The sequence below is a fragment of the Bradyrhizobium sp. NBAIM08 genome (assembly GCF_020193935.1).
Taxonomy (GTDB): Bacteria; Pseudomonadota; Alphaproteobacteria; order Rhizobiales; family Xanthobacteraceae; genus Bradyrhizobium; species Bradyrhizobium yuanmingense.
On the sequence record NZ_JADYVR010000002.1, the window covers coordinates 503,239 to 558,418 of the forward strand.

The window sequence follows — 55,180 nt, forward strand, 5'->3', positions numbered from 1 at the left end:
GCACCTGGCTTGCTCTTGAAATCCGCGCGCGGCTTGCTAGCCGGCGAATTTCATGTTGCAATAACGTTCACAATCGGAATTGGCCGTTTGCTGTGCGTTTCGCGACATTGCGCCTCAAGACTCGAACAGACTTCCGGGAGCCCGTTTGTGGCGTGGCACGCGAAAAAGCGGCCGCGTCGTTTTTATATCTAGTGGAGGAGACGAGCGATGCCGCAAAAGGGCACCGTCAAATGGTTCAACCCGACAAAGGGCTATGGGTTCATCAAGCCGAATGGCAGCGACAAGGACGTGTTCGTCCACATCTCCGCCGTCGAGCGTGCGGGACTCTCTACCCTCAACGAGAACCAGGTGGTTGAATTCGACCTCGTGGAGAACCGCGGCAAATCATCCGCGGAGAACCTCAAGGTTTCCTGATGTCTCTCGCGGCATGCGAGCGATCATGACGTTGCCCCCGGCTCTGCCGGGGGATTTTGTTTGTGGCGCCGAAACGGCGACGACTCTTCAGCGCGCCACCGGCGCAACCAGAAAATTCTCCGACGCTGCGCTTCCCGCCGTCCTGCAGACATCGCCCTCGATGCGGACCTTACCGGCCGCGAGCAGCCGCAGCGCCTCGGGATAGATGCGGTGCTCGACTTCGAGGATGCGCTCGGACAGCGTCTCCGCGGTATCGTGGTCGCTGACGGGAACCGCGCCCTGCATCACGATCGGGCCGGCATCGGTCTCGGGAATGACGAAGTGGACCGTCGCGCCGGAGAGCTTGACGCCGGCGCGCAGGGCCTGGCCGTGCGGGTCGAGGCCGGGGAACGATGGCAGCAGCGAGGGATGGATGTTGAGCATCCGCCCGTACCAGGCCTTGGTGAACTCGGCCGTGAACAGGCGCATGAAGCCGCCGAGACAAATCAGCTCGATGCCGTGCTTGTCGAGCGCGGCCTGCAGCACCGTCTCGAAGCCGGCGCGGTCCCTGCCGAACGGCTTGCTTTCGATCACCTCGGTGGTCACGCCGCTCGCTCTGGCACGTTCGAGCCCGGGCGCATCCGCCTTGTTCGAGATGACGAGCGATATCTCCGCCGGGAAATCCGCGGCGGCGGCTGCCCTGATCAGCGCAGCCATGTTGGAGCCGCGCCCGGAAATCAGGATGGCGACGCGGCGCTTCATCACGGCGCCAGTCATTAAAGCGCCATGTCGAGGTGGCCGTTATAGACGACGCGGTGCTCGCCCTCGGCCGGAATCACGGTGCCGAGCTGCGCCACGGTCTCGCCTGCGTCGGTGAAGACTTCGACGACCTTGTCGACCTTGTCGGGCTCGACGATCGCGATCATGCCGATGCCGCAATTGAAGGTGCGCAGCATTTCCAGCTCGGCGATGCCGGCTTGGGCCGCCAGCCATTTGAACACCGGCAGCACCGGCAGGCGTGCCAGGTCGATGCCGACACCGAGATGCTTCGGCAGCACGCGCGGGATGTTGTCGGTGAAGCCGCCGCCGGTGATGTGGGCGAGCCCCTTCACCGCCCCGGTCTCGCGGATCGCGCGCAGGCAGGATTTCACGTACAGCCTGGTCGGCGTCAGCAGCGCGCCGCCGAGCGTCATCACCGGCGCGAACGGCGCCTGCGCCTCGAAGCCGAGGCCCGACTGCTCGACGATCTTGCGGACCAGCGAGAAGCCGTTGGAATGCACGCCGGACGAAGCGAGACCGATCACGGCATCGCCCGCGGCGATGTCCTTGCGCGGCAACAACGTACCGCGCTCGGCGGCGCCGACGGCAAAGCCGCCGAGATCGTAGTCGCCGTCCTTGTAGAGGCCGGGCATTTCGGCAGTCTCCCCGCCGATCAAAGCGCAGCCGGATTCGCGGCATCCCTCCGCAACGCCCGCGACGATGGCGGCCGTGGCCTCCGGATCGAGCTTGCCGCAGGCGAAATAGTCCAGGAAAAACAGCGGCTCGGCGCCCTGGACCACGAGGTCGTTGACGCTCATGGCGACGAGGTCGATGCCGATGCCGCCATGCAGGCCGGTCTCGATCGCGATCTTGACCTTGGTGCCGACACCGTCGGTCGCGGCCACGAGGACCGGATCCTTGAAGCCGGCCGCCTTGAGGTCGAACAGGCCGCCGAAGCCGCCGATCTCGGCATCGGCGCCCGGCCGCGCGGTGGCGCGCACCATCGGCTTGATCAGGTCGACCAGGCGGTTGCCCGCGTCGATATCGACGCCTGAATCGGCGTAAGTGAGGCCGTTTTTGCGGTCGGTCATGCCCGATTTCCAGTGGGTTTGCGGCTGGTTACGTTGAATTCCGGGGACGCGCAATGGCTCGCATGGCGCTCCGCGCTATACTATGTAGACATATCAACCGGTTCAGCCTGCAACGGGCCGGATTTGAGGTCAGAACCGGTGCCGGGAAGCGCTTTCGTGAGTATTCCGAATATCATTACCTTGGGCCGCATCATGCTGGTCCCGATCATCGTCTGGGCCATCGTGTCGAGCCAAATGGAGGTGGCGTTCGCCGTCTTCCTGATCGCCGGCATCAGCGATGCCGTGGACGGCTTTTTGGCCAAGCGCTTCAACATGACGAGCGAGCTCGGCGCCCTGCTCGATCCGCTCGCCGACAAGGCGCTGCTGGTCTCGATCTACATGGCGCTCGGCATCTGGGGTGCGATCCCGCGCTGGATCGTGATCCTGGTGGTCTCGCGCGACATCATGATTGTCGCCGCCGTGATCGTGTCCTGGTTGTTCGACCGGCCGGTCGAGATGAAGCCGTCGAAAGTGTCCAAGCTCAACACGGTGGCACAAGTGGCATTCGCAGCTTTGGTGCTGGCGGCGCTTGCCTTCGGCTTCAAGCCCGCGCCTTATGATATCATCCTGATGGGTCTCGTCACGGTCTTCACGCTCTCCTCCGTGTCGCTCTATCTCGTCGAGTGGCTGCGGCACATGAGCACGATCGAGGCCAAATGAGCGAGGAAGCAGCCCAGCAAAAGGCCAAGTCCCGCACCATCAAGTCGAATCTCTACAAGCGGGCCGGCGCGCCGGCATGGAGCAGAGCAAGCGTGGCAGGCCGCGTTCATCCCCGACAATTGGCGTTTGCGCTTCCGCATGCGGAGAGCCTCAGCCGGGACAACTTCCTCGAAGGCCCCGCCAATGCGGCCGGTCTAGGCCTCATCGACGGCTGGCCGGAATGGCCGAACCGGATCATGTGGCTGGCGGGCCCGGAAGGAAGCGGCAAGAGCCATCTCGCCGCGATCTGGGCCGAGGAAGCCGGCGCCCGCTCGACCACCGCCAATGCGCTGACCGCGACGGACGTGCCCGGCGCGCTCGCCACCGGCGCGCTGGTGGTCGAGGATCTCAAGGCTGGGGACTTCGACGAGCGTGCCCTGTTTCACCTGATGAACCTCGCCCGCGAGGACGGCGCCTACGTCCTGTTCACCGGCCGCGAGGCGCCGGCCGCGCTTCCGATCGAGCTTCGCGACCTGCGCTCGCGCCTGCGCGCCGTTCCGGCGGTCACGCTGCTGCCGCCCGACGACCAGCTGTTCCGCGGCCTCATCGTCAAGTTCTGCGCCGACCGCCAGCTCAATGTGGACGAGAGCGTGGTCGGCTACCTCGCGACGCGCCTGGAACGGTCCTCGGCCGCCGCCCGGCGGGCCGTCGAGCTGCTCGACAGCGAAGCCCTGCGGCTCGGCCGTCCCGTCACCCGGGCGCTGGCCGCCGAGCTGCTCCGGGACGCCTGACAGGCTCGCAGGCCTCCCCGAAGCCCGCTTGACGCGGTGCAGGGGCGGAACATCAATGTCATCGAAACGTCATCGCTCTAACACATGCTCCCGCCGATTTTTGCGCTTGAGTCGCAATTGGGGTGAACTGGATGGACCGACTTCTGATGGACTCTGCGCAAGCTGTTGAAACGAAAGAGAAAGCCCCGGAAACCGAGAGCCTTCCGGCGATCGCGTCCAGTCCCGAGCGGTTCATCAACCGCGAGCTGTCCTGGCTGCATTTCAACCGCCGCGTCCTGGAGGAATCGGTCAACCCGAGCCACCCCGTGCTGGAGCGGGTGCGATTCCTGTCGATTTCGGCCAATAACCTCGACGAGTTCTTCATGGTTCGCGTCGCCGGCATCAAGGCCCAAGTCCGCGAGGGCATCGCCGAGCGCAGCCCCGACGGCCTGACGCCGTCCGAGCAGCTGGCGCTGATCAACCGCACCGTCTCCCAGCTCGCCTCCGACCAGCAGGCGATCTGGCGCGACCTGCGCGCCACGTTGGCCGAGGTCGGCATCGTGCTGGTCGACGGCAAGGACGTCACAAAGGCGGAACGAACCTGGATCGAGGACTACTTCCTCCACAACGTGTTCCCTCTCCTGACCCCGCTGGCGATCGATCCGGCCCACCCCTTCCCGTTCATTCCGAGCCTCGGCTTCACCATCGCGCTGCAGCTCACGCGCGCCGCCGACGGCAAGCAGATGAACGCGCTGATCCGCATGCCCGGCAAGATCGACCGCTTCATCCGCCTGCCGGCGGATGGCACGGTGCGCCTGATCTCGCTGGAGCAGGCCACCGCCCTGTTCATCAACCGCCTGTTCCCCGGCTACAATCTGCACGGCCAAGGCGCCTTCCGGATCATCCGCGACTCCGAGCTCGAAATCGAGGAGGAGGCCGAAGATCTCGTCCGCCTGTTCGAGACCGCGCTGAAGCGCCGCCGCCGCGGATCGGTGATCCGGCTCGAGATCGACGCCAAGATGCCGGAGCAGCTGCGCAGCTTCGTGCAGCACGCGCTCTCCGCCGCCGACGACGAGATCTTCCTGGTCGACGGCGTGCAGGCGATGAACGAGCTCTCGCAGCTCACCCGCCTCGACCGGCCCGACCTCGAATTCACCCCTTACGTGCCGCGCCACCCCGAACGCGTGCGCGAGCATGGCGGCGACATCTTCGCCGCGATCCGGCAGAAGGACCTGATCGTCCACCATCCCTACGAGTCGTTCGACGTGGTGGTGCAATTCCTGCAGCAGGCCACGCGCGACCCCGACGTCGTTGCGATCAAGCAGACGCTCTACCGCACCTCCAACAATTCACCGATCGTGCGCGCCCTGGCCGAAGCGGCCGAAGCCGGCAAATCAGTCACCGCGCTGATCGAGCTGAAAGCGCGGTTCGACGAAGAAGCCAACATCCGCTGGGCACGCGATCTCGAACGCGCCGGCGTGCAGGTCGTCTACGGCTTCCTCGAATTGAAGACGCACGCGAAGCTCTCGATGGTGGTGCGCCGCGAGGGCGGCAGCCTGACGACCTACGTCCATACCGGCACCGGCAATTATCACCCGGTCACCGCGCGCATCTACACCGATCTCTCCTACTTCACCTCGGACCCGACGATCGGCCGCGATGCCGCGCGCGTGTTCAATTTCATCACCGGCTATGCCGCGCCGAGCGATCTGGAAAAAATGGCGGTGTCGCCGCTGACCTTGCGCAAGCGCATCATCGAGCACATCCAGGGCGAGACCGCACATGCGCGGCATGGCCGTCCCGGCGCGGTCTGGATGAAGATGAACGCGCTGGTCGATCCCGACATCATCGACGCGCTCTACGAGGCCTCGCAGGCCGGTGTCCAGGTCGAGCTCGTGGTGCGCGGCATCTGCTGCCTCAGGCCCGGCATTCCCGGTCTGTCGGAGAACATCCGCGTCAAGTCGATCATCGGCCGCTTCCTGGAACATGGCCGAATCTACTGCTTCGGCATGGGCCAGGGACTGCCGAGCGCGAAAGCGGCTGTGTATATCTCGTCCGCCGACATGATGCCGCGCAACCTCGACCGCCGCGTCGAGGTGCTGTGTCCGCTGCAAAATCCGACGGTGCATCAGCAGGTTCTCGAACAGATCATGGTCGCGAACCTGAAGGACAATGAGCAGAGCTGGCAGTTGTTGCCGGATGGGTCTTCAACGCGTATGAAGACCGCGAAGGGCGAGGAGCCTTTCAACGTCCACAACTACTTCATGACGAATCCGAGTCTGTCTGGCCGTGGAAAGTCGCTCAAGGAATCCTCGCCGCGTCGTCTCACGCGCCGGAACGAACGTCATCAATCCTGATCGGGGATTTGCGACGTGAAGCGGCCGCGCAAGCGCGGCTCGAGCGTCGCGGTTATCGACATAGGCTCCAACTCGGTCCGCCTCGTCGTCTACGAGGCGCTGGCGCGCAGCCTGATCCCGATCTTCAACGAGAAGACGCTGTGCGGCCTCGGGCGCGAGGTGCAGAGCACGGGCCTGCTCGCGCCCGACGCCATCGACAAGGCGCTGACCTCGCTGAAACGGTTTCGCGCGCTGTGCCGGGTGATGAAGGTCGGACGCGTGTTCGCGATCGCGACCGCCGCATGCCGCGACGCCTCCAACGGCCCCGATTTCATCGCCAGGGCCGAGCGGATCTGCGCGGTGAAGATCGAGATCCTGTCGGGCTCGCGCGAAGCACGACTGTCCGCGCTCGGCGTGATCTCCGGCATCCACCATCCAGACGGCATCGTCGGCGACCTCGGCGGCGGCTCGCTCGAGCTGATCGACGTGCGCAGGAACGCCGTACGCAGCGGCGTGACGCTGCCGCTCGGCGGCCTCGCACTGCAGGACCTCGCCCACAAATCGCTCAAGCGCGCCGACCGCATCGTGCGCGACGAGATCGACGGGGTCCACTTACTCACTGCCGGCCGCGGTCGCACCTTCTATGCCGTCGGCGGCACCTGGCGCGCGCTCGCGCGCATCCACATCATCCAGAGCGGCTATCCGCTTCAGGTGATGCACGGCTATTCCATTCCGGCTGCCGAGGCGCTCGACTTCTCGCGCCGCCTGCGGCGCCTCGCCGCCGCCGACATGCTTGCCGACATCGAGATCGTCGCCGATGCGCGGCGCCCTCTCCTCACCTATGCGGCGCTGGTGCTCGAGCACATCATCCGCGTCGCGAAGCCAAAGAACATCGTGTTCTCCACCTTCGGCGTGCGCGAGGGCCTGCTGCACGAGAAGCTGCCCGAGACCGAACGCAACAAGGACGGGCTGATCTGCGCGGCGGAGGAGCTGAACCAGCTGCTGTCGCGTTCGGCCAGGCACGCGCGCGAGCTGATTGCCTGGACCGACCGCCTGGTGCGCGTCGTCAAGCTGCGCGAGACGGAAGTGGACCGCCGCCTCCGCCACACCGCGTGCCTGCTCTCCGACATCGGCTGGCGCGTGCATCCCGATCATCGCGGCGAGCAGACGCTCAGCCTCGTCGTCAACGGCAATTTCGGCGCGATCACCCACACCGAACGCGCCTTCGTCGGCCTGTCGGTGTTCTATCGCTATGCCGGCCTCAGCGAGGAAAACCAGCCGCCGGTCACCATGCAGGAGCTGCTGACGCCGGCCCAGCTCGAACGCGCGCGCCTCCTGGGCGCTGCGTTCCGCGTCGCGCATCTGATCTCGGCCGCACGTCCCGGCGTCCTGCCAGCCACGCATTTCCGCAGCCAGGGCCGCAAATTGATGCTGGTGTTCGAGCACCGGCTCGGCGACCTCGTCGCCGACCGCGTCGGCAGCCGCTTCCGTCAGCTCGCCCGCCTGGTTGGCCGCGCCGGTTCAATCGTCAGGCGCTGACCTCTCAGCCGGGCCTCATCCTCCCGGGCCGTCTCTTGAGCCACATCATCGCGCCGCTGACGAAGAGGACGAGCGGTGCGAAGCCGGCCGCGAACACCAGCAGGCGTCCTGCGAATCCGAACGACGCGCCATTGTGGAGCCAGAGCTGCTCGGCGAGATAGCGGTCCCCCATCGACATGGTGCCCGGCGTGCGGTCGTGCACCACAGCGCCGCTCCACGGATCGAGCCAGATCGCTCCACGCGACCGCACCGCGGGATCAGCTCCATCAGGACGGAATTGCACCCGCCAGGTGTTGCGCGTTGCGGTCGGCGGATTGAGCATGGCGACCGTCGCACCGGGCTTGACCTCTTGCGCGCGTCGCATGATCGCGTCAGGTGAGAGCACCGGCGTCCCTGCCGGAGGCGGCATTTCGACTCGCGGCGAGCGATCAGGCGTCGGCTGCGACACGAGGCCGACGATGGGCCGCACCAGGTCGGGAAAAACGATGCCGACGCCGGTGATCGAGATCAACAAGAGCACGGACAGCGCCCAAAAGCCTGCCGCACCGTGAAGGTCCAGAACAAATCGAAGCAGCGAGACGTTCTTGCGCACCGAGATCGATCGCCAAAATCGCCCCGGCTTCGGCCACCAAAGGAAGAGACCCGAGACCGCCAAGCCGAGCAGCACGAACCCGGCCACGCCGACCAGTTCCTTGCCCCAGAACTCGTAGAGCAGCAGCGTGAAATGGAGACGGTAAACCTTGAGCGCGAACGCGTTGGCGTAGTCACGCCGCCCGAGCACCTTGCCGTTGGAAGGATCGACCATAGTCGTCCACCGGTTCGGGTAGCTGCCTGGCGTGGTCTCGTGCGAATGGATCACGATCCAGACTGGCCAGGTCCGGTCTGGCGCCAGGATCGTCGCGATCGGCGCGGGATCCGCTGCCGCGGCGGCGTGCATCACCTCCGCTAACGTGACGCTCTGCTCCGGACCGGCGGGCGCATAGAGCGCCGGATTCAGGGCGACATCGATCTCCCGGTAGAAGACGATGAAGCTTCCAGTCAGGCCGATCAGCACCACGACGATGCCGCCGATCAATCCGAACCAACGGTGCGCCCACAGCAGCGCGTGCTGCACGCGTCCGGGCATCATCCTGGATCGGGCGGGCGCCGAGCCGCCTCGACGTGGTGCCCTGATTGTTTGGTCCATTCAGAGCACCCGTCGTCTGCGCCCGATCCAGCTCCGCAGCCGGCCCGAGGAGGCCAAAGCTCAGAAGTCGGTCGACATCGACAAGAGCAGGGTTCGGGGCGAGCCTTGCGCTAGCGCAGAGAAGCTCGCGACGCCAGCCCAGTAGTTGGTGTCGAACACATTCTGGACCAGGGCCCGAACCGTCACTGGCCGGTTGTTGATGCGCGTGGTGTAGCGCGCGCCCAGATCGAGCCTCGTCCAGGCCGGAACAACCTGCGTGTTTGCCCCATTCAGATATTGGTGCCCGGTATAGATGGTGTTGGCGACCAATGTCAGCCCCGGTGCGAACGGGGTGTCCCATTCGGCGGACAGATTGGCCTGCACCTCGGGCACTCCGATCGGCGTCTTGCCGAGATTGGCCAGCGTGTTCGTCTTCGTCAGCTCCGCGTCGATCAACGTCACGCCGCCAAGAACGCGAATGCCCGGTTGCACTTCTCCGAACACCGTGAATTCCACGCCGCGATTGCGCTGCTCCTGATCAGCCCGGAAGACGTCGCCGGCACCCGTCTGCCCCGACGGCTTGGTGATCTCGAACAGGCTGATCGTGGTCGCGAGCGTGCCGAAATCGACCTTGACGCCTGCTTCCTTCTGCTTGCTCAGATACGGCGCAAGGACCTCGCCTTGATTCGCCGCCGTCGTCGGTGCGGTATCGCCCTTGCTGAGCCCTTCGATATAGTTGGCGTAGAGCGAAACGTTGCTCCAGGGCTTGACGACCACGCCGACCATCGGTGTGAACGCCGTCTGGTCATAGGCCGAGCTCACGGCGCCCGTGGTGGTGTTGTAGTTGTTCGACCTAACGCCCTGCTGCCTGACGCCGACCGTCAGCTGAAGCCGCTCCTGGAGAACCGACATGGTGTCCGCCAGCGCAATGCCGGTCAGCTCGGTGTCCGACAGCCGCGGCACGGTCGCGGGAGCCGCAACGAACTGCTGGGGACGGGCGATCGGCGCATAGATGTTGGACGACACCGCCGTGCCGTTCACCGAGCCCCGCGAGATCTCATCCCCGTAGTAGCTCCCCTGCAAGCTCACGGCATGACTGATCGCGCCAGTCTCGATTCGGGCCCGCACGCCGACGTCGGCCACGTTCCTGTCGATGTCGAACTTGAATCGTCCCGGTGTCGACGTGGTGTTGCCAGCCGCGTTCAGGATCGTCGGCGTCCCGAACAGACGGTCGACCTGGGTCCTGCCGCCGCCGACATTGGCGAACACCGTCACTGCGTCAGTCACGTCGTATTCGGCGCGCGCCAGAAGCGAGTTGTCGTGAACCTTGGCAAATTCCCAGGATTGCGTGACGTTGCGCCGTCCGACCGGCGCGGTCGGAACGGCGACGCCGGTTGCGACCAGGAACGGTCTCGTCGGCGCGTCGAACTTTTCCTCCTGATCGATGAAATCGAGCGAGGCCCTGAACTTCTCGCCGCGATAATCGAACGCTGCGGAGCCGACATGCGCCTCGCGGGACTGATTGTCCAACGGCGTATCGCCGTTGTGATAGCTGCCATTGACGCGAATGCCGAATTCGCGGTTCTCGCCGAACCGCCGGCTGACGTCGAGATGCGTGCCGAGCTGGGTGTTTGACGCGTAGTCAGTCGTGACCCGCGTGAGATCGACATCCCCGGCACGCTTCGGAACGATGTTGATGGTGCCGCCGACACTGCTGTTCGGCGCCATCCCGTAGAGCAGCGCGGTCGGGCCTTTGACGATCTCGATGCGCTCGACGTAATCGGTGAACACGCGGTAGTTCGGTGCAACGCCATAGACGCCGTGGAAGGCGATTTCCCCGACATTGCCTTCCCCGATCGGAAAGCCGCGGATGAAGAAGGAATCGAGAATGCCGCCGGTCTGGCCGGTGAAACGGACCGAGGGATCGTTGCTGACGACGTCGGCGACGGTGACGGCCTGTTGATCTTCGATCTTCTTCGCCGTGTAGCTTGTGATGTTGAAGGGCGTATCCATGAAATCCTTGTTGCCGAGCAAACCGACCTGGCCTCCACGTGCCACCTGCCCGCCTGCGTAAGTCCGCGGCAGTGCACCGGCCCTCGCAGCCGTCGGGGTCGCTTCCGCCTGCAATTTAGCCCGCTCGTTCGCGGGCGCGCCGCGGCCCGCCCTCCTGACTGGATTGGCTCGTGGACGCGCGCGCGGCTTCGGCGCGTCTGCGGTGACGGTCACCGCCGGTAACGTGCTTCCCCCCACGGCCTGGGGCGCAGCGCTCTGCGCGCTGCTGCCGTGCAGGACGCCGTCGCTGCACAAGGCAATGGAGACCACGGAAACCGCGAGGGCTCTCGGGCTGGCGCACGTCAGAAGCGTCTTGATGCGAGCGGCAAGAACGGCAACAGGACGACAAAACACTTTCGACGACATCGCACCTTCCGATTTCATGAACATGAACGTCGGGGCGAGGTGCCGTGGGAACCCTCGTCGAGTCAACGAAAGCACCCTTGAATCTTAGTAGTTTATAATAAGACAAGGTCTAAATCGCGTGAGGGTTGCGAACGACCACTCTCCACGCAACGCCCGCGCGCACGCGCGCGCGACGCGAGCTTTCGCGAAGCGTGATGCGCGCCGGTCATACGAATGCAATGATGGGAGGACTCGGCCGAACCCGTGGCCGGTGATCGCTCGCGTCCTGCCAACGCGGGAAGCGCCTCAGTGATGTGGACGCCTCTCATCGCTGGAGGGGCGGCAGCACCGATCAGCGCTTCAACGTCACTCCGTGGAGGCCTTGGCGTGCCGTTCGGAGGATTCGAGGGCAGCCGCGGTGAGACTGCGCCGGCGCCAGATGGTGCCGACCACCAGCACGACGACGACTCCGATCACAGCACAGAAATACTCGCCGCCGGCCCCGCCATGGCCGAATTGCGGCGGGATGCGCGAGACCCCGAGCATGGCGTCGAGCGAGGCGCCGAACGGCCCCTCGAACAGCGCGTGCAGCCGCGGCGTGACCCCGGGATCGGTCGCCATCACCTCGCCCGCGATCCAGCCGAGCAGCGCCGCACCGGCCCAGACCAGCACCGGGAGCTTTGTGAGCAGTGCCATGATCAGCGCGGCGCCGGCGACGATCAACGGCACGCTGATGGTAAGGCCGAGGATCAGCAGCGGCACGCTGCCATTGGCCGCGGCAGCGACAGCAATGACGTTATCGAGACTCATGACGATGTCGGCCACCACGACGATCTGGATGGCGTGCCACAGATGCGCGGCAGCGTCGACGTCGTTCTCGTCCTCGTTCTCCGGCACCAGGAGCTTTGCCGCGATCACGATCAGCGCAAGGCCGCCGACCAGCTTGAGGTACGGCAGCTCCATCAGGGTGGCGACGATGCCGGTGAAGATGATCCGGAGCATCACCGCTGCGCCGGCGCCGAAGATCATGCCCCAGAGCCGATGCCGCGGCGACAGACCGCGGCACGCGAGCGCAATCACCAGCGCGTTGTCGCCGGAGAGCAGGATGTTGATCCAGATGATCTTGCCGACCGCGATCCAGAAAGTCGGTGCGGCCATCTCGTTGCGGAACTGGGTAAAGAAGCTCCCGATCGTAGCGGGATCGAAGATCTGCCAGAGCCAGTCCACAATGAGTCCCTTCGCCGGTCGCCTCTAGTCTGCCGACTGGATCAGCCGACGATCTCGTTACCCGAGAAGAACTGCGCGATCTCGATCGCGGCGGTCTCCGGCGCATCCGAACCGTGCACCGAGTTCTCGCCGATCGACTTGGCGTAGAGCTTGCGCACGGTGCCCTCGGCAGCCTTGGACGGATCGGTCGCGCCCATCACCTCGCGGTACTTGGCGATCGCGCCCTCGCCTTCCAGGACCTGAACCACGACCGGGCCGGAGGTCATGAATTCGACGAGCTCGCCGAAGAAGGGGCGCGCCTTGTGGACGGCATAGAAGGTCTCGGCCTGCTCCTTGGTCATGCGGATGCGCTTCTGCGCGACGATGCGCAGGCCCGCCTTCTCGATCACGGCGTTGACTGCGCCGGTCAGATTACGCTCGGTCGCGTCGGGCTTGATGATCGAGAAAGTGCGTTCGATGGCCATGATCTTGTCCTTGGGGAGAAAGCGGTGGTTCGGGGTTGCGGGGCTTATATCGGCGCCTTCGCCGGACGGCAAGCGACCGCGGAACAGCCTCATAGGCGGTTTCCGCGAGGGGATGGCTCCGATCCGCTGGATGACGACAATTTCACCCAGATGAACCCAATCTGAAACCGCCGTCAGGATCCGGTTCAGCTTCCCCGGCGTAAGGTTGGGCCCATCGAAACCGAAGCCTGACCTCAGGCGGACCGTTTCGGCGGCCTTTCCATCGGCGCGATAGCCCCGCGCTGGCAGTCTTCAGGAGATAACCATGTTGAGGAAACTTTCGCTTGCCGCTGTCGCCGCGGTCGCGCTGGGAGCTGCGCTGGCGCCGACCTCTGCCTCCGCTCATTGGCAAGGCGGCGGGCATGGCGGTGGCCGGCACCACGGGCACGCGCACCATCACCACGGCCATCACCACGGCCATGGCTGGGGCGGACCGCGCTTCTACGCGGGCGGTCCCGTCTCCTACGGTTATGGCGGCTGCTATGTGCGCCGGCTGGTCCCGACCCCCTGGGGACCCCGCTGGCGGCTGATCAACCGCTGCTACTGAATCCGTCAGCACCTTCCGAAGGCTACCTAAGCCCCCCAGGTACCTTCCAAGAGAAGCCCCGGCGCCCCCCTCGCCGGGGCTTTGCCTTGAGCGTACAAAGCACCGCTCATACAATTTTTACGAGAATACCCGGCTTTCCCCACAGCCAGCGAAACCATTTCGCCGGCAATGACTTGGTACCGTGTCTTTACTTCGAGAACACGGAACCTTGCGATGGCTGGGCTTTTTGCCAATGACAGCGAACAGATCGACCGGCGCACCAGCCGCTCGATTTGCGATGCCGTGGGCGAACGGCTGCAGCAGAGCCTCCGGCCCGAGCCGCGCCTTCCGACCCATCTCGAGCAGCTCCTGAACGAGCTGCAGCGGCGCGAGCGCGAGACGCACTAACGCAAAAACGAGTTGCGTTCGCCGCGCCTTGCGGTGACAAGGCCGCATGCTCGCCATCACCGACCTCTCTATCCGCCTCGCCGGACGCCTTTTGATCGACCAGAGTTCCGTGCAGATCACGCCCGGATCGCGCGTCGGCCTGGTCGGACGCAACGGCACCGGCAAGTCGACGCTGTTCAAGGTGATCCGCGGCGAACTTGCGGCCGAGCACGGCTCGGTCACCCTGCCGCCGCGCTGGCGCATCGGCAGCCTTGCGCAGGAAGCGCCGAACGGTCCCGAAAGCCTGATCTCGGTCGTGCTCAAGGCCGACCTCGAACGCGACGCGCTGCTCAATGAAGCCGAGCACGCGACCGATCCGCACCGCATCGCCGAGATCCAGACCCGCCTCGTCGACATCGACGCGCACTCGGCGCCGAGCCGCGCGGCCGCGATCCTCTCCGGCCTCGGCTTCTCCGCCGCCGATCAGCTCCGCCCCTGCGCCGAGTTCTCCGGCGGCTGGCGCATGCGCGTCGCGCTCGCCGCAACGCTGTTCGCGGCGCCCGACCTTCTGCTGCTCGACGAGCCCACCAATTATCTCGACCTCGAAGGCACGCTGTGGCTGGAGGATCACCTTGCGCATTATCCGCGCACCGTGATCGTGATCAGCCACGACCGCGACCTCCTGGAAAGCTCGGTCGACCAGATCCTGCACCTGGAGCGCGGCAAGCTCACGCTCTACAAGGGCAGCTACTCCTCGTTCGAGGAGCAGCGCGCCGCGCGCGAGCTGCTCGACGCCAAGGCGGTCAAGCGCCAGGAGGCCGAGCGCGCCCGCCTGCAGTCCTTCGTCGATCGCTTCAAGGCCAAGGCCTCGAAAGCCCGGCAGGCACAGTCTCGCGTCAAGATGCTGGAGCGGCTGAAGCCGATCACGGCGCTGGTCACCGAGGACGTGCGCGAGATCAGCTTCCCGGCGCCGGAAAAGATTCTGTCGCCGCCGATCATCGCCGTCGACAACGCCTCGGTCGGCTACGACCCGGCGAGCCCCGTGCTCAATCGCGTCACCTTGCGCATCGACAACGACGACCGCATCGCGCTGCTGGGCGCCAACGGCAACGGCAAGTCGACGCTTGTGAAACTGCTCGCGGGACGGCTCGCGCCGTTCTCGGGCAAGGTGACGCGCGCCGACAAGCTGTCGATCGCCTATTTCGCGCAGCACCAGCTCGACGAGCTCAACGAGGACGCCTCCGCCTACGACCACGTCCGCAAGCTGATGGGCGATGCGCCCGAAGCCAAGGTGCGCGCCCGCGCCGGCGCGATCGGCTTCTCCGGCAAGGCGGCCGATACCAAGGCCGGCAAATTGTCAGGAGGCGAGAAGGCGCGCCTTCTCCTGGGCCTTGCGACCTTCTTCGGCCCCAACATGATCATCCTGGACGAGCCGACCAACCATCTCGACATCGACAGCCGCGGCGCGCTTGCAGAAGCGATCAATGAATTTCCCGGCGCGGTGATTATGGTCTCGCACGACCGCTACCTGATCGAGGCCTGCGCCGATCGGCTCTGGATCGTCGCCGATCGCACCGTGACCAATTACGACGGCGACCTCGACGAGTATCGCCGCCTGGTGCTGTCCACGCGCAACGCGGAAGCCCCGCGCGAGCGCAGTGCGCCGCCTGAAAAGCCGCAGCGGCCGAAAGCGGACAATCGCGGCTCGCTGAAGAAGCGCATCGCCGAAGCCGAGGCCGAGATCGCCCGCGTGAGCGAGATCATCGCCAAGATCGACACGGCGCTGGCCCTGCCCGACATTTTCACGCGCGATCCCAAGCAGGCGGCGCAGCTGTCCAAGGCGCGTGCCAATGCCGCCGACGCGCTGGCGCGCGCCGAGGAGCAATGGCTCGAGGCGAGCGCGCAGTTCGACGAGGCGGCGGGCTAGCGCTCCTCCGCGCTCCAACCAAACGTGCAAAACAACCCCATGCACAGTACCGGCACTATGGCACCGGCAAGCGAGCCTTTGAACAAGCTGCTTTTTGCCCGCTCGGCCTTCAAGCCCGGCGGGACGCAATAGCTCAATCCGCGTATTGCCCGGCGGCCTTGATGATCGGCGCCCAGCGGTCGATCTCGCTGGTCAGCATCGCGCCCAACGCCTCCGGTGTCGCCTTGTCCTGCGGGACCGGCTCGGTGTTGATGTCGTTGAACCGGGCGATCAGCGCGGGATCCTTGAGCGCGGTCTGCAGCGCCGCCGTCAGCTTCTGAACGACCGCCGGCGGCGTGCCCTTGGGCGCATAGATGCCGTGCCAGACACCGAGCTCGAAACCCTTCAGGCCGGCCTCGTCGGCCGTCGGCAGATCGGGCAGGCTCTTCAGCCGCTCCTTGGTGGTGATCGCGTAGGCCTTGACCTGCTTGGCCGTTATCGGCCCGGTCGTGTTCGTCGCCTGGTCGCAGGTGAGATCGATCTGCTTGCCGAGCAGGTCGTTCATGATCGGGCCGTTGCCCTTGTAGGGCACCGTGGTGAGCTGCTTCTGGATCGCGGTCATGAACAGCATGCCGCACAGATGGGAGGCCGCACCCAGGCCGGCGTTGGCGTAGGTCAGCTTGTCGCCCTGCTGCTGGGCGTAGGCGACGAGCTCCTTGAGCGTGTTGGCCGGGAAATCGGGCCGCGCAATGATGGTCATCGGCGCGTTGGTCACGAGCCCGATCGGCGCAAAGGCCGTCTTGGTGTCGTAGCTGAGGTTGCGGTAGAGCGTCGCCGCGGTCGAGATGCCGACGTGATGGATCAGCAGCGTGTAGCCGTCCGGCTGGGCGCGCGCAGCGCGGGTCGTGCCGATGGTGCCGCCGGCACCGGTCGCGTTCTCGACGATGACCTGCTGTCCCAGCGATTTCGCCATGCCGGCCGCGGTCAGGCGCGCGATGGTGTCGGTCGGCCCGCCCGCCGCGAATGGAACCAGCATGGTGATGGGCCGGGTCGGATAGTCCTGGGCGAATGCCGCACCGAGCGGCAAAAGCAGCGCCGATGCGAGGGCAATGAACCGCATTAGTTTCCTCCGGATTGTTGTTTGCGCCATCAAAGCGCATTCCGGGGCGCGCGGCCATCACGAAAGCGACGTCAGCAGGAGTGTTGCGATCACGATTATGGTCGGGCCACCAACGCAGACGGATATCTGAGCGACTGCGACCGGGCCCGTGGCAAGCAGCCGGCAATTGATCAGGCGGTGCGCTAATGCGCGACGAGATCCTGAGCTGTCACGCTTTTGGCTGTTCGCTGCGCATGAACTCTCCGGAAAACCGCTTCGCCCTTTTTCCGCATCATGCTTTAAGTTGTCAGTTGTGGGATCACGACAATCTGGGCCACCACTCGACATGCGATTTCAGCGGCATTTGCATCTATTGGCTGCGGCTCTACTTGCGGCGTTCGCTGCGACCATTGCGTTCGTCATCCCATCTTTCATGCAGATCGAAGAGACGATCAATATCGTCGTGATCACGCAAGGCCTGAACCTGACCATGACGACGTTCATGGTCGCAACGGCGCACGCAGTGCTGCTCGGTCTTCCCCTCTATCTTCTCATCAGCCGCAAGCGATCGCACGTCGGGATTGCGGCCTGCGCTCTCGGAGGTTTCGCCGTCGGGGCAATGCCATTCGGCGTCCTAGCATTGATTTCCATGATCGGTGGCGGCACGCCGACAACGATCAATTGGTTCAACGGCGCACCACCCCCGTTTGGTTGGATCGAGTACGTCAGCACCTTAGGACTCCTGGGTTCGTTGGGCCTTGTTGGCGGCCTCACCTTTTGGGCCGCCATACGAATATCCGGGTCTGATGAACGATCATGGCGTGTCGTTTCTGCAGCCGTCCTTCTGACATGCGGCGTCTTCGTCCTGCCGGTCGTCGTAAGAGACAAAAGCTGCCACAATCTCTTCCGGGACAGCCGCACGCCCGTCCGACTACAAGTCCATGCAAATCTAAGGGTGCCGCCCGAAGAATGGAAAAAACTCGAGCAAACCTTCGCCGACTTCGGTCAAGCGCAAGCGCTATCAATTCGGCGCGACGTACACAGCCAGGATGGAAACGTCATATGGCGGAGCGTAAGCCTGTGCAACGATGCCGGAATCAGCATCAGCGTGGACGACGAGCCGTGGCTCGCTCGTATCCATCCTACTCGTGCGGATGAAGGCATGACCCTCAGCATCTATTCTCTAAGGTCGGGTTGGGACTGGAAGCCGCTCACCCGCCATCTGCTCGGCGAGCTCGAGAAAATTTGGCCCGAGAAAACTACATTCAGGGGACTGAGCGGTCAGATCCTGTTGTTCGAAGATGCAATGAAGGGACGGCCGTAGCCGTTACCTTACGTCTGCTTCCTCTTCGGACTTGGCTGCCCTCGGCATCGGCTGCTGGTCCGGATTGCCTTCGATGGAGGACATGCGACCTGCACGCGGCCTCGCCATCGCCCACCTCACGTCTGCGCCTCGGCATCGCTCTCGAGCTTGTTACGGAGTGCCGCGACGATGCGATGAACCGTTTGCAGATCCTTGACCGCAAGCCCTTCGGAAAGGCTGTTGACCCACGGCATCTGCAAAGCCATGGCGGCGTCGAAAGCGCGCCGCCCCTTGTCGGTGAGGACGACGAGCTGTGCGCGGCGGTGATGCGGATTGGCCTCGAAGGCAACGAGGCCTTCCGCATGGAGGTCGTTGACGATCCGCTGCACGTTCTGGCGATTGCCGCCGAGATCGCGGGCGAGCCAGGCTACCGGCTGCGGTCGCTCTGCCTGCACGATGGCGCCGAGAATCTGCCAGCGGGCGCTGGTGAGCCCGAGCGGGGCCACCAAACGGTCCCCTGCGGTCAGGAGCAGGCTGTTCAGCCGGAACAAGTCAAGCATGAGGTTCGTCAGGGCATCGCCGGCCGGCGTCCGTTGGGATTTCCGCATCCGTCACCATAGACAGTTATTGACATCATGATGTCAATTACTAGATTGGCCATAGTACCATATTGACATCATAAAACCATCTCGACGGAGTTCGTCATGGCACGCTTACGCCCACTGGACCCTGACTTTCCCATCGAGCGTCAGCTCGGCATCGACACCGGCCCTTTGGTACTGGTGAATCTGTTCACGCTCGACAAGGCCGACGAACAAAGCTTTCTCCAGGTCTGGCAGGACGATGCCGCCTTCATGAAGCGGCAGCCCGGCTTCATCTCCACCCAGCTTCATCGGGCGATCGGCGAAAGCCCCACGTATCTGAACTACGCAGTTTGGCAGACGAATGCCGACTTCCGGGCTGCGTTCACGCACCCCGAGTTCAGGTCGAAGATCTCGGCTTACCCTGCATCCGCGATCGCCTCCCCGCACCTGTTCCAGAAAGTCGCGGTGCCCGGCATCTGCGTCGCGTAGCTCGCTTCGAAAACGGCAGACCCATGACCAAGATCATCCACCCAGTCGCGGGAGCGGTCGCACTGATCACCATTGCGACTTTCTGGCTTTCCACGGCTCTCACCGAGCTGTTTGCGTCACACGAGACCATAGCCATGGTGAAGACCGCCGTACCGTGGGGCTTCCTGCTGCTCATTCCGATGCTTGCGGCGACGGGAGGCTCGGGATTCGTCCTGGCAAAGCAGCGGCGCGCCGGCCTGATCGGTGCGAAGATCAAACGCATGCCGTTCATTGCCGGCAACGGCATCCTGATTCTGATTCCTGCCGCGTTGTTTCTTGCCTCCAAGGCGAAGGCCGCGGAGTTCGACACCACGTTCTACGCCGTGCAGGCTCTCGAGCTGGCCGCCGGAGCAGCGAACATCGTTCTGCTCGGTCTCAACATGCGTGACGGCCTCAAGATGAAGGGCCGTTTCCGCGTTCGCGAGCCTGATCGCTTGAGCACCAAGCCGATCCTCTGAGTGCGAAGATTCTTTCACTGCTGCGGAAGTGATCCCCGCCTATGCCTGCTTCTTCTTCCCCTTGGCGGCCCTCGGCACCGGCTGCGGGTCCGGATTGCCTTCGATCGAGGACAGACGTCCAGCGGTGAACGTGTAGATGCCGGCGCGCGGACCGGTGGTCCAGGTGACGACGGCGACGCGGCGGCCGCCAGCGTCGTTGGACAGGTTGACGGTCGAGGGCGCGCCGATGCCGCGCACCACGTCGCATTCGGTGTGGCCGAGCGCGACCGTGCCGCCGATCGGCGCGGGCGTCGTCGAGGCATTGGCATCGGCCGGTCCGGGCGGCGGCGCCATGCCGGGACAGGCGCCGTCGGCGCTGACGAGATCCTCAGCCCGCACCGGCTTGTCGGGGGTCAGCGGCGGCGATTCGATCGAGATGTTCTTGATGAAGAGGCGGCCGGGTTTCTGGAACCATTCGGCATCCTTCGACAGCAAATCGGCCCCGCCCGCGCAGCCCGCGACCAGCGGTGCTACGGCAGCCAGCGCAATCAAGAGCGAGCCGGGAAGCTTTTGATGTCGCACGATAAACGAATTCCCCACGTGAAGGACCAGCCCTAAGCGATTGTCCCAACATCCCTTTGCGGCATGAAGGTGGCCGAAGCCAGCATCGCCCGAAAAGTGCAAATTATCATTAATTGCGGCTAATTGCGCTTCTGCCACCGGCCGCGGTCGTCGGCCTGCCAATAGGTGACATCAAATCCCCGCGCCTTGCAATCCGTCCAGGCCGTGCGGGCGAGCGCAAGCGCGTCGGGATCGTCGCCGTTGAACAGCAGCACCATGCGCTCATAGCCCTGGGCGTCCTCCGGCAGCGCGGCGTTGTCGACCAGGAAGCGGACATTGGCCCCGTTGGGATTGCCGCCCTCGATCGCCAGCACGATCGGCTGGTCGGCCACATCGTTCACCCGCCATGTCGCGTGCGGCAGGAATGAATCGTCGCGATAGGTCCACAAGTGCGAGTCGAGCGCATCGGCGCGCTCCTCCGAGGTCGACTGCACCACGACGCGCCAGCCGCGCTCGAGCGATTTCTCGAGAAGCGGCGGCAACACATTCTCCACCGTCATGTTTTGCAGATGGTAAAACAGCACTTCAGTCATGTCGGGTCATTTGCGCTCGTAATGGTCGGCGACTAGGCGGTCCAGCAGGCGAACGCCGTAGCCGCTGCCCCAGCTCTGGTTGATGTCGGTCTTCGGCGCGCCCATGGCGGTGCCGGCGATGTCGAGATGGGCCCAGGGCACGCCGTCGACGAAGCGCTGCAAGAACTGCGCGGCGGTGATCGAGCCGCCATGGCGGCCGCCGGTGTTCTTCATGTCGGCGAACTGGGAATCGATCAGCTTGTCGTATTCCGGGCCGAGCGGCATGCGCCAGACCTTCTCCCCGCTCTCGATGCCTGCCGTGAGCAGCCGGTCGGCCAGTTCGTCGTTGTTGGAGAACATGCCGGCATGCTCGGTGCCGAGCGCCACCATGATGGCGCCGGTCAGCGTCGCAAGATCCACCATGAATTTCGGCTTCACTTTCTTGGCGACATACCAAAGCACGTCGGCGAGCACGAGGCGGCCCTCGGCGTCGGTGTTGATGATCTCGATGGTCTGGCCGGACATCGAGGTGACGATGTCGCCCGGCCGCTGCGCGTTGCCGTCGGGCATGTTCTCGACGAGGCCGATGGCGCCGACCGCGTTGACCTTCGCCTTGCGCGCGGCGAGCGCATGCATCAGGCCGACGACGCAGGCCGCGCCGCCCATGTCGCCCTTCATGTCCTCCATGCTGCCGGCCGGCTTGATCGAGATGCCGCCGGTGTCGAAGCAGACGCCCTTGCCGACGAAGGCGACGGGGGCCTCGCCCTTCTTGGCGCCGTCCCAGCGCATGATCACGGTGCGGCTCGGCCGCGCCGAACCCTGGCCGACACCGAGCAGCGCGCCCATGCCGAGCTTCTGCATCGCCTTGACGTCGAGCACCTCGACCTTGACGCCGAGCTTGCGGAGCTGACCCGCTCTGCGGGCGAACTCCTCCGGGAAAAGCACGTTCGGCGGCTCGTTGACGAAGTCGCGTGCGATGATCACACCGTCGACGACATGGCCGGCCGCGGCGAACGCTTTCTTCGCCGCACCGGCATCGCCGACCGCAAGCGAGACGTCGGCGCGCACGCCGCCCTCCTCGCCGTCCTTCTTCTTGGTTTTGTAGCGATCGAACTTGTAAGCGCGTAAGCGCAGGCCCGAGGCGATCGCAACCGCCTGCTCGCTGGTCAGGGCGCCACCCGGCAGCTCCGCCAGGATGGTCATCGCGCTGGTGCCGGCGGGCAGCTTGCTGGCCGCCACCCCGCCGAACTTGAGGAAATCGTTGGCCTTGAGGCCGGTCGCCTTGCCGGCGCCGATCACGATCAGCCGGGTCGCCTTCACCCCCTCCGGCGCCAGAATGTCCAGCGCAGCACCACTCTTGCCCTTGAAGGCGGCCGCAGCCGCCGCGCGCTTCACAATCTCGGCAGCGCCGCCGAGGGCCTTGACCGTCGCCGGACCGAGCTTCAGGCCGTCGTCGCAGAACACGACCAGGATGCCACGAGGGGCGGCAGACAGCGGGACAAAGCCGACCTTGATGGCATCGGACATGGATAACTCCTCCAAAAGATGGGGCTTTTCGTCGTTCGGGCGTTCCAGCCACAACCGGAGCTGAACGGCGATTCACTGAGGCGTCCCCCACTATGGGCCACCCGCCCGGCAGATGCCAAGCTCCGCCGTGGCCCCCACGCCACAACAGCGAAATATTAACCATATGATGAGGGTGCCACGGGGCAGCCATTTTGTTGACGGATCAAAGGGATGGTAGTGAGAGGATGAACTGGCGGAAGAGCTGTTGGCCGACCTTGGGGATCCCCTGATCGGGGATTGGTTGGGCAGCCGGAATTCCGATCGGAACTGGGGCTTGGTGGGAATTCGTGCGGTAGCGCATGGGGTCGATCGATAGGTATATCTTCCGCACGACGCTGGCGTCGTTTGCGTTGGTCCTGGTCAGCCTCACCGGCGTGATCTGGATTACGCAGGCGTTGCGCGGCATCGACCTGATGACGAGCCAGGGTCAGACCATCCTCACCTTCCTCGGCATCACCAGCCTCGTGATCCCGGCCCTGGTCCTGATCATCTCGCCGATCGCGCTGATGATCGCGATCTCGCACACACTGAACAAGCTCGCGACCGATTCCGAGATCATCGTGATGAATGCCGCCGGCTTCTCGCCGATCCGGCTGTTCGTTCCGTTCTTCTATGCCACCTGCGTGGTGGCGCTGCTGGTCGCCTTCATCGCGGCCTATCTCGCCCCAGACGGGATGCGGCGCATCAAGCAGTGGGATGCCGAGATCACCGCGGACGTGCTCACCAACATCCTGCAGCCCGGCCGCTTCGCCCGGCTCGACGAGAACCTCACGATCCGGATTCGCGAACGCCAACCGGGCGGCATCCTCGCCGGCATCTTCATCGACGACCGCCGCGATCCGAACGAGCGCGTCTCGATTGTCGCCGAGCACGGCGAGGTCGTGAAGAACGAGACCGGCTCGTTCCTGGTGCTGGAAACCGGCAATCTCCAGCGCTTCGAGGCGGGCAAGCGCGATCCGGCGCTCGTGGCCTTCGGCCGCTACGGCTTCGACATGTCGAAATTCGCCAAGGGCCGCGACGTCACCCTCGGCATCCGCGAGCGCTATCTCTGGGAGCTGTTCTCGCCATCCGACAACGATCCCGTCTACAAGCAGATTCCAGGGCAGTTCCGCGCGGCCTTGCATGACAGCCTGCTCGCGCCGATGTATCCGTTCGCCTTTGCGGTGCTGACCTTTGCCTTTCTCGGAGCGCCGCGCACCACTCGCCAGAGCCGCAACTTCTCCATCGCCTCCTCGATCGTGGCGGTGTTCGGCCTGCGCATGGCCGGTTTCGCCTGCTCGGTGATGGCGGTGAAGTCGCCGGGCGCGGTGCTGGCTCAATATGCGATGGTTTTCGGCGCCATCGGCGTCGGGCTGTGGATGATCATCCGCGGTGTCGTGGTCGAGCCGCCTCCCGGCCTGATGGAGGCCATCAACCGGTCGAATGCACGGATCGCACGGCTGTTCGGACGTCCGGCCACCGCATGAGCATGCTCACCAACACACTGGGGCGCTATTTCGCCGGCCGCTTCGTGGTCGCGGCGCTCGGCGTCTTCGGCGGCATTTTCCTGCTGCTGGTGCTGGTCGACTACATCGAGATGGTGCGCAAGACCTCGGGCCTTGCATCCGCCTCCGCGCTCATGGTGGCCGAAACCTCGCTGTTCCGGGTGCCGCAGCTCCTGGAGAAGCTGACGCCGTTCTGCATGCTGATCGGCGCCATGACCTGCTATCTCGCCCTCTCCCGCCGGCTCGAGCTCGTGGTGGCGCGCGCCGCGGGCATCTCCGCCTGGCAGTTCATCGCGCCCGCGCTCGGCAGCGCGCTTCTGATCGGGGTGATCGCCACCGTCGCCTACAATCCGATGTCGGCCAATTTGCGCGAGCTGTCCAAGCGCATGGAGGCCGAGCTGTTCGGCTCCGCACCCGGCGGCGGCATCCAGGACGCCTCCGGCTTCTGGCTCAACCAGATGACCAGCGACGGGCAGACCATCATCAATGCGGCGCGCAGCGAGCAGCAGGGCATCCGGCTGACCGGGCTGACGCTGTTCCGGTTCGACCAGGACCAGCACTTCAAGGAGCGGGTCGAGGCGCGCGAGGCGACGCTGGATGCCGGCCGCTGGCTGTTCAAGGGCGTCCGCCGCTTCTCGCTGGACGGACCGCCGATCGACCAGGCCACCCTGGAAATTCCGACCACGCTGACCGAGGCGCAGGTCCGCAACAGCTTTTCCACCCCCGAGACTGTGTCCTTTTGGCAACTACCGAGCTACATCCGCTCCTCCGAAAGCTCGGGCTTCGCGACAGCGGGATACCGACTCCAGTATCAGAAGCTTCTGGCGCAGCCGTTTTTGCTCGCAGCCATGGTGATGCTCGCGGCCTCCGTGTCGTTGCGCTTCTTCCGGATGGGCGGCGTGCAGAAGATGGTTTTGAGTGGCGTGGGCGCAGGCTTTCTGCTCTACGTTCTGTCGAAAGTAACTGAGGACTTGAGCAAGGCTGAGTTGATGCATCCGATCGCTGCGGCGTGGTTGCCCGTTGTGGTGGGCGGCCTCACCGGCTTTTTGGCCTTGCTCTATCAGGAGGACGGATAGTGACTGCCGTCCGCCGAGGGCACGTGTCTCATTTGACGCGGCGCACATGGGTGCGCGCGAACGGGCGCGACTTGTCCGTCCGCAGGCTCCTGATTGCCGCCGTCGCGGCTGCCTCGCTCGGCGGCTTGATCGACGCTGCCGCCGTGGCGCCGGCGAAGGCCCAGAGCTTCACCTACAATCCGCTGCCGCCGCGTGCGAAGCCGCCAAAGGCCCCCAACGACAACCAGATGCTGGTTCAGGCCACCGAGGTGAACTACGACTACAACAACTCGCGCGTCTCCGCGGTCGGTAACGTGCAGCTGTTCTACAACGGCACCAGCGTCGAGGCCGACCGGGTCATCTACGACCAGAAGACCAAGCGGCTGCATGCCGAGGGCAACATCCGCATGACGGATGCCGACGGCAAGATCACCTATGCCGAGATCCTGGATCTCTCCGACGATTACCGCGACGGTTTCGTCGATTCGCTGCGCGTGGACACGGCGGACCAGACCCGCATGGCCGCGAGCCGCGCCGACCGCTCCAGCGGCAATTACACGGTGTTCGAGAACGGCGTCTACACGGCCTGCGCGCCGTGTAAGGACGATCCGAAGAAGCCGCCGCTGTGGCAGGTCAAGGGTGCCCGCATCATCCACGACCAGCAGGAGAAGATGCTGTACTTCGAGACGGCACAGATCGAGTTCTTCGGCGTGCCGCTCGCCTACATGCCCTATTTCTCGACGCCCGACCCGACCGTGAAGCGTAAATCCGGCTTCCTGATGCCGGGCTATATTTCGGGCACGGACAGAACGGGCTATGGCGTCGAGGTCCCCTATTACTGGGCGATCGCGCCCGACATGGACGCAACCATCACCCCGCGCTTCTTGTCGCGGCAAGGCGCGCTGCTGCAGGGCGAATTCCGCCAGCGCCTGATCGACGGCGCCTACCAGATCCGTGCCTACGGCATCTACCAGCTCGATCCCGGAGCATTCGCGGGGCTGCCCGGCGACCGCGAGTTCCGCGGCGCCATCGACACCAAGGGTCAGTTCGCCCTCAACGACAAATGGGTCTGGGGCTGGGACGGCGTGCTGATGTCCGACTACTACTTCTTCTCGGACTACCGGCTCTATCAGTACCGCGATCCGCTCGGCTCGTTCCTGTTGCTGCCGACGGAAGCGCTGTCGCAGCTCTATCTGACCGGCGTCGGCAACCGCAGCTTCTTCGATGCGCGCACGATGTACTGGCTGAGCTATTCGGGCAACCAGAGCCAGGTGCCGATCGTCTACCCGGTGATCGACTATTCCAACGTGCTCAACTATCCCGTCTTCGGCGGCGAGGTCAGCTACAAGACCAATTTCGTGAACCTGTCGCGCGACGATGCGGTGTTCGACCCGATCACGACGCTCGCCAACACCAACAGCCTGTGCACCACGGCATCGGCCGATCCGCTGGCGCGGATGCCCTCGCAGTGCCTGCTGCGCGGCTTCCCCGGCACCTACACCCGCCTCACCGCGGAAGCGCAGTGGCGCAAGTCCTTCACCGACCCGTTCGGCCAGATCTGGACGCCGTTCGCGAGCCTGCGTGCCGACGCGATCAGGTCCTCGGTCTCCAACCAGCCCGGCGTGTCGAACTACCTGCCCGTCGGCGACACCGAGGCGTTCCGCCTGATGCCGACCCTGGGCCTGGAGTACCGCTATCCCTTCATCAACGTTCAGCCCTGGGGCTCGACCACCCTCGAGCCGATCGCGCAGATCATCATCCGGCCGAACGAGACCTATGCCGGCAGGCTGCCGAACGAGGACGCCCAGAGCCTGGTGTTCGACGCCTCGAACCTGTTCAGCGTCGACAAGTTCTCCGGCTACGACCGCGTCGAGGGCGGCGGCCGCGCCAATGTCGGCGTGCAGTCCACCACGCAGTTCGACAGGGGCGGCGCCGTCAAGGTGCTGTTCGGCCAGTCCTACCACCTCTTCGGCCTGAACTCCTTCACGGTGCAGGATGCCATCAATACCGGCCTGAACTCCGGCCTCGACAAGCCGCGGTCGGATTACGTTGCGAGCGCCAACTACTCGCCGAACAGCACCTACACGTTCAGCGTCCGCTCCCGCATGGACGAGCAGACCTGGAACGTGCAGCGCTTCGAGGCGGAAGGCCGCGCCAACTTCAATCGCTGGTCGGTCAGCGTGTTGTACGGCAATTACGCAGAGCAGCCGGAGCTGGGCTATCTGACCCGCCGCGAGGGCATCCTGACCACGGGCTCGCTGAAGGTTGCGACCAACTGGGTGGTGTCGGGCTCGGCGCGCTGGGACCTCGAGGCCAACAAGATCAACCAATATGTGCTCGGTGCCGGCTATGTCGACGATTGCTTCGTGCTGGCGGCTAATTACGTAACTTCGTATAGCTATTCGGCGGGCACCGCACCGCCCACGCTGAGCCACGCGTTCATGTTCCAAATCGGCCTGCGCACGCTGGCGAACTCAACGACCTCCAGCAGTTCCGCCGGCCTCCAGTAAATGGTTTGAAGTGCCGGCCGCGTTTGCCCTATCTCGACGCGGCCGACATGCGAGCGACATCATGACGACGCCATTGCCTGTCTTCCGCCTCCTTCTCGCCATCGGTGCCGGGCTGATCTTGGCCGCCCTGCCCTCGCCGTCGCGCGCGCAGAACATCGCCGTGATGGTCAACGGCGATCCCATCACCGATTTCGACATCGAGCAGCGCATCAAGCTCGACCAGCTGTCGACACAGAAGACCCCCAGCCGGCAGGAGGTCATCAACGTGCTGATCGACGACAAGGTCAAGATCAAGGAAGGCAAGAAATACGGTGTCGATCCCAGCGTGTCCGACATCAACCAGTCCTATGACGGCATGGCGCAGCGCATGCGCATCACGCCGGATCAGCTCACCAAGTCGCTCGAATCCAAGGGCGTCCGCCCGGAGACGCTGAAGAGCCGCATGAGGGCCGAGATGGTCTGGGGCAGCCTCGTGCGCGGCCGCTTCAAGGAGAAGCTGCTGGTCGGCGAGCGCGACGTCGCGCAGGCCGTGCAGGCGCAGACCGGCGAAAAGCTTCAGATCGAGGGCACCGAGTACAAGATGCAGCCGATCGTGCTGATCGTGCCGCGCGGCTCGTCGGCGGCGTTCCTGGAAACCCGGAAGAAAGAAGCCGAGTCCTATCGGGCCCGCGTCGGGAGCTGCGAGGAGGCCAATTCGCTGTTCCGCTCGACCCCGAACGCGACCATCCGCGACACCGTCACCAAGACCACCGCGGAGCTGCCGGAGCCGCTGCGCAAGGTGCTCGACGACACCCCGATCGGCCGCCTGACCGCGCCCGAGATGACCAAGAACGGCATCGAGATGGTGGTGCTGTGCTCGCGCAAGCCGACCATGATCGACACGCCGAAGAAGCGTGAGGTCCGCGAGAAGATGTATCAGGAGAAGTACGAGAAGACGCAGAAGGCCTATCTCGACGAGCTGCGCAAGGCGGCGATGATCGAATATCGCAACCGCTGATGGCCAAGCCCTTCTCAGAGCCCTCCACCGAGTCCGCAGCCAAGCCTCTTGCAACCAAGCCCCTTGCAGCCAAGCCCCTTGCCCTCACCCTGGGAGAGCCCGCCGGCATCGGCCCCGACATCACGATCGCGGCCTGGCTCAGGCGGGGCGAGCTGAACCTGCCCGCCTTCTATCTGCTCGGCGACGAGGCCCTGATCGCGCGCCGCGCCAAGGCGCTCGGCGCCGATATCAGGATCGCCGCGGTGGGCCCCAGTGAAGCGGGTTCCGCGTTCACGGACGCCTTGCCCGTGGTCGCGACCGGCGAGCGCGCCACCGCCGAGCCCGGCAAGCCCGATTCATCCAGCGCGCCGGCCGCGCTCGCCTCGATCCGGCAGGCGGTCCTCGACGTGCGCGCGGGCCGTGCCGGCGCCGTCGTCACCAACCCGATCGCCAAGAGCGTGCTCTACCGCGCCGGCTTCCGTCATCCCGGCCATACCGAATTCCTCGCCGAGCTCGCCGCGGAGAACGGCCGCGTGCCGCAGCCGGTGATGATGCTGTGGTCGCCCCAGCTCGCCGTCGTGCCCGTGACCATCCACGTCTCGCTGCGCGATGCGCTGGGCGAGCTCACCAGCGAGCTGATCGTCTCGACCGTCCGCATCGTCGCCACCGAGCTGAAGTCCCGCTTCGGCATCGCAAGGCCGCGCATCGCGGTCTCCGGGCTCAATCCCCATGCCGGCGAGGACGGCTCGCTCGGCCACGAGGAGCAGACCGTCATCGTCCCGGCGCTGAAAGCGCTGCGCAACGACGGCATCGAGGCCAGAGGGCCGCTGCCCGCCGACACCATGTTCCACGAGGCGGCGCGACGGACCTATGATTGCGCGGTCTGCATGTATCACGACCAGGCGCTGATCCCGATCAAGACCGTCGCCTTTGACGACGCCGTCAACGTCACGCTCGGACTGCCCTTCATCCGCACATCGCCCGATCACGGCACCGCCTTCGACATCGCCGGCACGGGCAAGGCCAATCCGGCGAGCCTGATCGCCGCGCTGCGGCTCGCCAGCCGCATGGCGGCTGCGACAAGCTGATGAGCGCGATCGACGACCTCCCGCCGCTGCGCGAGGTCATTCGCCAGCACGCGCTGTCGGCGCGCAAATCGCTCGGCCAGAACTTCCTGCTGGACCTCAATCTCACCGCGCGCATCGCGCGTGCGGCGGCGCCGCTCGAGGATTCCACCATCGTCGAGATCGGCCCCGGCCCGGGCGGGTTGACGCGGGCGCTGCTCGCGCTCGGCGCCCGCCGCGTCATCGCCATCGAGCACGACGAGCGCGCGATCCCCGCCTTGCAGGATATTTCCGCGCGCTACCCGGGCAGACTCGAGATCGTGCATGGCGATGCCATGACCTTCGATCCACGCCCGCTGCTCGCGGGCGAACGCGCCAAGATCGTCGCCAACTTGCCCTACAACATTGCGACCCAGCTTCTCATCAACTGGCTCATTACCGAGCCCTGGCCGCCCTGGTACGAGATGATGGTGCTGATGTTCCAGCGCGAGGTCGGCGAGCGCATCGTCGCGCGCGAGGACGAGGAGGCCTATGGCCGGCTCGGCGTGCTCGCCAATTGGCGCTGCGAGACCAAGATCCTGTTCGACATTGCGCCATCCGCCTTCGTGCCGCCGCCGAAGGTCACCTCCTCGGTCGTGCGCCTCAAGCCGCGCGCAGAGCCGCTTGCCTGCGATCGCAGGATGCTCGAGCAGGTCGCCGCCGCCGCCTTCGGCCAGCGCCGGAAAATGCTGCGGCAAAGCTTGAAATCACTGAATGTCGACCCCGCACGGCTTGCACGAGCCGCCGGCGTCGACGCGACACGGCGCGCCGAGACCATTCCAGTTTCGGGCTTTGTTGCCATGGCGCGTGAATTGGCGGATATACGCAGCGAAACCGAGTAACCAAGAATTCCGGAGGAAAGAAAATGGCCTTGATGCGTCGGCAGTCCCTGGTCAAGTTCGATGCGCCGCTGTGCGAGACCATCGTCGAGACGCCCAAGCCGCAAGGCCGTGAGGTCCTGGTCCGCATCGAGCGCTGCGGTCTCTGCCATTCCGATCTCCACATCCAGGACGGCTATGCCGATCTCGGCGGCGGCAAGAAGCTCGACACCACGCGCGGCATGACGCTGCCCTTCACGCTCGGCCACGAGATCGCGGGCGTCGTCGACGAGGTCGGCCCCGATGTTCCGGCCAGCCTCGTCGGCGCCAAGAAGGCGGTGTTTCCGTGGATCGGCTGCGGCCAGTGCCGCGACTGCGCCAATGGCGACGAGAATCTTTGTGTGAAGCAACGCTTCCTCGGCGTTTCCATCGACGGCGGCTTCGCCACCCACGTTCTGGTCCCCGACGCCAAATATCTGCTCGACTACGATCCCCTGCCCGTCAACCAGGCCGCCACCCTGATGTGCTCCGGCGTCACCGCCTATGGCGCGCTCAAGCGCCTGGTCGACCGTCCGCGCCAGCGCAATCTGTTGCTGATCGGCCTCGGCGGCGTCGGCATGATGGGCCTGTCGTTCGCGCAGGCGATGTTCAAGCAGCCAATCACGGTCGCCGACCTCTCGCCGGCCGCGCGCGAGACCGCACTCAAGAACGGCGCCGCGGTGGCCTACGATCCGGCCGAGCCCGACGTGATCAAACGCATCCTGAAGGAGACCGAGGGCGGCTTCGACGAGATCGTCGATTTCGCCGGCAACGAGAAGTCGATGGCCTTTGCCGTCGCCGTTGCCGCGCGCGGCGGCAAGATCGTGGTCTCCGGCCTGATGGGCGGCCAGTTCACGCTGCCGATGGTGCAATGGGTCTACAAGCGCATGACCATCGAAGGTTTCATGGTCGGCACGCTCGCGGAGGCTCATGAGCTGATGGCGCTCGCCCGCGCTGGCAAGATCAAGCCGACGCCGATGCGCGAGGAGCCGATGGGCGACGTGCAGAAGTGGATCGACGAATTGCGTGCCGGCAAGGTCGTCGGCCGCATCGTCCTGAAGAACTGACCGCGGCGCGGGGGGGCCGATGCAAGTCTCGCCCGCCGCACGGAACGCCTGCGGCCGCGCCGCGTTGGCTGCGCATGTCGATCCGTTGCACCGTCGAAAGCGCATTCTTCATCGCCTGGAGCTGCCTGGAGAAGAGCGGCGAGCTCGGGCCGCCGGACGCGAGCGCGAACTTCCTGCTCGACGCCATCGAGGCCCAGCTTCGAACCGGTGAGCGCCGGCAATTGATGCTCGCCAACCGGGCGATCGACGCTTACCGCGCCGCTGCGTCACAGGGCCGACTGACGGGGGATCGCGAAGTCCGCTGCGGCTGACGATCCTCGCTGCCGTCCAGCCCGCTGAAGCCGCGACGCCGTGCTCTGGTTTTCAACGTTCGAACGTCCGTTGTGTGCACTTTGGAACCGTCGGTTCCGCCGCGGAAACGTAGGTTTGCCGCTGGCGCCGATTCCCGGCCCGCCCAAGAGAACACAATGTGACCGGTCGGCCCCAGAACGATCTGCTCCGGCAGCTCAATCATCAGGATTTCGAACTGCTCGCGCCTCACCTCCAGCCGATCGACGTCGAGGCGAGCTACGTCCTGCATCACGCCGGCGACGACGTCGCCGCGGTCCATTTTCCATGCGGTCCCGCGCTGGTGTCGTTCGCCGTGCCGGTCGAGGACGATCGCGAGGTCGAAAGCCTGCTGGTGGGACGCGAGGGCGCGGTCGGCATCGCCGCCGGCCCCAGCCCTTCGCTCGCCTATTCGCGCATGGTCGTGAAGTTTGGCGGCACCCTGGTGCGGCTGCCGTTGCGCGCGCTCGAGCAGGCGCAGCAGAGATCGGCGACGCTCCAGGAGGCCTTCGCGCGCTATGCCGACTGCCAGTTCGCGCAGCTCTTGCAGACTGCGGCTTGCAACGCTGCGCATTCGATCGAGCAGCGGGCCGCCAAGTGGATCATGTCCGCGCAGGAACATATCGGCGGAGCCGAGATTCCTCTCACCCACGAGCAGCTCGCCGGCATGCTGGGCGTCTCCCGCAGCTATGCCAGCCGCGTCATCCAGATGTTCAAGGCGCGGCGCATCCTCGCGACCCGCCGCGGCGCCATCCTGATCCTCGACGCAGCAGCGCTCGAAGCGAGAGCCTGCTGCTGTAACGATTGGGTGAAGATGCATTTCCACGAGGTGCGCGGTGGAGCGGCACCCGCGGAGGGTTGATGCCTCCGCCTCACGCATGCGGCGGCGACTGCCGCTTCAGATGCAGATAGGTCGGACTGAAATCGCCGAGCCGCTGCAGCTCGCGCCATTTCAGCACGACCAGCTCGCCATCACGAAGATCCATCGCGCCGCTGCGCCTGAGATCGGCGAGCGTCCGGTTCACCGTCGCGATCGCCATGCCGAGCGTCTCGCCGAGTTGCGTGAGACTGATCGGCATGCGGCAACGATTGCCGCGCACCAGCTGCGCAGCGCGGGCGCGGTAGAACAGCTCGCAAAACAAGTGCGCCATGCGCGTCTGCATCGGCCGGGCGCTGTTGTTGGTGATGGCCTCGCGAAAGATCGCGGCATCGCGCAGCGTCTCGCGCCAGACCGCGAGGGCGAAGGTCGGCCGCCGCCGGAACGCGATGAACAGTTCGCGGTGCGGGATGAACGCCACCGACGCCGGCCCGAGCGCACTGAGCCCGTGATCCATCTGGTCGATGAACAACCCCTGCGCATCCGGAAGATCGCCGGTGAGATGGAACGCCAGATATTGCCGCCGCCCGCTGCCGAGCAGGTGATAGCGGGCAACCATGCCGGAGACGACCAAAGCGGAATGCTCGGGCTCATCGCCTTGACGGATGAAATCCTCATTGGTTGCGAAATCGCGCAGCATGAAGGTCAACGCGCGAATCTCGCCAATATCCTCCTCTGCGAGCGCGGTGTGCTCGCCGAGGTTCCGTATCAGCACGTCGTGAGCCTTTTCCATGGAGCCGCCAAAAATCGCGCCGGTTCTATCAAATGATACGTCCGGCTTGCGTTCAGCGGACTAGAACGCAGATCGGAAGCACAGGTTGCTAACCGGCTTGCGACGCATCGATCGCAGCCACCCCATTCCCCCCATTCGGACCAGCCGGCCTTAACATGAAAAGCACCACTCTCCTGGAGCGCATCCGGCGCCTGTTCGCATCCGATGCCGGCGAGCATCTGGACAGCATCAGCGACGCCTTGCTGAAGGGAACGCTGAGGGAGCCGGTCCGGCCGATGTCGGATCAGGAGCTCGCTCGCGCCATCCGCGAGTTCCGCTCCGTGCCGGTTTCCGACTGGACGCTTGCGAAACTGTCGCGTCGCCTGGCCGAGGCGTCCGTGCCGCGGGACGGCTGAAGCTGCACGCGAGGCCCATGCCACATCCGAAATTCATCGTCCGTCTGCAGACGATCGAAGGCCTGTCCGAGGACGAGCGCCGCCAGATCGCGGGCTTGCCGTCCACGCTGCGCCAGGTCGCGGATGGCGAGATCGTGCTGCGCCAGGGTGAGGCCGCGAGCCGCTGCGTCTTCGTCGTCAGCGGCTTTCTCTACCAGTCGCGCATCGTCGGCGATCGCAGCCAGACCCTCGCCTTCCATGTTCCCGGCGACATGCCATGCCTGCACACGCTGCTGGTCTCGCCGATGGACGCGGATCTCGTGGGGCTCGGCCCGACCATCGTCGGCACCGTCGCCCACAGCCAGCTCCGCCAGCTGCTCGACAGCTCGATCCACCTGACCCGCGTCTTCTGGCGCGAGACGCTGATCGACGCGGCCATCTCGCGGCAATGGATCGCCCGCCTCGGCGCGCAGGCGGCGCTGCCCAAGGTCGCGCACCTCATCTGCGAGCTCGCCGCAAGGCTGGAGATCGTCGGCCTCGTCAAGCGCAACTGCTTCCAGATGCCGATGACGCAGCGTCACGTCGCGGACGCCTGCGGACTGTCGATCGTCCACGTCAACCGCACCATCCAGGAGCTGAGGCATCGCGGGTTGATCGCCTGGGACGGCAGCGAGATCGAACTGCTCCAGCCCGACGAGCTGCGCAGACTTGCGGATTTCTCGCCTGATTATCTAAGCTGAGCGGACCGCCACGCGGCGAGCAGCGGTCCGCCGCTCCCCAGCACGGGATCCGTCTTCGGCTTGCGGACCTTGGCGATGCGCTTGACCGCGTCGGGACGCTGGCGTGTGTCGGTGCACTCGTCATAGGTGCCGTCCTGCGGGTAGGCGCCGACGACCATAAAGTCCCGGCTGGATTCGATCAGCCGGTGGCCGGTGCCCGCGGGCAGGACCAGCACGTCCCCGGCTTTCAGTTTCAGGATGCGGCCCTTGATCCCGCCGCACTCGATCCTCGCCGTGCCGCGCGCCACGCCCATCACTTCATGGATCTGCGAATGATAGTGGACGAAGTCGTACACGGTGTCGCGCCACGACCGGCCCCAGCCATTGGTGTCGAACAGCGTGTCGATGACGACCTCGGGCGGAAAGCGCCGACCGTTCAGCTTCACCGCGCCGCGATAGAGCAGCGCCGGGAAGCGCGGATGGTTCGGCACGATGCCGTCATCGCGAAAGTGCATGGCCGTGGGCTTGCGGGCCCGTACCAGCCCCCGCAGCGTCGCTGCATCGGGCTGCTCCTCTACCAGCTTCTTGGCGAAGTTCTTGATCTGATCCTTGACCGGCATGACGTCTCCTCAGCCGCGAAATAACGGCTGCGGAGGTGAGAAGTTTCCGGGCCCGATCGGAGCAAGGCCCGACAGGGCCTCTCCTCGTCATGACGCGGCGTCGGAAGGAAGCGCGTCAACGCTTGGCGGCAATCAGTTCGGCAAACTGCCGCAGATAGAGCGGCCAACCCTGATCGCTGTCAACGCCGCTGCGGACGCCTTCCCAGCCCTCGCCATGCCGATCGAGGCGACGGTGCTCCAGCTCCAAGCGGGTCCGGCTTGGTGTCTCCGCAATGAACCGGACCTCCCATTCACTCGTCTTGGCGGGATCGGTCTCGATTTGCCAGCGCGGGCTGATGTCCCAACTCAAGAGGACTCGATTGGGTGGTTCGAACGCCAACACGCGCGCCCAGCGGCATTCGCTGCCGTCGATCCCCCGATCATAAATGCTTCCGCCCACCCGAGGTTCGAATACGGTCTCTGCAATGGGAACGGCGAGCAGATTGTGCTCGCGCGGCTTGAAGCTGCCGAAGTCTTCGGTGAAGACCTTGAACGCGCGCTCGATCGGCGCCTCGACTACGATGGAATGTTTGACGGGCGCAATCGATACACGTGTGTTCATCTGGATCCCTCCGATGGTTTTTCGACGGCTAGTTTGTAAGCGGCCAACGTGTCGCTCCAGAACCGGTCGAGCCAGGCTCGCATCTGGCCGAGTCCCGCCGGATCGACGTAATAGACGTTGCTGGCGCCCTTCGGCTCTGCACGAACCAAGCGGGATTCGCGCAGCACCTTGAGATGCTGTGAGACGGCCGACTGGGACACGGGCAGCTGTCGCGTGATCTCGGCGACCGTGCGTGGCCGTGCACCGACAAGCTCGAAGATCCGCCTGCGGGTGGGATCGCCGAGTGCGGCCAGTTGTGCGCTGTCTTTAGCCATAGACAATCCCCGCCCCATGCCACGCTTGTTCGACCTGTCATAAGTTACTACTAATGATTAGTACTGACTTATGATCGTGTCAACCGGCTCAGGTTGTGGCGTGGAACTCTGATCGTGACGTTCGGAGAGTCTCATCCGGGGGCGGAACGAACGTCGCGCAGGCCCGATTCAAGCCACATCCTCTCCGGATTTGCGGCTCATTGCCACCCAAGTCTTTGACGAGAAGGGGCTCGTTGAGAGTTGCGTCATGCGTAACCGGGAGACCAGGATGGGCAACCGCGCCGCAAAGTTCATTTCGACCCTCGTCGCCAGCATCCTCGCGGGCGCGCCATTGGCCGCGGTATCGCAGAACGCGCCGACGCCATCGAGCACGGCCGCCGGGGCGCCCGACTGCCTGGCTTCGCCGAAGGATGCCACGCCGCAGGGCCAGCACTGGTACTACCGCCTCGATCGCACGACGAAGCGCAAGTGCTGGTATCTGCGCGCCGCAGGCGGCAAAGCCGCACAGACCGCGCAGGCGACGACCGATACATCCGAGCCGGATGCAGCACCGCCGCAGGCCGTGCAGAACGCGCGCGCGGAATATATCGCGCCGCAGACGAGTGCCGCAGCGGGCACGCCGAACATGGCCGCGCCCGCGCCGGCTGCAGCGAATGCACCCGCGGTCGCGCCGCAGCCGCCGAGCAGCGTCGCCGAAACCAACGCGCAGCAGCCGGCCGTGACCGCGCGCTGGCCCGAGGCCTCCACAGCGTCCACCGCGCCAGCGCATCAGCCGGCGGAAACCACGGTTGCAGCAGCCGCGCAGCCAAACGCGAAGCTGTCAAAATCCCCTGCTCCGCTCCCGCCCGCGGCCGATGGCACGACTGACAAGTCCGGCGGTTCGCTGCAGATGCTGATGCTTGTGATCGGCGGTGCGCTGGCGCTCGCCGGCATCCTCGCCAGCGTCATCTACCGCTTCGCCGGCGGACGCGTCCGCGCCAGGGCCGCCGACCGCCGCGGGCATTGGGACGATTGGGCGCCGCAGGACCATGACGGAAGCCACGCGCCCTGGCGCGATTCACCGCCGGCCGCCGCCCAGCCGCCCCGCCCGATCGACTTCGATGCGGCACGTCCGCAACCGACAAGACAAGTGACGAAACTCGCCGCGATCGGCCGCGAGATCGAGCTGATCGACGCGCGCAGGCAACGTGCCGTCGCTCCGGCCGCAAAACCGGTCGAGTCCAGAAGCGACAAGGTCGAGATCAAGTTGTTCGATCGGGCTGCTGCACCCAAGCTTGCCGCCAACGAAATTGAGGCGGATCGCGATGACGCGCCGGCAGGTCGGGATACCGATGCCGTCGATGTCGACGCGATCACGACGATGCTGGAGCAGCTGGCGAAGGAAGGGCCGCGCCTGTCGCGGCCTAACCTTGAAGCTGACCTTGCAAACTTCGCACGAAGCCTACGAGGCCAATCCGCCGCTCGCGCTTGAGACGCTCGGCCTTCAGGATCGACTGCACCTCGGCGAAGGCTTCGTCGACCGCGTGGTTGATCACGATGTAGTCGTACTCGGCCCAGTGACTCATCTCGTCGCTGGCGCGGCTCATGCGCTTGCGGATCACCTCGTCGGAATCCTGCGCGCGCGAATGCAGGCGCTTCTCGAGGTCGGCGGCCGAGGGCGGCAGGATGAAGACGCTGACGACATCGGCGCGCGCCTTCTGTTTCAATTGCTGGGTGCCCTGCCAGTCGATGTCGAACAGCACATCCTGGCCGGCCGACAACGCCGCATCCACGGGGCCGCGCGGCGTACCATAGCTGTTGTCGAACACCGTCGCCCATTCCAGCAGTTCGTCGGCCTTCACCATGGCATCGAACGTCGCCTTATCGACAAACGTATAGTCCTTGCCGTTGACCTCGCCCGGCCGCATCGCGCGCGTGGTCGCAGAAACCGACATTTTCAAGCCCGGCATCCGGTCGATCAGCATGCGCGACAGCGTCGTCTTGCCCGCGCCTGATGGCGAGGACAGCACGAACATCAATCCGCGCCGCTCGACACCGTCAGTTCCGTGACCGCCCGTCGTCATCGATCACTCCAGATTCTGCACCTGCTCGCGGAACTGCTCGACCACGTTCTTCATGGCGAGGCCCGTGTTGGTCAACTCGATGTCGTTCGACTTCGAGCAGCAGGTGTTGACCTCGCGGTGAAACTCCTGCGCCAGGAAATCCAGCTTGCGCCCGATCGGGCCGCCCTTGCCGATCAGCTCGCGCGCCTGCGTGATGTGGGAGGCGATGCGGTCGAGCTCCTCGCGGATGTCTGCCTTGGTCGCGATCAGGATCGCCTCCTGCATCAGGCGATCGGAATCGAAACGGTCGGAGGTGTCGAGCAGCGCTGCGATCTGCTCAGCGAGCTTCGCCTTGATCGCCTCCGGCTTGCGGCCGGGCGCGGCCTCCGCTCTCTTCGCCAGCTGCTCGATCTCGTCGACGCGCTGGGTCAGGATCTGCCCAAGCGAAGTGCCCTCGCGCTTGCGCATCGCAACGAGCTCGTCGAGCGCCTTGTCGAAGGCCTCGGCGGCAGCAGTGCGCGCTGCCTTGTCCTCCTCCTCGTCGCCCTCGGGCTCGGCGACCTCGACGACGCCCTTGATGGCGAGCAGGCCGTCGATGCTCGGCGCCACCGCGTCGACCTTCCCCGAGATCAGCGCGGCGGCCTTCAGCACCGCGTTGAGCACGTCCTCGTTGATGCGGACGGTGGCGGCGGCATTGGTGCGCTTGACGGTGAGATTGGCATAGACGGTGCCGCGCGAGAGCAGCTCGCCCGCGCGCTTCTTGGCATGGGCCTCGAGCTCGTCAAACCCCTGCGGCAGCCGCACGCGCAAGTCGAAGCCCTTGGCATTGACCGACTTCAACTCCCATTCGAACGTATACGGCCCGCTTGCGCCGTGGCATCTCGCAAAGCCGGTCATGGACGACAGCGCCATCAGTTCAAATTCTCCAGGAACACGGGATTCGCGAGGCTATCAAGCCACGCGAATCTTAAGACTATTTTGTCGGAAAGTGGAATCGGCAATGTCCGCAAGCCGGTCTGCGCGCAAGGCTCAGCGCTGAACCACCGGCGGCGAGCCCTGCACCGCGCCCTGCCGGGCCGGTGGGGGATTGGCTGGAGCAGCCGGACGTGCTGCCGGCGGCCTCTTCTGCTGATTGGGCCGTGCCGGCGTGGCCGCGGTCGGCGGGTCGGCAGCGCCAGGCGCGGCAACGGCCGGCGGCTGCGCGTCCTCGGGCGGCTCGACCGTGTCGTTCTGGATCTGCTTCTCCATCGCGCGGAGCTTGGCGACGTTCTTCTGGTGCGCGTCGTAGGTTTCGGTGAAAGCGTGCCCGCCGGTGCCGTCGGCGACGAAATAGAGGTCGCGGGTGCGGGCCGGGTTGGCGGCAGCTTCGAGCGAGGCGCGGCCCGGATTGGAGATCGGGCCCGGCGGCAGGCCGTCGATCACATAGGTGTTGTAGGGCGAGGGCTGCGTGATCTCGCTGCGTTTGATCGGCCGGCCCAGCGTTCCCTTGCCGCCGACGAGGCCGTAGATGATGGTCGGATCGGACTGCAGCTTGATCCGCTGCTTCAGCCGGTTGACGAACACCGCGGCGACGCGGCTGCGCTCGTCCGCCTTGCCGGTTTCCTTCTCGATGATGGACGCCAGCGTGACCAGCTGCTCCGGCGTCTTGACTGGAATGTCCTGATTGCGGCGCTCCCAGATCTCCGACAGCACACGCTTGTGCGCCTGCTGCATGCGCTGGACCACCTGCTCGCGCGGGGTGCCGCGCGGGAATTTGTAGGTCTCCGGGAGCAGCGTGCCTTCGCGCGGCAGCTCGCGCACGCTGCCGGTGAAGATGTCGTTGTCGGACAGCCGCGCCACGATCTGCTCGGAGGTCAGGCCTTCGGGAATCGTCACGGCGTGCTGCACCACCTTGCCCTCGACGATGGTGCCGATGACGTCGCGCAGCGAGGCGTTCTTCTGGAAGGAATACTCACCCGGCTTGAGGTCCGAGCTCGCCTTCAACGCGGCGACGCTGGCGATGAACACCCAGGGATTGACGTCGGTCACGCCTTCCCGGTTCAGCGTCTCGGCGATGTCGCGCTTGCCCGCACGCTGCGGGATGTTGACGATCTTGTCCTCCTTCAGCGGTCCGGGCGCCTCGAGCACCTGGCGGCCGTAATAATAGACGCCGCCGGCGCCGAGCATGGCGATCAGCAGAAGCGTGATGATGGCGTTGCCGACGACGACGAACGGATTGCGCGCGCGGTCCGACCGCTTGGGCGGCGGCGGAAGTTGCTCGGGCTCGAGCGCGGCCCGCGGACTCCGGGGTGAAATGGGCGGCCTTTCACTCATCGAAACAACCTGAATCCTGCCGGTTCAATAGCGGCCCGACAATCGCTTGCCCTGCCAAAAACGCACGCGCCCACGTCCATGACTATCGCCGAATACGGCAAAACGGTGGATTCGTCTCAAACACAAACTAACTGACTAGGCGCCGGACGATCACCGACGCATTGGTACCGCCAAAACCAAAAGAGTTCGACAACGCGACGTTGACCTCACGCTGCTTCGACTTGTGCGGCACGAGATCGATCGCGGTCTCGACCGACGGATTGTCGAGATTGATCGTCGGCGGCACGACATTATCGCGAATCGCCAGAATCGCGAAAATCGCTTCGATCGCACCGGCCGCGCCGAGCAGATGGCCGGTCGACGACTTGGTCGAGGACATCGCGACCTTGGAGGCGGCGTTGCCGAGCAGACGCTCGACCGCGCCGAGCTCGATCTCGTCGCCGAGCGGCGTCGAGGTCCCGTGCGCATTGATGTAATCGAGATCGGACGGCGTCAGCCCGGCACGCTTGAGCGCGGCCGACATGCTGCGGAAGCCGCCATCGCCGTCGGGCGACGGCGAGGTGATGTGATAGGCATCACCCGACAGACCATAGCCGATCACCTCGGCATAGATCTTCGCGCCGCGCCGCCTGGCGTGCTCCAGCTCCTCCAGCACGAGGACGCCGGCGCCCTCGCCCATCACGAAGCCGTCGCGGTCTTTATCGTAGGGACGCGAGGCCTTTTCGGGAGTCTCGTTGAAACCGGTCGACAGCGCGCGCGCGGCGTTGAAGCCGGCAATGCCGATGCGGCTTATCGGCGACTCGGCGCCGCCCGCGACCATCACGTCGGCATCGCCCAGCGCGATCAGGCGGGCGGCATCGCCAACCGCATGCGCGCCGGTCGAGCATGCCGTGACCACCGAATGGTTCGGCCCCTTCAGCCCGTGCGCGATCGAGACGTAGCCGGAGGCGAGATTGATCAAGCGGCCGGGAATGAAGAACGGCGACACCCGGCGCGGCCCGCGCTCCTTCAGCAGGATCGCGGTATCGGCGATGCCGTTGAGGCCGCCGATGCCGGAGCCGATCATGGTGCCGGTCGCGCATTTGTCCTCTTCGGTCTCGGGATGCCAGTTGGCGTCGTCGAGCGCCTGACCGGCCGCGGCCATGCCGAAGATGATGAAGTCGTCGACCTTGCGCTGGTCCTTCGGCTCCATCCACTTGTCCGGATTGAAGCTGTCGTTCGAGCCGTCGCCGCGCACGACCGTGCAGGCGATCTTGGTCTGCAGATCGGAGACATCGAAGCTCTCGATCCTGCGCGCACCGCTTTCGCCGTTGAGGATGCGCTTCCAGGTCGGCTCGACGCCACAGCCGAGTGGCGAGACCATGCCGAGACCCGTGACGACAACCCGCCTCATATCCGAAAACTCCGCATCGAAAGATTCACGGCCAATAACAAGAAACCGGCTGACCGCTGCGAAGCGGCCCGTCCGGTTTCAATGTTGTCCCCGCGAAATTGAAGAGCCTTAGCTCTTCGCGTTCTTCTCGAGAAACTTCGTAGCGTCGCCGACGGTGAGAATCGTTTCCGCAGCGTCGTCCGGAATCTCGCAACCGAATTCCTCTTCGAACGCCATCACCAGCTCGACGGTATCCAGACTGTCGGCGCCGAGGTCGTCGATGAAGCTCGCGTTGTCGACAACCTTCTCGGGTTCAACACCAAGGTGTTCGACCACGATCTTCTTAACCCGCTCGCCAATGTCACTCATTGCTTAACCTCGTGTTGTTCCCTGTAGACCCGACCCCCCGGGACGATACGAGCCGTCGTGGTCGTTTGACTGCCTTCGCTTACGAACTTTGATTTGGCCCATCCTAACCGATGGAGGCCCCGGCGAACGACGGCCAAAGGCTCCGCATCGCCAATATACAGGGTTTCAAAAACCTGCAATGGCGTTCTTTGCCCATCCGTTGGAGGTCCGGTTATCATACTTCAATTGCCTTGACTACAAGCCTCATTTCGCTCCGGAAACGGCCGTTTGCCGCATGCCGCACCGCCGTGACAGGCGACGCGGCACGAGACGTCAGATCATGGCCATGCCGCCGTTGACGTGGATGGTCTGCCCGGTGACGTAGGCTGCTTCGTTCGAGCTCAGATAGACGGCGGCCGCTGCGATGTCCTCGGGCGTCCCCAGGCGGGCGGCCGGAACCTTGGTGAGAATCGTTTCGCGCTGCTTGTCGTTGAGCGCATCGGTCATCGGCGTCTTGATGAAGCCCGGCGCGATGCAGTTCGCGGTCACGCCACGCTTGGCGTATTCGGCCCCTAACGTCTTGATCATGCCGATCAGGCCGGCTTTCGACGCCGTATAATTGCCCTGCCCGGGATTGCCGGTGACGCCGACCACCGAGGTGATGGCGACGATGCGGCCGAAGCGCTTGCGCATCATCAGCTTGGTCGCGGCGCGCGCCAGGCGGAAGGTCGCGGTCAGATTGACGTTGATAACCTCGTCCCAGTCCTCGTCGCGAAGCTGCACGAAGAGATTGTCGCGCGTGATGCCGGCATTGGCGATGAGAATGTCGACCTGGCCCATCGCCGCTTCCGCAGCGGGCACCAGCGCCTCGACCTCATCGGCCTTGGAGAGATTGCAGGGCAGCACGTGGGCGCGATCGCCGAGCTTGCCGGCAAGCTCGTCCAGCACTTCCTTGCGCGTCCCTGAAATGGCGACGGTGGCGCCCTGCGCGTGCAGCGCCTGCGCGATCGCGCCGCCAATGCCGCCGGTCGCGCCGGTGACGAGCGCCTTTCGGCCAGTCAGATCGAACATTGATGGACTCCTTTAAGCCTGCTTCGCAGCGGCCAATGCATCCTTGGCGGCGGCAATATCGTTCGGGCCGCCGACCGCAATGCCGACGGCACCGTCCGCGATACGCTTGACGAGACCGGTCAGCACCTTGCCGGCGCCGATCTCGAAGAAGCGGGTGACGCCCTGCCCGGCCATGTAAGCCACCGACTCGCGCCAGCGCACCGTGCCGGTGACCTGCTCGACCAGGCGGCGGCGGATCTCGTCGGGATCGGTGATGGCGCTCGCCAGCACGTTCGACACCAGCGGGGCGGCCGGCGCCTTGATCGTAACCTTCGACAGCGCCTCCGCCATGGCATCCGCAGCCGGCTGCATCAACTTGCAATGGAACGGGGCGGACACCGGCAGCAGCATCGCGCGCTTGGCGCCCTTGGCCTTGGCGATCTCGACGGCGCGATCGACCGCAGCCTTGTCGCCGGAGACGACGACCTGGCCGCCGCCATTGTCGTTGGCGGCCTGGCAGACCTGCCCCTGCGCCGCCTCGCCCGCGACCTCCATGGCGGCCTCGTAGTCGAGACCGAGCAGCGCGGCCATCGCGCCGGCGCCGACCGGGACCGCCTTTTGCATTGCGAGACCGCGGGTGCGAAGCAGACGCGCGGTATCCGAAACCGTCAGGCTGCCGGCCGCCGCCAGCGCCGAATATTCACCGAGCGAGTGGCCGGCGACGAAGGCCGCGTCTCGTCCCACGGAAAAACCAGCCTCGGCCTCGAGCACGCGCAAGGTCGCGATAGACACGGCCATCAGCGCCGGCTGGGCGTTCTCGGTGAGTTGGAGAGTTTCGGCCGGACCTTCCCAGATGATGCCGGTCAGCTTCTCCCCGAGCGCGGCATCGACCTCGTCGAATACGGCGCGCGCCACCGGAAAGGCGTCGGCCAGGGCCTTGCCCATGCCGACAGCCTGGGAACCCTGCCCAGGAAATGTGAATGCAGCCGTCATCGGCGCTCCCTGCTGTCAGGCATGATCCCTGTTCTGAACCGGCAGCCGATTTACGCCCGGCCTTAGGCCGTGGTTCCTTGGGCCATGGTTCCGGATCATGCTCCAAAGGGGGCCGTAGACACCGTCCGGGGCCGCACTGTCAAGCCGAGACGGGAACTTGGAGCAGCATTCAACGGGGAATAAGCCCCTCAAAACCCGCCGGCGGTCTGGTTGGCATCGACGTCCGCTCCTGCCCGCGCTCGGCGCGCACTGTTCACCAGTTGCCCCGGCCGATCCTCGCGGTTCGGCTTTGCCGTGGCCAGCCGCAGCACCGAAGCGTAGTTCGGCTGCACTTCCATGCGATCGGCGTACCGGCTCGCACTCAGCAGCCGGTGCACCTTCGGCAGATTGTAGCAGGGCACGTAGAACAACAGATGATGCTCGAGGTGATAGTTCACGTAATACGGCGCGATGAACAGGCGCTCGAGAAAATTGGCATGCGTCGTGCGCGTGTTGCGCAAGGGGTCGCTACTATCGGGGACGACGGCGTGCTCGGCGATATTGCGGATGCGGGTGATGACCATCATCCACGTCAAGAGCGGCACCAGCCAGAGCAGCGGATAGGCCCACCACACTCCGGCCGCGGCGAGCGCGGCAAACATGATCCCGTTGACCACACATTGCGGGCCGAGCATCTCCCAGAAATGCGCTGCACGTTGCCGCCATGACCAGTCCTTTGGCCCGAGCGCGTTGAGCAACTGCGCCTTGCGCTGCTGGTAGCCGGTCTGCCCGGTGATGTCGCGGATGAACTTGCGGCGATAGCTCAACTTGGTGATCGGAAACGGCGCCGACAGCACGAGGTCGGGGTCGTCCTCCTGCTGGGTGCGCGCATGGTGCTGAAGGTGATAGCGCCGGTAGCTGCGCGTCTCCGCAAACAGCGGATAGGCGCAGAACCACTGGCTCAGCGTCAGATTGGTTTTCTCGTCGGCGGACAGGCAACCATGTGCGCCGTCATGCATCAGGATCGCAAGGCCGAGCTGGCGCGAGCCGATGATGGCGACGGCGAAGATATAGGTGAGCGGATTGGGCGACCACGCGACCAGCGCGATGGCTGCAATGATCAGCGTCCAGGCGTGCGCGATCAGCGCAGCGCCTTTCCACGTCGCGCGCTGGCGCACCTCGGCCAATTGATCGTCGGTCAGGAAATCGCGGGCACGCATGCGAAGCGCGGTCATGGCCTAACCCTTTCCATTGGAATTGTCGGATGCCTCGCGCGCCTCGACGAGACGCAGGCGGGCGGTGTCTTCAGTGGATTTCGCCTGCTCGCCCAGCACGCGCAGCATCTCGGCGCAGAGCGCCTCGGGCGAGCGGCCCATCGCGTAGCCCTCGAGAATGACGCCGATGGCGACGGCCCAGAACCGCCGCGAGCTTTCGTCGGGCGCGCGCAGCGAGCGCCAGCCGTGCCGCGCGACCTGCCCCGCATAAGCGCGCGTACCCTCGCTGTGCAGGCGCTCGATGGTGCGCTCCACCAGCGGCGCGAGATCCTGGCGACGCCGCGTCAGCGTCAGCGCCTCGGCGAAGAAGGCGACCGAATCGCTCGCCGTCACGGTCTCGGCCAGCGCGTGGGTGTATTCCCCGGGCGTCCGCGCCTTGAGCGCCGCCTGCTCGGTGGCCCGTGCCAGATACAACAGATCGCGGCAGGCGCATTCGACAAACAGCGCCTCCTTGGTGCGGAAGTAATAGGTGATCTGGCTCGGGAACGCGTCCGCGGCGGCCGCGATGTCGGTAATCGACGTGCCTGACAGCCCCCGCTCCCGAAACAGCGGGCTCGCAGCATCCAGGAGCAGTGACCGCATCTTGCGGCCGGCCGAGCGCGTCGCGCGCGCAGTGTGCTTGGGGTCGCCTGCCGCTTCGAGCGGCCCATCGGCCGACGCTTCTGCCATGGGATCCTCTTCGCTGATTTGTTTGTATGTTATACAAACAAACAGATCAAGCCGAATCTTGGTATTGGAGGATGGGGTTCTTGTTCCCGTTGGAGGGGCGGACCGGCTCGGCTTGAAAATGCCCCTCCACCTTGCAAAGCCGGCCAAAATCCGTATAAGGCGCCCATCCGCAGACCCCGGCCGGGAGCTGAACGGACGGTCTCAGCAAATCATTCGTGATTTTGGTGTGGCAGGGCCAGTCGGCCCGTCGTCCCGTGTTTCCGCCTTCTGAGCTTGATCCCAGAGTCCTTTCCGAAGGCCTCTTAAGGGTTTGACGCCGGGCGATGCGCCAACATGAGGAAAGGACGACCATGCCTCTTTACGAGCATGTTTTTCTCGCGCGTCAGGACGCGAGCCCGCAGCAGGTCGAAGAGCTGACTGCGCAGATGACCGGTATCGTCGAAGGTCTCGGCGGCAAGATCACCAAGACCGAGAATTGGGGCGTGCGCTCCCTCACCTACCGCATGAACAAGAACCGCAAGGCGCACTTCGTGCTGCTCAACATCGACGCGCCGTCCGCGGCGATCGCCGAGATCGAGCGCCAGGAGCGCATCAGCGAGGACGTGATCCGCTATCTCAGCGTCCGCGTCGAGGAGCTCGAGGAAGGCCCGTCCGCGATGATGCGCAAGGCCGACCGTGATCGCGAGCGTGACGATCGCGGCGGTGGCTTCCGCGGCGAGCGCGAAGGCGGCTTCCGTGGCGACCGCGAGGGCGGTTTCCGCGGTGATCGCGGTCCGCGCCGTCCGCGCGATGAAGCTGAAACCACGGATGGGGAGTAAGAATCATGGCTGAAGCTGGTGCACGCCGCCCGTTTTTCCGTCGTCGCAAGAGCTGCCCGTTCACGGGCGCCAATGCTCCGAAGATCGACTACAAGGACTCCAAGCTGCTGATGCGTTACGTCTCCGAGCGCGGCAAGATCGTGCCGAGCCGCATCACCGCGGTGTCCGCGAAGAAGCAGCGTGAGCTCGCCCGCGCCATCAAGCGCGCGCGCTTCCTGGGCCTCCTGCCCTACGTCATTCGCTGATACGACCAATTCGACCGGCGGCGGCTAGCGCCGCCGGTCGCGACTTTTCGAACTCATAAGGCTTCCGGGTCGTCCGGTCGCCGATGGTTGGGGCAAGCGACGCCTCTAACCGCTCGAAGGGAGCGGGACAGCTGATGATGGCCTTTGGACTGATAGCCCTGATCGCCGGCGCTGCGTCGGCCCTGATGTTCGCCTCGATCATCTCGGGGGCGCTGATCGCGCTTGTCCTGTTCTATCTCGCTCCGCTCCCCCTGATGGTCGCCGCGATCGGCTGGGGCCCCCTTTGCGCGAGCCTCGGCGGCATCGCCGCCGCGATCGGCCTTGGCGCCCTGTTCGGCCTGCCCTACTGCATCGCCTTCGCCGTCACCGTCGCGTTGCCGGCGTGGTGGCTCGGCCATCTCGTCCTGCTCGGACGTCAGGTGGGAAGCGCCGCGTCTGCCACCGGCACAGCGCCCTCCGCGGAGCCGGAGGTCGAGTGGTACCCGGTCGGCCGCATCCTGCTCTGGATTGCAGGCTTCGCGACGCTGACCACGATGGCCGCTTTGCTCACTCTCGGGACCGACGCGGAGACCATCACCGGCACGTTGCGCCGTGGCCTGACGCGCCTCCTGCGCGCCACCGACCCGCAAACTTCGGGCGAAGCCAGCCAGTTCGTCGACGCGCTGGTGCGCATCGCACCCGCCGCCGCCACGATTGCCGCGACGATGACGCTCACTCTCAACCTCTGGCTCAGCGCCAAGGTGACCGCGACGTCGGGCCGGCTGCGCCGTCCCTGGCCGGACCTCAAGACCACCGAGCTGCCGCAGATGACGCTGGTGGTGCTGTGCATCTCCCTCGCCTTCTGCTTCACCGGGGGGCTGCTTGGCATCGTGGCGCAGATCGCCACCGCCGCGCTGATGATGAGTTATGCGCTGGCCGGTTTCGCCGTATTGCATACGCTGACGCTCGCGCTGAACGGCCGCACGTTCTGGCTCGGCTCGACCTACGCCGCCGTGGTCGTGTTCGGATGGCCCGTGGTCGCGATGGTGATCCTTGGGCTTGCGGATGCCTTGTTTGGCTTGCGCGAACGCTTCCTGCGCAGCCGGCAGCCGCCGCCACTGCCTACACCTTGAGTTCAACCCCGAAACTGAAACCTTCGAGAGCACTTCAAAAGGAGAACGAATATGGAAGTCATTTTGCTGGAACGCGTCAACAAGCTCGGCCAGATGGGCGAAGTCGTGAAGGTTCGCGACGGCTACGCTCGCAATTTCCTGCTCAAGCGCGGCAAGGCGCTGCGCGCCACCGCCGACAACCGGGCCAAGTATGACGGCATGAAGGCCGAGCTCGAAGCGCGCAACCTCGCCTCGAAGGCCGAGGCGTCCAAGGTCGCCGAGAAGATCGAGGGCAAGAACATCATCGTGATCCGCCAGGCCTCGGAAGCCGGCCAGCTGTTCGGCTCGGTCAACGTGCGTGACATCGTGCTCGCGTTCGAAGCCGACGGCGTTTCGCTCGCCCGTCCGCAGATCCAGCTCGACGCGCCGATCAAGACCATCGGCAAGCACTCGATCACCGTTGCCGTTCATCCCGAAGTCGAGGTCGAGATCACCGTCACGGTTGCCCGCAGCCAGGACGAGGCCGAGCGCATCAACCGCGGCGAGGACATCTCGACCCGCAATGAGGATCGCGATGCGGCCGCCGAGGCGATCGCCGCCGCCGGCGAGTTCTTCGATCCGGAAGCCCAGCACGACGAGGTCGCGCCGGCGCCGGCTGCGGAAGAGAAGTAAGCAGCTCAACTCGTCATTCCGGGACGGTCCGCAAGACCAGACCCGGATGACGATCCCGATCAAAGCCCGGCTGCCTCACGCGGCCGGGCTTTTCGTTTTGGCAGCGATGTCCTCGCTCAGCATCGCGATCGAGGCCAGCGCGGTGGCCGTATGCTTCTCGACGCCGTCGCTGACGCAGAACACGTCGGCGGCGACCACCGCGACCTGGCGGCCCGGCTTGATCACCCGGGCGCGGCAGATCAGCTTCTCGCCGACCGCGGGCGACAACAGATTGAGCTTGTATTCCGCCGTCAGCGCCGGCTGGCCGCGCGACGTGGCGGCTGCGATCGTGGTGGCGTTGTCGACCAGGAAGGCGGTGACGCCGCCATGGAAGAAGCCGTGCTGCTGTAACAGCTCCGGCCGGCGCTCCACGGCGATGGTGCAGGTGCCGCGCGACAATTCGGAGAGCTCGGCGCCGACCAGGTTCATGAAACCCTGCCGGCCGATATTGGCGTGGATGCGCTCGGCAATCGGCGCAAATTCCGGATCAGCTTCGGCCCGCATGCGATCTCCCCTTATTGCTTGTTGATGCGATCGAACGGCCTCAGCGCACGATTGGCGCAGGCGATCAGCGTGTCCGCCTCGATGCGCGGATCGGTTCGCTCGCGACCCGACAGGAAGGCGCGGCAGAAGATCTGCGCCGGACCGATCAGCTGGCTGACGAACATCACCGGCGTCATCGGCAGAAGTTCGCCGCTTGCCACCAGCGGCGCGCGCCAGCGCTCAATGCCTTCGGCAAGCCGCGCATTCTGCGCCCGCTGGGCGTCGCGCACGTCTTCGCCCCACTCGCTGCGCGAGATCTCGAAGAGGTAGCGCGCCTCGCGCCGGCTGGTGACGACCCAGTCGAGATGCGCCCGGATCAGGCGATCGATGCCCCGCTCGGCGTCGGGGCCGGGATCGAGCGCGGCCAGTATCGCGGCGTGATAGTGCCGCAAGACCTCCAGAAACAACGCACCGGCAAGTTCTTTCTTCGAACCGAAAACGTGGAAGAAGCTGCCGTTGGAAGCCCGCGCGCGGGTGCGGATCGCAGCCACCGTCGCGGCTTCGAAGCCGACGCGGTCGAACACGGCAAGGCCGGCCGCCAACAGATCGTCTCGTACGCTCGCCGTCATGGGCGCCTCCTAGAGCAATACTCTAGAGTACTACTCTAATGACGGTCAAGACGATGCGAAGGCCGCGGATGGGCGCGGCCTTCGCATCGTCGATCGAAAGATCCGGGTGACTTAGCGCGAGATCGGCGGCACCGGCGGACCGGAGGACGCAGGCGGCGCCGGCGGCGGCGGGGCTGCAGCGGTCGCGGGCGGCGCCTGTTCCTGCGGCTTGGCCGCGGGGGCCGGCTCGGCAGGTTTCGGAGCAGCCTCTTCCACCGGCTTGGGCGCGGCCGGCTCAGCGGGCTTGGCGGCGGCTGGAGCGGCCGGCGTCACCTGCGGGACCGGATCGGGCCGCAGCGCCGGCGTCTCGCTGCGCGGCTCGACCTTGGCGCTGTCAGGCTTGACGGGCTCCGGCTTCGGCTCGGTCTTCTTGTCGTCGGTCGCCGGCGCCGCGGCATCGACCTTCGGGGCTTCCTCCGTGCCGGGCTTGGCGCGCCGCTTGCCTTTGCGTGCCTCGGGCGCAGCCTCTCCCTCCGGCTTGGCACCCTCCTCGGCCGGCCGCGCCGCACGCTTCTGGCGCGTACCCTCGGCGGCAGGAGCAGCGCCCTCGCCCTCCGGCCTCGCGGCATCCTGCGCGCGCTGGCGTCGACCCTGTTGTTCAGGCGCGGCGCCGTCCTTCTTGGCGTCCTTGGCCTGATAGCGCGTGTCGGTGGCACCGTTCGAGATCAGATAGGCGGAGAGGACGCCCGCCATATCCGAACTCGTCGTGTAGTGCTGGCGCAGGAATCCCGGCAGCGAGCCGGGCGACACGGACTTCAGCAGCCCGCGCGGGCTCTTGTGGCAGACATTGCAGGTCTGCGAGAACAGCTGCGACGGGGTCTTGCCAGCCTCGAGGTTCGTCGCCTGCGCAAGAACGGAATTAGCCGCACCGAAGCCAATCAGAAGCAACACCGTCGCGAGGCTGAGCGCTCGGCTCGACATTCCCATCATCTCCGTTGAATTTCCGCAAATGCAGCCGGCATCCGGCGCGGCGGCGGTCACCTTTTAACCGATTGAGCCGCGAATGGAAGCAGGTCCGCGCGCAAGGATGTGATTAAGCGGTTTTCGAATATCTACTTTGAACACAGTGCAATAGCGCAGCCGGAACCGGCTCGCTAGATTTGAATGCAAACGCATAGGAACCGCTGCGGCGCCTGGGCGTCAGTTATAAAGGCCGGGTAGTCGCATCTTTCGGGTTCGCTCGAGAGGATTGCCGATGGACCGATTGTTGCGTCGATTTCTGTCCCAATTCATCCGCCGCGGGTCGTTGACGGTGACCAGCGCGAGCGGGTCGAAGTTCACCGTCGGCGACGGCTCCGGCGAGCCGGTCGCAGTCCGCTTCGTCACCGCCGACTCCGAGCGGAGGGTCCTCGTCAATCCCGAGCTGGGGCTGGGCGAGGCCTACATGAACGGCGAGTTCGTGGTCGAGCGCGGCACCATAGCTGATGCCCTCGCGATCCTGCTCGATCAACCCGACCCATTGCCGCAGTGGGCAAAGCCGTGGTGGCACATGCGCTACCTGACGCGGCACCTCAAGCAGTTCAATCCCCGCCCGCGCTCCCGTCAAAACGTCGCTCATCATTACGATCTCGACGGCCGGCTCTATTCGCTGTTTCTCGATGCCGACAAGCAATATAGCTGCGCCTATTTCGAGACGCCCGAGATGTCGCTGGACGACGCGCAGCTTGCCAAGAAGCGGCACATCGCGGCGAAGCTTCTCGTCAGCAATGGCCAGCGCGTGCTCGACATCGGCTCCGGCTGGGGTGGCCTCGGGCTCTATCTCGCCGAGATCGCGAACGCCGACGTCACCGGCATCACGCTGTCGACCGAGCAGCTGGAGGTCGCCAATGCGCGCGCCGCCGAAAAGGGCCTGACGGGCTCGGCCAGATTCCAGCTCCAGGATTATCGCGACGTCGAAGGTACGTTCGACCGCATCGTCTCCGTCGGCATGTTCGAACATGTCGGGGCGAGATTCTACGACGCCTACTTCCAGCGCTGCGCCGAGCTGCTGAAGGAAGACGGCGTCATGCTGCTGCATTCGATCGGCCGTTCGCAGGGCCCGGATTCGACCAATCCCTGGATCGCCAAATACATCTTCCCCGGCGGCTACATCCCCGCGCTCTCGGAGGTGCTGCCGGCGATCGAGCGCGCGGGCCTGCTGGTCTGCGACATCGAGATTCTGCGCCTGCACTACGCCGAGACGCTGAAGGCCTGGCGCGAGCGGTTCATGGCGCGGCGCGAGGAAGCCGTGCAGCTCTACGACGAGCGCTTCGCCTTGATGTGGGAATTTTACCTCGCGGCCTGCGAGATGACGTTCCGCAAGCAAGCCATGATGAACTTCCAGATCCAGATCACCCGTCGCCAGGGCGTGGTGCCGATGACCCGCGACTATATCCCGCAGGAAGAAGCCCGGCTGCGGGCCCGGGAGGGCGCGGCCATGCCGAAGCTCAAGCTGGCTGGTGAATAGGTCCGGATCCTAGTGACGCAGGGTCGAAATCCCGGACGTCCGGAAAGACGCCGTTAACGCCAATTGCGCCCGCAATTCCAGCAGGATTTCGGGGGCGACCGGCTGGCGACGTACCTCGGGCCGCTCCGCGTGCTTCATAGCCGCGATCAGCCCCGACAGCCAAAGCCGGCTGCCTGCCTCGCTTCGCCAGTTCTGGTGCTGCCGTTCTGGCTGCATCGCTCGCCTCGTATCCCTGTTGGCGGGGAATGAGATAATCCCCTGCCCATCCGCCTGTTCCGACATGACACCCGAAAGAATCCGGGGAGATGTGATCTGGTTCACAGAAGTCTGGTCGGGCCTGGCTTAGACCGTCGCCATGAGCAAAGAGACCCAAACCTCATTCGACGTGCAGGACGACCTCCGCACCGATTACGCCCTGATCGTCACCGGCGTTGGGGCGGCTCTGGTTGCGCTGGTCTACCTCCTGCTGGTCTGAAGCCGAGCCGAATCGGTCAGCGTGCGTCATTTTGGGCGCCTCTCGGTAGGTCTGCGCGTCAGCCCCCAGGGTTCACGGGTTTCAGGATTTTTCCGCGGCGCGATCACAGCCCTCTGCGCCGAGCGAGCTCCGCCAAAATCCAGTCAAGCGCGGCGCGTGCTGCGACTGCTAATCATCCACCATTTTAACTGAGCGGTTGATAGCGGTCAGCTTTTGCTTCCGCTTTGACCTGCGGCGGCGCTTTATCCCGGCCCCGCATCCGCCCAAGAAAATTGCTAAGCACGTCCGACCATGGCACTGACTGATTCGAACGTTCTCAAACTCGCGCCCGATGCCGGAACTCCCGCCTATCGGAGCGCACCGCACAATATCGAGGCGGAACAGAGCCTTCTGGGCGCAATCCTGGTCAACAACGACGCCTTCTACCGCGTCTCCGACTTCCTGGAGGCCAAGCACTTCTTCGAGCCGCTGCACCAGACCATCTTCGAGACCGCCGGCAGCCTGATCCGGATGGGCAAGATCGCCACCCCGGTCACGCTGAAGACGTTCCTGCCGGCCGATACCGATGTCGGCGGCATGACCATCGGACAATACCTGGCGCGGCTTGCGGCCGAAGCCACCACCATCATCAACGCCCAGGACTATGGCCGCACCATCTACGATCTGTCGTTGCGCCGCGACCTGATCGGCATCGGCGAGGACATGGTCAACGTCGCCTATGACGCCCCGGTCGACTTCCAACCGCGGGCGCAGATCGAGGACGCCGAGCGCAAGCTGTACGAGCTCGCCGAGTCCGGCCGCTATGACGGCGGCTTCCAGAAATTCTCGCAGGCGCTCACGGTCGCGGTCGATCTCGCGGCCAAGGCATTCCAGCGCGACGGCAAGCTGTCGGGCATTTCGACGGGCCTGCGCGACCTCGACACCAAGATGGGCGGCCTGCAGCATTCCGACCTCATCATCGTCGCGGGACGCCCCGGCATGGGCAAGACGTCGCTGGCGACCAACATCGCCTACAACGTCGCGCAGGCCTACGTGCCGGAGCTTCAGGCCGACGGCACCATGAAGGCCGCCAATGGCGGCGTGATCGGCTTCTTCTCCTGCGAAATGTCGGCCGACCAGCTCGCCACGCGTATCGTGGCCGAGCGCACCGGCATTCCCTCCTCCCACATCCGCCGCGGCGGCATCACGGAAGCCGATTTCGAGAAGATCCGGCAGGTCTCGATCGAGCTGCAGTCGCTGCCGTTCTACGTCGACGCCACCGGCGGCCTCTCCATCGCGCAGCTGATGGCGCGCGCGCGCCGACTCAAGCGCCAGAAGGGCCTCGATCTCCTGGTGATCGACTACATCCAGCTGCTCTCGGGCTCGGGCAAGCGCGCCAGCGACAGTCGCGTGCAGGAAATCACGGAGATCACGACCAGCCTGAAGGCGCTGGCCAAGGAGCTCAACGTTCCCGTGATCGCGCTGTCGCAGCTCTCGCGTCAGGTGGAATCGCGCGACGACAAGCGGCCGCAGCTGTCGGACTTGCGTGAATCCGGCTCGATCGAGCAGGACGCCGACGTCGTGCTGTTCGTGTTCCGCGAGGAATATTACCTCGCCATGAAGGAGCCGCGCCCCGGCACCGAAGAGCATGCCAAATGGCAGGCCGACATGGAACGCACCGTGGGCCGCGCCGAAGTCATCATCGGCAAGCAGCGCCACGGTCCGACCGGCACCGTCGAGCTGCACTTCGATGCCTCGGTCACGCGCTTCGGCGACCTCGCGCATGACGGCCAACTGCCGGACCGCAGCGACTACTAGATTGTTCCCCGGGTTGAACGGGGCCGGTCTCTTGCGTAAAACGACGCCATGACAATGGCGTCCGCCCCGAAATCAATCCCGCAATCCGGCCCACTCTCCCCGGAGGCCAACCAGGCTGCCGCGCTCGCCGCCTTCGGCGGCGTGCTGACCGTCGATCTCGATGCGATCATCGCCAATTGGCGCAAGCTCGAGAAGACCGCGGTGCCGGCCGAATGTTCGGCGGTGATCAAGGCCGACGCCTATGGCTGCGGCGCCGAGCAGGTGTCGCGCGCCCTGAGCGACGCCGGTTGCAAGACCTTCTTCGTCGCCACCATCGAGGAAGCGCGCAAGGTGCGCGCCGCCGTTCCGGAGCCCACGATCTACGTGCTCGGCGGCTATTTCCAGAACACCGGCGAGCACTACGCCAAGATCAATTGCCGTCCGGTGATCGGCGATCTCAACGAACTCGCCGAATGGGACGTG

At 65.2% G+C, this 55,180-nt stretch carries 58 protein-coding genes (1 of these 58 cut by a window edge); 30 read left to right on the forward strand and 28 right to left on the reverse strand.

All coding sequences use genetic code 11. The features are described 5' to 3' along the window. The first annotated feature begins 207 nt into the window (after positions 1–207). Positions 208–414, forward strand: a complete 207-nt coding sequence (locus I6F37_RS08540; RefSeq protein WP_027576280.1) for a cold-shock protein — start codon at positions 208–210, stop codon at positions 412–414. Positions 415–501: 87 nt separating this feature from the next. Here the strand turns inward: I6F37_RS08540 and purN are convergent, their stop codons facing one another. Both purN and purM read right to left on the reverse strand, forming a co-directional pair. After that, positions 502–1,155 carry a phosphoribosylglycinamide formyltransferase gene (gene purN / locus I6F37_RS08545; RefSeq protein ID WP_036000572.1) on the reverse strand — a complete coding sequence of 218 codons (654 nt, stop codon included), beginning with the start codon at positions 1,153–1,155 and terminating at the stop codon, positions 502–504. Positions 1,156–1,169: 14 nt separating this feature from the next. Then, the gene (gene purM / locus I6F37_RS08550; protein ID WP_036000563.1) at positions 1,170–2,243 is read right to left on the reverse strand and encodes a phosphoribosylformylglycinamidine cyclo-ligase; all 1,074 of its coding nucleotides are present in this window, start codon (positions 2,241–2,243) and stop codon (positions 1,170–1,172) included. Positions 2,244–2,399: 156 nt separating this feature from the next. Here purM and I6F37_RS08555 point away from each other — a divergent pair, with 156 nt between their 5' ends. The 4 genes from I6F37_RS08555 to ppx all read left to right on the forward strand — a co-directional run bounded on the left by I6F37_RS08555 (position 2,400) and on the right by ppx (position 7,566). Then, the gene (locus I6F37_RS08555; RefSeq protein WP_025035876.1) at positions 2,400–2,942 is read left to right on the forward strand and encodes a CDP-alcohol phosphatidyltransferase family protein; all 543 of its coding nucleotides are present in this window, start codon (positions 2,400–2,402) and stop codon (positions 2,940–2,942) included. A 92-nt stretch (positions 2,943–3,034) separates the two neighbouring features. After that, a complete protein-coding gene (locus I6F37_RS08560) occupies positions 3,035–3,712 on the forward strand; it encodes a DnaA/Hda family protein (protein WP_036000575.1) in 678 nt (225 codons plus the stop codon). A 146-nt stretch (positions 3,713–3,858) separates the two neighbouring features. Then, positions 3,859–6,048, forward strand: coding sequence for an RNA degradosome polyphosphate kinase (locus I6F37_RS08565; protein WP_036000566.1), 2,190 nt, complete (start codon positions 3,859–3,861; stop codon positions 6,046–6,048). Between the two features lie 15 nt (positions 6,049–6,063). Beyond that, a complete protein-coding gene (gene ppx, locus I6F37_RS08570) occupies positions 6,064–7,566 on the forward strand; it encodes an exopolyphosphatase (RefSeq protein ID WP_225140275.1) in 1,503 nt (500 codons plus the stop codon). Positions 7,567–7,570: 4 nt separating this feature from the next. Here ppx and I6F37_RS08575 read toward each other — a convergent pair whose 3' ends face one another. The 4 genes from I6F37_RS08575 to ndk all read right to left on the reverse strand — a co-directional run bounded on the left by I6F37_RS08575 (position 7,571) and on the right by ndk (position 12,819). Next, positions 7,571–8,695: a PepSY domain-containing protein gene (locus I6F37_RS08575; protein ID WP_036000582.1), complete on the reverse strand. Its 1,125-nt coding sequence runs from the start codon at positions 8,693–8,695 to the stop codon at positions 7,571–7,573. A gap of 117 nt (positions 8,696–8,812) precedes the next feature. Beyond that, positions 8,813–10,744, reverse strand: a complete 1,932-nt coding sequence (locus I6F37_RS08580) for a TonB-dependent siderophore receptor (RefSeq protein WP_225151160.1) — start codon at positions 10,742–10,744, stop codon at positions 8,813–8,815. Positions 10,745–11,494: 750 nt separating this feature from the next. Next, complete coding sequence (locus I6F37_RS08585; protein ID WP_036000585.1) at positions 11,495–12,355, reverse strand: TerC family protein; 861 nt, start codon at positions 12,353–12,355, stop codon at positions 11,495–11,497. 41 nt (positions 12,356–12,396) lie between these two features. Further along, positions 12,397–12,819, reverse strand: coding sequence for a nucleoside-diphosphate kinase (ndk, locus tag I6F37_RS08590; RefSeq protein WP_036000620.1), 423 nt, complete (start codon positions 12,817–12,819; stop codon positions 12,397–12,399). A gap of 304 nt (positions 12,820–13,123) precedes the next feature. Between ndk and I6F37_RS08595 the strand changes: the two genes are divergently transcribed. The 3 genes from I6F37_RS08595 (at position 13,124) to I6F37_RS08605 (ending at position 15,698) form a co-directional block, all read left to right on the forward strand. Further along, the gene (locus I6F37_RS08595; RefSeq protein ID WP_074447892.1) at positions 13,124–13,405 is read left to right on the forward strand and encodes a sulfur globule protein precursor; all 282 of its coding nucleotides are present in this window, start codon (positions 13,124–13,126) and stop codon (positions 13,403–13,405) included. A gap of 213 nt (positions 13,406–13,618) precedes the next feature. Next, on the forward strand, positions 13,619–13,792 hold the full coding sequence (locus I6F37_RS08600; RefSeq protein ID WP_167361656.1) for a hypothetical protein: 174 nt from the start codon (positions 13,619–13,621) through the stop codon (positions 13,790–13,792). A gap of 46 nt (positions 13,793–13,838) precedes the next feature. After that, complete coding sequence (locus I6F37_RS08605; protein WP_225150950.1) at positions 13,839–15,698, forward strand: ABC-F family ATP-binding cassette domain-containing protein; 1,860 nt, start codon at positions 13,839–13,841, stop codon at positions 15,696–15,698. 133 nt (positions 15,699–15,831) lie between these two features. Here I6F37_RS08605 and I6F37_RS08610 read toward each other — a convergent pair whose 3' ends face one another. Continuing rightward, complete coding sequence (locus tag I6F37_RS08610) at positions 15,832–16,797, reverse strand: tripartite tricarboxylate transporter substrate-binding protein (RefSeq protein ID WP_225150952.1); 966 nt, start codon at positions 16,795–16,797, stop codon at positions 15,832–15,834. A gap of 325 nt (positions 16,798–17,122) precedes the next feature. Here I6F37_RS08610 and I6F37_RS08615 point away from each other — a divergent pair, with 325 nt between their 5' ends. Further along, on the forward strand, positions 17,123–18,100 hold the full coding sequence (locus I6F37_RS08615; RefSeq protein ID WP_141697615.1) for a hypothetical protein: 978 nt from the start codon (positions 17,123–17,125) through the stop codon (positions 18,098–18,100). 116 nt (positions 18,101–18,216) lie between these two features. On the opposite strand, the gene I6F37_RS08620 is transcribed toward I6F37_RS08615, so the two are convergent. Beyond that, a complete protein-coding gene (locus tag I6F37_RS08620; RefSeq protein ID WP_225112269.1) occupies positions 18,217–18,687 on the reverse strand; it encodes a MarR family winged helix-turn-helix transcriptional regulator in 471 nt (156 codons plus the stop codon). Positions 18,688–18,783: 96 nt separating this feature from the next. On the opposite strand from I6F37_RS08620, the gene I6F37_RS08625 reads away from it, so the two are divergent. Together I6F37_RS08625 and I6F37_RS08630 are read left to right on the forward strand one after the other, a co-directional pair. Next, positions 18,784–19,152, forward strand: a complete 369-nt coding sequence (locus I6F37_RS08625; protein ID WP_225141642.1) for an antibiotic biosynthesis monooxygenase — start codon at positions 18,784–18,786, stop codon at positions 19,150–19,152. A gap of 23 nt (positions 19,153–19,175) precedes the next feature. Further along, positions 19,176–19,649, forward strand: a complete 474-nt coding sequence (locus I6F37_RS08630) for a hypothetical protein (protein WP_225150955.1) — start codon at positions 19,176–19,178, stop codon at positions 19,647–19,649. Between the two features lie 39 nt (positions 19,650–19,688). Here I6F37_RS08630 and I6F37_RS08635 read toward each other — a convergent pair whose 3' ends face one another. The 3 genes from I6F37_RS08635 to I6F37_RS08645 all read right to left on the reverse strand — a co-directional run bounded on the left by I6F37_RS08635 (position 19,689) and on the right by I6F37_RS08645 (position 22,288). Next, a complete protein-coding gene (locus tag I6F37_RS08635) occupies positions 19,689–20,171 on the reverse strand; it encodes a hypothetical protein (RefSeq protein ID WP_081494469.1) in 483 nt (160 codons plus the stop codon). Between the two features lie 158 nt (positions 20,172–20,329). After that, complete coding sequence (locus I6F37_RS08640; RefSeq protein ID WP_036000609.1) at positions 20,330–20,782, reverse strand: DNA polymerase III subunit chi; 453 nt, start codon at positions 20,780–20,782, stop codon at positions 20,330–20,332. Between the two features lie 6 nt (positions 20,783–20,788). Beyond that, entirely contained in the window at positions 20,789–22,288 is a 1,500-nt protein-coding gene (locus tag I6F37_RS08645) for a leucyl aminopeptidase (protein ID WP_225150956.1), read from the reverse strand. Between the two features lie 338 nt (positions 22,289–22,626). On the opposite strand from I6F37_RS08645, the gene lptF reads away from it, so the two are divergent. The 9 genes from lptF (at position 22,627) to I6F37_RS08690 (ending at position 32,568) form a co-directional block, all read left to right on the forward strand. Then, a complete protein-coding gene (gene lptF, locus I6F37_RS08650) occupies positions 22,627–23,793 on the forward strand; it encodes an LPS export ABC transporter permease LptF (RefSeq protein ID WP_036000642.1) in 1,167 nt (388 codons plus the stop codon). Then, positions 23,790–24,887: an LPS export ABC transporter permease LptG gene (gene lptG / locus I6F37_RS08655; RefSeq protein WP_036000645.1), complete on the forward strand. Its 1,098-nt coding sequence runs from the start codon at positions 23,790–23,792 to the stop codon at positions 24,885–24,887. The genes lptF and lptG overlap by 4 nt, the downstream gene beginning before the upstream one ends. A gap of 71 nt (positions 24,888–24,958) precedes the next feature. Further along, entirely contained in the window at positions 24,959–27,376 is a 2,418-nt protein-coding gene (locus tag I6F37_RS08660; RefSeq protein WP_225141639.1) for an LPS-assembly protein LptD, read from the forward strand. Positions 27,377–27,437: 61 nt separating this feature from the next. After that, on the forward strand, positions 27,438–28,373 hold the full coding sequence (locus tag I6F37_RS08665; RefSeq protein WP_036000650.1) for a SurA N-terminal domain-containing protein: 936 nt from the start codon (positions 27,438–27,440) through the stop codon (positions 28,371–28,373). Next, entirely contained in the window at positions 28,373–29,440 is a 1,068-nt protein-coding gene (gene pdxA / locus I6F37_RS08670) for a 4-hydroxythreonine-4-phosphate dehydrogenase PdxA (RefSeq protein WP_225140267.1), read from the forward strand. Before I6F37_RS08665 ends, pdxA begins: the two co-directional genes overlap by 1 nt. Then, positions 29,440–30,297: a 16S rRNA (adenine(1518)-N(6)/adenine(1519)-N(6))-dimethyltransferase RsmA gene (gene rsmA, locus I6F37_RS08675; protein ID WP_225150958.1), complete on the forward strand. Its 858-nt coding sequence runs from the start codon at positions 29,440–29,442 to the stop codon at positions 30,295–30,297. The genes pdxA and rsmA overlap by 1 nt, the downstream gene beginning before the upstream one ends. 23 nt (positions 30,298–30,320) lie before the next feature. After that, the gene (locus I6F37_RS08680) at positions 30,321–31,379 is read left to right on the forward strand and encodes an alcohol dehydrogenase (RefSeq protein ID WP_036000662.1); all 1,059 of its coding nucleotides are present in this window, start codon (positions 30,321–30,323) and stop codon (positions 31,377–31,379) included. A 74-nt stretch (positions 31,380–31,453) separates the two neighbouring features. Next, positions 31,454–31,690 carry a hypothetical protein gene (locus I6F37_RS08685; RefSeq protein ID WP_036000665.1) on the forward strand — a complete coding sequence of 79 codons (237 nt, stop codon included), beginning with the start codon at positions 31,454–31,456 and terminating at the stop codon, positions 31,688–31,690. A gap of 158 nt (positions 31,691–31,848) precedes the next feature. Next, positions 31,849–32,568, forward strand: a complete 720-nt coding sequence (locus tag I6F37_RS08690) for a Crp/Fnr family transcriptional regulator (RefSeq protein WP_036000668.1) — start codon at positions 31,849–31,851, stop codon at positions 32,566–32,568. Between the two features lie 10 nt (positions 32,569–32,578). Here I6F37_RS08690 and I6F37_RS08695 read toward each other — a convergent pair whose 3' ends face one another. Continuing rightward, positions 32,579–33,316 carry a Crp/Fnr family transcriptional regulator gene (locus tag I6F37_RS08695; protein WP_225150960.1) on the reverse strand — a complete coding sequence of 246 codons (738 nt, stop codon included), beginning with the start codon at positions 33,314–33,316 and terminating at the stop codon, positions 32,579–32,581. A 155-nt stretch (positions 33,317–33,471) separates the two neighbouring features. Between I6F37_RS08695 and I6F37_RS08700 the strand changes: the two genes are divergently transcribed. Then, entirely contained in the window at positions 33,472–33,711 is a 240-nt protein-coding gene (locus I6F37_RS08700; RefSeq protein WP_036000675.1) for a hypothetical protein, read from the forward strand. Positions 33,712–33,728: 17 nt separating this feature from the next. Next, positions 33,729–34,430, forward strand: a complete 702-nt coding sequence (locus I6F37_RS08705) for a Crp/Fnr family transcriptional regulator (RefSeq protein ID WP_036022712.1) — start codon at positions 33,729–33,731, stop codon at positions 34,428–34,430. Here I6F37_RS08705 and I6F37_RS08710 read toward each other — a convergent pair. The 3 genes from I6F37_RS08710 to I6F37_RS08720 form a co-directional block, all read right to left on the reverse strand. Next, positions 34,418–35,029, reverse strand: a complete 612-nt coding sequence (locus I6F37_RS08710; protein WP_036000681.1) for a cupin — start codon at positions 35,027–35,029, stop codon at positions 34,418–34,420. The two genes, I6F37_RS08705 and I6F37_RS08710, sit on opposite strands and share 13 nt — an antisense overlap. A 115-nt stretch (positions 35,030–35,144) precedes the next feature. Continuing rightward, on the reverse strand, positions 35,145–35,630 hold the full coding sequence (locus I6F37_RS08715) for an SRPBCC family protein (RefSeq protein ID WP_036022711.1): 486 nt from the start codon (positions 35,628–35,630) through the stop codon (positions 35,145–35,147). Continuing rightward, positions 35,627–35,944: a helix-turn-helix transcriptional regulator gene (locus tag I6F37_RS08720; protein ID WP_036000689.1), complete on the reverse strand. Its 318-nt coding sequence runs from the start codon at positions 35,942–35,944 to the stop codon at positions 35,627–35,629. Before I6F37_RS08720 ends, I6F37_RS08715 begins: the two co-directional genes overlap by 4 nt. A gap of 268 nt (positions 35,945–36,212) precedes the next feature. Between I6F37_RS08720 and I6F37_RS08725 the strand changes: the two genes are divergently transcribed. Beyond that, positions 36,213–37,415, forward strand: coding sequence for a hypothetical protein (locus tag I6F37_RS08725; RefSeq protein WP_036022709.1), 1,203 nt, complete (start codon positions 36,213–36,215; stop codon positions 37,413–37,415). On the opposite strand, the gene gmk is transcribed toward I6F37_RS08725, so the two are convergent. From gmk to I6F37_RS08770, 9 genes are all read right to left on the reverse strand, one after another. After that, positions 37,348–38,007 carry a guanylate kinase gene (gene gmk / locus I6F37_RS08730; RefSeq protein ID WP_036000695.1) on the reverse strand — a complete coding sequence of 220 codons (660 nt, stop codon included), beginning with the start codon at positions 38,005–38,007 and terminating at the stop codon, positions 37,348–37,350. The two genes, I6F37_RS08725 and gmk, sit on opposite strands and share 68 nt — an antisense overlap. Positions 38,008–38,010: 3 nt before the next feature. After that, positions 38,011–38,898 carry a YicC/YloC family endoribonuclease gene (locus I6F37_RS08735; RefSeq protein WP_036022708.1) on the reverse strand — a complete coding sequence of 296 codons (888 nt, stop codon included), beginning with the start codon at positions 38,896–38,898 and terminating at the stop codon, positions 38,011–38,013. Between the two features lie 117 nt (positions 38,899–39,015). Next, entirely contained in the window at positions 39,016–40,299 is a 1,284-nt protein-coding gene (gene mltG, locus I6F37_RS08740; RefSeq protein ID WP_036022707.1) for an endolytic transglycosylase MltG, read from the reverse strand. A 127-nt stretch (positions 40,300–40,426) separates the two neighbouring features. Continuing rightward, positions 40,427–41,692, reverse strand: a complete 1,266-nt coding sequence (fabF, locus tag I6F37_RS08745; RefSeq protein WP_109144009.1) for a beta-ketoacyl-ACP synthase II — start codon at positions 41,690–41,692, stop codon at positions 40,427–40,429. Between the two features lie 108 nt (positions 41,693–41,800). Beyond that, complete coding sequence (locus I6F37_RS08750) at positions 41,801–42,040, reverse strand: acyl carrier protein (protein ID WP_008551805.1); 240 nt, start codon at positions 42,038–42,040, stop codon at positions 41,801–41,803. A gap of 312 nt (positions 42,041–42,352) precedes the next feature. Next, positions 42,353–43,090, reverse strand: coding sequence for a 3-oxoacyl-[acyl-carrier-protein] reductase (gene fabG, locus I6F37_RS08755; protein WP_225150962.1), 738 nt, complete (start codon positions 43,088–43,090; stop codon positions 42,353–42,355). Positions 43,091–43,102: 12 nt separating this feature from the next. Next, positions 43,103–44,062, reverse strand: a complete 960-nt coding sequence (gene fabD, locus I6F37_RS08760) for an ACP S-malonyltransferase (protein WP_128261999.1) — start codon at positions 44,060–44,062, stop codon at positions 43,103–43,105. Between the two features lie 188 nt (positions 44,063–44,250). Continuing rightward, a complete protein-coding gene (locus tag I6F37_RS08765; protein ID WP_225150964.1) occupies positions 44,251–45,276 on the reverse strand; it encodes a fatty acid desaturase family protein in 1,026 nt (341 codons plus the stop codon). Between the two features lie 3 nt (positions 45,277–45,279). Beyond that, entirely contained in the window at positions 45,280–45,984 is a 705-nt protein-coding gene (locus I6F37_RS08770) for a TetR/AcrR family transcriptional regulator C-terminal domain-containing protein (protein WP_225150966.1), read from the reverse strand. A 350-nt stretch (positions 45,985–46,334) separates the two neighbouring features. Here I6F37_RS08770 and rpsF point away from each other — a divergent pair, with 350 nt between their 5' ends. The 4 genes from rpsF to rplI all read left to right on the forward strand — a co-directional run bounded on the left by rpsF (position 46,335) and on the right by rplI (position 48,810). Further along, a complete protein-coding gene (gene rpsF, locus I6F37_RS08775) occupies positions 46,335–46,802 on the forward strand; it encodes a 30S ribosomal protein S6 (protein ID WP_025035823.1) in 468 nt (155 codons plus the stop codon). A 5-nt stretch (positions 46,803–46,807) separates the two neighbouring features. Beyond that, on the forward strand, positions 46,808–47,047 hold the full coding sequence (rpsR, locus tag I6F37_RS08780; protein ID WP_007592020.1) for a 30S ribosomal protein S18: 240 nt from the start codon (positions 46,808–46,810) through the stop codon (positions 47,045–47,047). A gap of 134 nt (positions 47,048–47,181) precedes the next feature. Continuing rightward, a complete protein-coding gene (locus I6F37_RS08785; protein WP_225146650.1) occupies positions 47,182–48,159 on the forward strand; it encodes a DUF2232 domain-containing protein in 978 nt (325 codons plus the stop codon). A gap of 51 nt (positions 48,160–48,210) precedes the next feature. Beyond that, positions 48,211–48,810, forward strand: a complete 600-nt coding sequence (rplI, locus tag I6F37_RS08790) for a 50S ribosomal protein L9 (protein WP_036000730.1) — start codon at positions 48,211–48,213, stop codon at positions 48,808–48,810. Positions 48,811–48,885: 75 nt separating this feature from the next. On the opposite strand, the gene I6F37_RS08795 is transcribed toward rplI, so the two are convergent. The 3 genes from I6F37_RS08795 to I6F37_RS08805 all read right to left on the reverse strand — a co-directional run bounded on the left by I6F37_RS08795 (position 48,886) and on the right by I6F37_RS08805 (position 50,921). Further along, the gene (locus I6F37_RS08795; protein WP_225125698.1) at positions 48,886–49,353 is read right to left on the reverse strand and encodes a PaaI family thioesterase; all 468 of its coding nucleotides are present in this window, start codon (positions 49,351–49,353) and stop codon (positions 48,886–48,888) included. 11 nt (positions 49,354–49,364) lie between these two features. After that, positions 49,365–49,961 carry a TetR/AcrR family transcriptional regulator gene (locus I6F37_RS08800; protein WP_036000737.1) on the reverse strand — a complete coding sequence of 199 codons (597 nt, stop codon included), beginning with the start codon at positions 49,959–49,961 and terminating at the stop codon, positions 49,365–49,367. Between the two features lie 111 nt (positions 49,962–50,072). Beyond that, positions 50,073–50,921 (reverse strand): hypothetical protein, encoded by an 849-nt coding sequence (locus I6F37_RS08805; protein WP_057028957.1) that lies wholly within the window; start codon positions 50,919–50,921, stop codon positions 50,073–50,075. Between the two features lie 274 nt (positions 50,922–51,195). Between I6F37_RS08805 and I6F37_RS08810 the strand changes: the two genes are divergently transcribed. Continuing rightward, positions 51,196–52,446, forward strand: coding sequence for a cyclopropane-fatty-acyl-phospholipid synthase family protein (locus I6F37_RS08810; RefSeq protein WP_036000741.1), 1,251 nt, complete (start codon positions 51,196–51,198; stop codon positions 52,444–52,446). A gap of 9 nt (positions 52,447–52,455) precedes the next feature. Here the strand turns inward: I6F37_RS08810 and I6F37_RS08815 are convergent, their stop codons facing one another. Then, positions 52,456–52,767, reverse strand: a complete 312-nt coding sequence (locus I6F37_RS08815; protein WP_225112255.1) for a hypothetical protein — start codon at positions 52,765–52,767, stop codon at positions 52,456–52,458. A gap of 445 nt (positions 52,768–53,212) precedes the next feature. On the opposite strand from I6F37_RS08815, the gene I6F37_RS08820 reads away from it, so the two are divergent. After that, the gene (locus tag I6F37_RS08820; RefSeq protein ID WP_036000744.1) at positions 53,213–54,718 is read left to right on the forward strand and encodes a replicative DNA helicase; all 1,506 of its coding nucleotides are present in this window, start codon (positions 53,213–53,215) and stop codon (positions 54,716–54,718) included. 54 nt (positions 54,719–54,772) lie between these two features. Then, positions 54,773–55,180, forward strand: partial view of an alanine racemase gene (gene alr / locus I6F37_RS08825; protein WP_036000748.1) — the 5' end (the start) only. Its footprint extends 870 nt past the window's final position; 408 of the gene's 1,278 nt are visible here — the first part of the coding sequence; it begins with the start codon at positions 54,773–54,775; its stop codon lies beyond the right edge, outside the window.

Bases quoted from the DNA above. Each gene is read 5' to 3' on its own strand.
- rplI (WP_036000730.1), top strand. From the start codon at position 48,211: ATGGAAGTCATTTTGCTGGAACGCGTCAACAAGCTCGGCCAGATGGGC.
- fabF (WP_109144009.1), bottom strand. From the start codon at position 41,692: ATGAGGCGGGTTGTCGTCACGGGTCTCGGCATGGTCTCGCCACTCGGC.
- I6F37_RS08625 (WP_225141642.1), top strand. From the start codon at position 18,784: ATGGCACGCTTACGCCCACTGGACCCTGACTTTCCCATCGAGCGTCAG.
- pdxA (WP_225140267.1), top strand. From the start codon at position 28,373: ATGGCCAAGCCCTTCTCAGAGCCCTCCACCGAGTCCGCAGCCAAGCCT.
- I6F37_RS08795 (WP_225125698.1), bottom strand. From the start codon at position 49,353: ATGCGGGCCGAAGCTGATCCGGAATTTGCGCCGATTGCCGAGCGCATC.
- I6F37_RS08540 (WP_027576280.1), top strand. From the start codon at position 208: ATGCCGCAAAAGGGCACCGTCAAATGGTTCAACCCGACAAAGGGCTAT.
- I6F37_RS08620 (WP_225112269.1), bottom strand. From the start codon at position 18,687: ATGCGGAAATCCCAACGGACGCCGGCCGGCGATGCCCTGACGAACCTC.
- I6F37_RS08810 (WP_036000741.1), top strand. From the start codon at position 51,196: ATGGACCGATTGTTGCGTCGATTTCTGTCCCAATTCATCCGCCGCGGG.
- lptG (WP_036000645.1), top strand. From the start codon at position 23,790: ATGAGCATGCTCACCAACACACTGGGGCGCTATTTCGCCGGCCGCTTC.
- I6F37_RS08725 (WP_036022709.1), top strand. From the start codon at position 36,213: ATGGGCAACCGCGCCGCAAAGTTCATTTCGACCCTCGTCGCCAGCATC.
- I6F37_RS08640 (WP_036000609.1), bottom strand. From the start codon at position 20,782: ATGACTGAAGTGCTGTTTTACCATCTGCAAAACATGACGGTGGAGAAT.
- I6F37_RS08575 (WP_036000582.1), bottom strand. From the start codon at position 8,695: ATGATGCCCGGACGCGTGCAGCACGCGCTGCTGTGGGCGCACCGTTGG.
- I6F37_RS08800 (WP_036000737.1), bottom strand. From the start codon at position 49,961: ATGACGGCGAGCGTACGAGACGATCTGTTGGCGGCCGGCCTTGCCGTG.
- I6F37_RS08770 (WP_225150966.1), bottom strand. From the start codon at position 45,984: ATGGCAGAAGCGTCGGCCGATGGGCCGCTCGAAGCGGCAGGCGACCCC.
- rsmA (WP_225150958.1), top strand. From the start codon at position 29,440: ATGAGCGCGATCGACGACCTCCCGCCGCTGCGCGAGGTCATTCGCCAG.
- I6F37_RS08615 (WP_141697615.1), top strand. From the start codon at position 17,123: ATGCGATTTCAGCGGCATTTGCATCTATTGGCTGCGGCTCTACTTGCG.
- I6F37_RS08665 (WP_036000650.1), top strand. From the start codon at position 27,438: ATGACGACGCCATTGCCTGTCTTCCGCCTCCTTCTCGCCATCGGTGCC.
- I6F37_RS08820 (WP_036000744.1), top strand. From the start codon at position 53,213: ATGGCACTGACTGATTCGAACGTTCTCAAACTCGCGCCCGATGCCGGA.
- ndk (WP_036000620.1), bottom strand. From the start codon at position 12,819: ATGGCCATCGAACGCACTTTCTCGATCATCAAGCCCGACGCGACCGAG.
- mltG (WP_036022707.1), bottom strand. From the start codon at position 40,299: ATGAGTGAAAGGCCGCCCATTTCACCCCGGAGTCCGCGGGCCGCGCTC.
- I6F37_RS08750 (WP_008551805.1), bottom strand. From the start codon at position 42,040: ATGAGTGACATTGGCGAGCGGGTTAAGAAGATCGTGGTCGAACACCTT.
- I6F37_RS08595 (WP_074447892.1), top strand. From the start codon at position 13,124: ATGTTGAGGAAACTTTCGCTTGCCGCTGTCGCCGCGGTCGCGCTGGGA.
- fabD (WP_128261999.1), bottom strand. From the start codon at position 44,062: ATGACGGCTGCATTCACATTTCCTGGGCAGGGTTCCCAGGCTGTCGGC.
- I6F37_RS08785 (WP_225146650.1), top strand. From the start codon at position 47,182: ATGATGGCCTTTGGACTGATAGCCCTGATCGCCGGCGCTGCGTCGGCC.
- I6F37_RS08680 (WP_036000662.1), top strand. From the start codon at position 30,321: ATGGCCTTGATGCGTCGGCAGTCCCTGGTCAAGTTCGATGCGCCGCTG.
- purN (WP_036000572.1), bottom strand. From the start codon at position 1,155: ATGAAGCGCCGCGTCGCCATCCTGATTTCCGGGCGCGGCTCCAACATG.
- I6F37_RS08610 (WP_225150952.1), bottom strand. From the start codon at position 16,797: ATGCGGTTCATTGCCCTCGCATCGGCGCTGCTTTTGCCGCTCGGTGCG.
- I6F37_RS08715 (WP_036022711.1), bottom strand. From the start codon at position 35,630: ATGAACACACGTGTATCGATTGCGCCCGTCAAACATTCCATCGTAGTC.
- I6F37_RS08700 (WP_036000675.1), top strand. From the start codon at position 33,472: ATGAAAAGCACCACTCTCCTGGAGCGCATCCGGCGCCTGTTCGCATCC.
- I6F37_RS08720 (WP_036000689.1), bottom strand. From the start codon at position 35,944: ATGGCTAAAGACAGCGCACAACTGGCCGCACTCGGCGATCCCACCCGC.
- I6F37_RS08600 (WP_167361656.1), top strand. From the start codon at position 13,619: ATGGCTGGGCTTTTTGCCAATGACAGCGAACAGATCGACCGGCGCACC.
- rpsR (WP_007592020.1), top strand. From the start codon at position 46,808: ATGGCTGAAGCTGGTGCACGCCGCCCGTTTTTCCGTCGTCGCAAGAGC.
- I6F37_RS08695 (WP_225150960.1), bottom strand. From the start codon at position 33,316: ATGGAAAAGGCTCACGACGTGCTGATACGGAACCTCGGCGAGCACACC.
- I6F37_RS08580 (WP_225151160.1), bottom strand. From the start codon at position 10,744: ATGGATACGCCCTTCAACATCACAAGCTACACGGCGAAGAAGATCGAA.
- I6F37_RS08605 (WP_225150950.1), top strand. From the start codon at position 13,839: ATGCTCGCCATCACCGACCTCTCTATCCGCCTCGCCGGACGCCTTTTG.
- I6F37_RS08710 (WP_036000681.1), bottom strand. From the start codon at position 35,029: ATGCCGGTCAAGGATCAGATCAAGAACTTCGCCAAGAAGCTGGTAGAG.
- I6F37_RS08765 (WP_225150964.1), bottom strand. From the start codon at position 45,276: ATGACCGCGCTTCGCATGCGTGCCCGCGATTTCCTGACCGACGATCAA.
- lptF (WP_036000642.1), top strand. From the start codon at position 22,627: ATGGGGTCGATCGATAGGTATATCTTCCGCACGACGCTGGCGTCGTTT.
- I6F37_RS08705 (WP_036022712.1), top strand. From the start codon at position 33,729: ATGCCACATCCGAAATTCATCGTCCGTCTGCAGACGATCGAAGGCCTG.
- I6F37_RS08685 (WP_036000665.1), top strand. From the start codon at position 31,454: ATGTCGATCCGTTGCACCGTCGAAAGCGCATTCTTCATCGCCTGGAGC.
- I6F37_RS08645 (WP_225150956.1), bottom strand. From the start codon at position 22,288: ATGTCCGATGCCATCAAGGTCGGCTTTGTCCCGCTGTCTGCCGCCCCT.
- I6F37_RS08565 (WP_036000566.1), top strand. From the start codon at position 3,859: ATGGACTCTGCGCAAGCTGTTGAAACGAAAGAGAAAGCCCCGGAAACC.
- gmk (WP_036000695.1), bottom strand. From the start codon at position 38,007: ATGACGACGGGCGGTCACGGAACTGACGGTGTCGAGCGGCGCGGATTG.
- I6F37_RS08735 (WP_036022708.1), bottom strand. From the start codon at position 38,898: ATGGCGCTGTCGTCCATGACCGGCTTTGCGAGATGCCACGGCGCAAGC.
- I6F37_RS08630 (WP_225150955.1), top strand. From the start codon at position 19,176: ATGACCAAGATCATCCACCCAGTCGCGGGAGCGGTCGCACTGATCACC.
- fabG (WP_225150962.1), bottom strand. From the start codon at position 43,090: ATGTTCGATCTGACTGGCCGAAAGGCGCTCGTCACCGGCGCGACCGGC.
- purM (WP_036000563.1), bottom strand. From the start codon at position 2,243: ATGACCGACCGCAAAAACGGCCTCACTTACGCCGATTCAGGCGTCGAT.
- rpsF (WP_025035823.1), top strand. From the start codon at position 46,335: ATGCCTCTTTACGAGCATGTTTTTCTCGCGCGTCAGGACGCGAGCCCG.
- I6F37_RS08805 (WP_057028957.1), bottom strand. From the start codon at position 50,921: ATGTCGAGCCGAGCGCTCAGCCTCGCGACGGTGTTGCTTCTGATTGGC.